This is a genomic window from Pedobacter hartonius, from assembly GCF_900107535.1.
GTDB classification, from domain to species: Bacteria; Bacteroidota; Bacteroidia; order Sphingobacteriales; family Sphingobacteriaceae; genus Pedobacter; species Pedobacter hartonius.
In genome coordinates, this window is the sequence record NZ_FNRA01000010.1 from 57,672 (window position 1) to 115,342 (window position 57,671).

Annotated in this window: 43 protein-coding genes (2 of these 43 cut by a window edge); 18 read left to right on the forward strand and 25 right to left on the reverse strand. The window is 42.1% G+C overall.

Features of this window, described 5'->3' with window-relative positions:
* Nucleotides 1-239: the 5' portion of an ABC transporter ATP-binding protein gene (locus BLW16_RS16610; protein ID WP_090558695.1), read on the reverse strand. 460 nt of this gene lie to the left of the window's left edge; the window shows 239 of its 699 coding nt (coding positions 1-239); the start codon lies at nucleotides 237-239; the stop codon falls past the left edge of the window.
* Nucleotides 240-293: 54 nt separating this feature from the next.
* Entirely contained in the window at nucleotides 294-1,538 is a 1,245-nt protein-coding gene (locus tag BLW16_RS16615; protein WP_090558696.1) for an efflux RND transporter periplasmic adaptor subunit, read from the reverse strand.
* Between the two features lie 175 nt (nucleotides 1,539-1,713).
* On the opposite strand from BLW16_RS16615, the gene BLW16_RS16620 reads away from it, so the two are divergent.
* The 4 genes from BLW16_RS16620 (at nucleotide 1,714) to BLW16_RS16635 (ending at nucleotide 6,556) form a co-directional block, all read left to right on the forward strand.
* On the forward strand, nucleotides 1,714-3,084 hold the full coding sequence (locus BLW16_RS16620) for a sigma-54-dependent transcriptional regulator (RefSeq protein ID WP_090558697.1): 1,371 nt from the start codon (nucleotides 1,714-1,716) through the stop codon (nucleotides 3,082-3,084).
* Between the two features lie 4 nt (nucleotides 3,085-3,088).
* On the forward strand, nucleotides 3,089-4,447 hold the full coding sequence (locus BLW16_RS16625) for a sensor histidine kinase (protein WP_090558698.1): 1,359 nt from the start codon (nucleotides 3,089-3,091) through the stop codon (nucleotides 4,445-4,447).
* 22 nt (nucleotides 4,448-4,469) lie between these two features.
* The gene (locus tag BLW16_RS16630; protein WP_090558699.1) at nucleotides 4,470-5,522 is read left to right on the forward strand and encodes a ferredoxin--NADP reductase; all 1,053 of its coding nucleotides are present in this window, start codon (nucleotides 4,470-4,472) and stop codon (nucleotides 5,520-5,522) included.
* Between the two features lie 155 nt (nucleotides 5,523-5,677).
* A complete protein-coding gene (locus BLW16_RS16635) occupies nucleotides 5,678-6,556 on the forward strand; it encodes a PD-(D/E)XK nuclease family transposase (protein WP_090558700.1) in 879 nt (292 codons plus the stop codon).
* 95 nt (nucleotides 6,557-6,651) lie between these two features.
* Here the strand turns inward: BLW16_RS16635 and BLW16_RS16640 are convergent, their stop codons facing one another.
* Nucleotides 6,652-7,926, reverse strand: coding sequence for a glucose-1-phosphate adenylyltransferase (locus BLW16_RS16640; RefSeq protein ID WP_090558701.1), 1,275 nt, complete (start codon nucleotides 7,924-7,926; stop codon nucleotides 6,652-6,654).
* 12 nt (nucleotides 7,927-7,938) lie between these two features.
* Entirely contained in the window at nucleotides 7,939-9,345 is a 1,407-nt protein-coding gene (locus tag BLW16_RS16645; RefSeq protein ID WP_090558702.1) for a glycogen synthase, read from the reverse strand.
* A 208-nt stretch (nucleotides 9,346-9,553) separates the two neighbouring features.
* On the opposite strand from BLW16_RS16645, the gene BLW16_RS16650 reads away from it, so the two are divergent.
* A complete protein-coding gene (locus BLW16_RS16650) occupies nucleotides 9,554-10,351 on the forward strand; it encodes a hypothetical protein (RefSeq protein ID WP_090558703.1) in 798 nt (265 codons plus the stop codon).
* Between the two features lie 403 nt (nucleotides 10,352-10,754).
* On the opposite strand, the gene BLW16_RS16655 is transcribed toward BLW16_RS16650, so the two are convergent.
* From BLW16_RS16655 to BLW16_RS16680, 6 genes are read right to left on the reverse strand one after another with little or no spacing between them, the layout of a single operon-like run.
* Nucleotides 10,755-13,364, reverse strand: a complete 2,610-nt coding sequence (locus BLW16_RS16655) for a BamA/TamA family outer membrane protein (protein WP_090558705.1) — start codon at nucleotides 13,362-13,364, stop codon at nucleotides 10,755-10,757.
* Nucleotides 13,365-13,375: 11 nt separating this feature from the next.
* Nucleotides 13,376-15,739, reverse strand: coding sequence for a GAF domain-containing protein (locus tag BLW16_RS16660; protein WP_090558707.1), 2,364 nt, complete (start codon nucleotides 15,737-15,739; stop codon nucleotides 13,376-13,378).
* A 4-nt stretch (nucleotides 15,740-15,743) separates the two neighbouring features.
* Nucleotides 15,744-16,616: an SdiA-regulated domain-containing protein gene (locus tag BLW16_RS16665; RefSeq protein WP_245735350.1), complete on the reverse strand. Its 873-nt coding sequence runs from the start codon at nucleotides 16,614-16,616 to the stop codon at nucleotides 15,744-15,746.
* Entirely contained in the window at nucleotides 16,613-18,664 is a 2,052-nt protein-coding gene (gene ppk1 / locus BLW16_RS16670; protein WP_090558709.1) for a polyphosphate kinase 1, read from the reverse strand. The genes BLW16_RS16665 and ppk1 overlap by 4 nt, the downstream gene beginning before the upstream one ends.
* 7 nt (nucleotides 18,665-18,671) lie before the next feature.
* Nucleotides 18,672-19,943: a Pycsar system effector family protein gene (locus BLW16_RS16675; protein ID WP_090558944.1), complete on the reverse strand. Its 1,272-nt coding sequence runs from the start codon at nucleotides 19,941-19,943 to the stop codon at nucleotides 18,672-18,674.
* A 25-nt stretch (nucleotides 19,944-19,968) separates the two neighbouring features.
* Entirely contained in the window at nucleotides 19,969-20,556 is a 588-nt protein-coding gene (locus tag BLW16_RS16680; RefSeq protein ID WP_090558710.1) for a TetR/AcrR family transcriptional regulator, read from the reverse strand.
* A gap of 533 nt (nucleotides 20,557-21,089) precedes the next feature.
* Between BLW16_RS16680 and BLW16_RS16685 the strand changes: the two genes are divergently transcribed.
* From BLW16_RS16685 to BLW16_RS16700, 4 genes are read left to right on the forward strand one after another with little or no spacing between them, the layout of a single operon-like run.
* Nucleotides 21,090-21,884 carry an FkbM family methyltransferase gene (locus BLW16_RS16685; RefSeq protein ID WP_090558711.1) on the forward strand — a complete coding sequence of 265 codons (795 nt, stop codon included), beginning with the start codon at nucleotides 21,090-21,092 and terminating at the stop codon, nucleotides 21,882-21,884.
* The gene (locus tag BLW16_RS16690) at nucleotides 21,874-28,425 is read left to right on the forward strand and encodes a type I polyketide synthase (RefSeq protein ID WP_090558712.1); all 6,552 of its coding nucleotides are present in this window, start codon (nucleotides 21,874-21,876) and stop codon (nucleotides 28,423-28,425) included. Before BLW16_RS16685 ends, BLW16_RS16690 begins: the two co-directional genes overlap by 11 nt.
* Before the next feature lie 3 nt (nucleotides 28,426-28,428).
* Nucleotides 28,429-32,484 (forward strand): non-ribosomal peptide synthetase, encoded by a 4,056-nt coding sequence (locus BLW16_RS16695; RefSeq protein WP_090558714.1) that lies wholly within the window; start codon nucleotides 28,429-28,431, stop codon nucleotides 32,482-32,484.
* 25 nt (nucleotides 32,485-32,509) lie between these two features.
* Nucleotides 32,510-33,289 (forward strand): 4'-phosphopantetheinyl transferase family protein, encoded by a 780-nt coding sequence (locus tag BLW16_RS16700; protein ID WP_175470622.1) that lies wholly within the window; start codon nucleotides 32,510-32,512, stop codon nucleotides 33,287-33,289.
* On the opposite strand, the gene BLW16_RS16705 is transcribed toward BLW16_RS16700, so the two are convergent.
* Entirely contained in the window at nucleotides 33,272-34,441 is a 1,170-nt protein-coding gene (locus BLW16_RS16705) for a glycosyltransferase family 2 protein (protein WP_090558717.1), read from the reverse strand. The genes BLW16_RS16700 and BLW16_RS16705 overlap by 18 nt on opposite strands.
* Nucleotides 34,442-34,447: 6 nt before the next feature.
* A complete protein-coding gene (locus BLW16_RS16710; RefSeq protein ID WP_090558719.1) occupies nucleotides 34,448-35,359 on the reverse strand; it encodes a glycosyltransferase family 2 protein in 912 nt (303 codons plus the stop codon).
* Nucleotides 35,360-35,669: 310 nt separating this feature from the next.
* Between BLW16_RS16710 and BLW16_RS16715 the strand changes: the two genes are divergently transcribed.
* Together BLW16_RS16715 and BLW16_RS16720 are read left to right on the forward strand one after the other, a co-directional pair.
* Nucleotides 35,670-36,041, forward strand: coding sequence for a sugar 3,4-ketoisomerase (locus BLW16_RS16715; protein WP_090558721.1), 372 nt, complete (start codon nucleotides 35,670-35,672; stop codon nucleotides 36,039-36,041).
* Complete coding sequence (locus BLW16_RS16720; RefSeq protein ID WP_090558722.1) at nucleotides 36,028-37,113, forward strand: DegT/DnrJ/EryC1/StrS family aminotransferase; 1,086 nt, start codon at nucleotides 36,028-36,030, stop codon at nucleotides 37,111-37,113. Before BLW16_RS16715 ends, BLW16_RS16720 begins: the two co-directional genes overlap by 14 nt.
* A gap of 116 nt (nucleotides 37,114-37,229) precedes the next feature.
* On the opposite strand, the gene BLW16_RS16725 is transcribed toward BLW16_RS16720, so the two are convergent.
* From BLW16_RS16725 to BLW16_RS16735, 3 genes are read right to left on the reverse strand one after another with little or no spacing between them, the layout of a single operon-like run.
* Nucleotides 37,230-37,664 carry a hypothetical protein gene (locus BLW16_RS16725; protein ID WP_090558724.1) on the reverse strand — a complete coding sequence of 145 codons (435 nt, stop codon included), beginning with the start codon at nucleotides 37,662-37,664 and terminating at the stop codon, nucleotides 37,230-37,232.
* 1 nt (nucleotide 37,665) lies between these two features.
* Complete coding sequence (locus BLW16_RS16730) at nucleotides 37,666-39,105, reverse strand: GMC oxidoreductase (protein ID WP_090558726.1); 1,440 nt, start codon at nucleotides 39,103-39,105, stop codon at nucleotides 37,666-37,668.
* Between the two features lie 33 nt (nucleotides 39,106-39,138).
* Nucleotides 39,139-40,176 carry a UbiA prenyltransferase family protein gene (locus BLW16_RS16735; protein WP_090558727.1) on the reverse strand — a complete coding sequence of 346 codons (1,038 nt, stop codon included), beginning with the start codon at nucleotides 40,174-40,176 and terminating at the stop codon, nucleotides 39,139-39,141.
* Nucleotides 40,177-40,337: 161 nt separating this feature from the next.
* On the opposite strand from BLW16_RS16735, the gene BLW16_RS16740 reads away from it, so the two are divergent.
* A complete protein-coding gene (locus BLW16_RS16740) occupies nucleotides 40,338-41,969 on the forward strand; it encodes a glycosyltransferase family 39 protein (protein WP_090558728.1) in 1,632 nt (543 codons plus the stop codon).
* A gap of 15 nt (nucleotides 41,970-41,984) precedes the next feature.
* Here the strand turns inward: BLW16_RS16740 and BLW16_RS16745 are convergent, their stop codons facing one another.
* A complete protein-coding gene (locus BLW16_RS16745; protein WP_139298344.1) occupies nucleotides 41,985-42,941 on the reverse strand; it encodes a phospholipase D-like domain-containing protein in 957 nt (318 codons plus the stop codon).
* Nucleotides 42,942-43,162: 221 nt separating this feature from the next.
* On the opposite strand from BLW16_RS16745, the gene BLW16_RS16750 reads away from it, so the two are divergent.
* The 5 genes from BLW16_RS16750 to BLW16_RS16770 all read left to right on the forward strand — a co-directional run bounded on the left by BLW16_RS16750 (nucleotide 43,163) and on the right by BLW16_RS16770 (nucleotide 47,851).
* Nucleotides 43,163-44,029, forward strand: coding sequence for a beta-1,6-N-acetylglucosaminyltransferase (locus BLW16_RS16750; RefSeq protein ID WP_090558731.1), 867 nt, complete (start codon nucleotides 43,163-43,165; stop codon nucleotides 44,027-44,029).
* Between the two features lie 4 nt (nucleotides 44,030-44,033).
* Nucleotides 44,034-44,429: a GtrA family protein gene (locus BLW16_RS16755; RefSeq protein ID WP_175470623.1), complete on the forward strand. Its 396-nt coding sequence runs from the start codon at nucleotides 44,034-44,036 to the stop codon at nucleotides 44,427-44,429.
* Nucleotides 44,430-44,668: 239 nt separating this feature from the next.
* Nucleotides 44,669-45,550 (forward strand): UbiA prenyltransferase family protein, encoded by an 882-nt coding sequence (locus BLW16_RS16760; RefSeq protein WP_090558734.1) that lies wholly within the window; start codon nucleotides 44,669-44,671, stop codon nucleotides 45,548-45,550.
* Between the two features lie 7 nt (nucleotides 45,551-45,557).
* Nucleotides 45,558-47,240, forward strand: a complete 1,683-nt coding sequence (locus tag BLW16_RS16765) for a hypothetical protein (RefSeq protein ID WP_139298345.1) — start codon at nucleotides 45,558-45,560, stop codon at nucleotides 47,238-47,240.
* A gap of 14 nt (nucleotides 47,241-47,254) precedes the next feature.
* Complete coding sequence (locus tag BLW16_RS16770) at nucleotides 47,255-47,851, forward strand: HAD-IB family hydrolase (RefSeq protein WP_090558737.1); 597 nt, start codon at nucleotides 47,255-47,257, stop codon at nucleotides 47,849-47,851.
* A gap of 11 nt (nucleotides 47,852-47,862) precedes the next feature.
* Here BLW16_RS16770 and BLW16_RS16775 read toward each other — a convergent pair whose 3' ends face one another.
* The gene (locus BLW16_RS16775) at nucleotides 47,863-49,563 is read right to left on the reverse strand and encodes a GMC oxidoreductase (RefSeq protein ID WP_394332029.1); all 1,701 of its coding nucleotides are present in this window, start codon (nucleotides 49,561-49,563) and stop codon (nucleotides 47,863-47,865) included.
* The gene (locus BLW16_RS16780; protein ID WP_175470624.1) at nucleotides 49,563-50,138 is read right to left on the reverse strand and encodes a gluconate 2-dehydrogenase subunit 3 family protein; all 576 of its coding nucleotides are present in this window, start codon (nucleotides 50,136-50,138) and stop codon (nucleotides 49,563-49,565) included. The genes BLW16_RS16775 and BLW16_RS16780 overlap by 1 nt, the downstream gene beginning before the upstream one ends.
* 427 nt (nucleotides 50,139-50,565) lie before the next feature.
* Here BLW16_RS16780 and BLW16_RS16785 point away from each other — a divergent pair, with 427 nt between their 5' ends.
* The gene (locus BLW16_RS16785; RefSeq protein ID WP_090558742.1) at nucleotides 50,566-51,900 is read left to right on the forward strand and encodes a hypothetical protein; all 1,335 of its coding nucleotides are present in this window, start codon (nucleotides 50,566-50,568) and stop codon (nucleotides 51,898-51,900) included.
* Nucleotides 51,901-51,977: 77 nt separating this feature from the next.
* Here the strand turns inward: BLW16_RS16785 and BLW16_RS16790 are convergent, their stop codons facing one another.
* The 7 genes from BLW16_RS16790 to BLW16_RS16820 all read right to left on the reverse strand — a co-directional run.
* Complete coding sequence (locus tag BLW16_RS16790; protein WP_175470625.1) at nucleotides 51,978-52,817, reverse strand: sialate O-acetylesterase; 840 nt, start codon at nucleotides 52,815-52,817, stop codon at nucleotides 51,978-51,980.
* Nucleotides 52,818-52,872: 55 nt separating this feature from the next.
* Nucleotides 52,873-53,763, reverse strand: a complete 891-nt coding sequence (locus tag BLW16_RS16795; protein WP_090558744.1) for a glycosyltransferase family 8 protein — start codon at nucleotides 53,761-53,763, stop codon at nucleotides 52,873-52,875.
* A gap of 47 nt (nucleotides 53,764-53,810) precedes the next feature.
* Nucleotides 53,811-55,160: a lipopolysaccharide biosynthesis protein gene (locus BLW16_RS16800; protein ID WP_090558746.1), complete on the reverse strand. Its 1,350-nt coding sequence runs from the start codon at nucleotides 55,158-55,160 to the stop codon at nucleotides 53,811-53,813.
* 88 nt (nucleotides 55,161-55,248) lie between these two features.
* A complete protein-coding gene (locus tag BLW16_RS16805) occupies nucleotides 55,249-56,037 on the reverse strand; it encodes a glycosyltransferase (RefSeq protein WP_090558747.1) in 789 nt (262 codons plus the stop codon).
* An 18-nt stretch (nucleotides 56,038-56,055) separates the two neighbouring features.
* Nucleotides 56,056-56,886 carry a glycosyltransferase family 2 protein gene (locus tag BLW16_RS16810; protein WP_090558749.1) on the reverse strand — a complete coding sequence of 277 codons (831 nt, stop codon included), beginning with the start codon at nucleotides 56,884-56,886 and terminating at the stop codon, nucleotides 56,056-56,058.
* Between the two features lie 4 nt (nucleotides 56,887-56,890).
* The gene (locus BLW16_RS16815; RefSeq protein ID WP_090558751.1) at nucleotides 56,891-57,505 is read right to left on the reverse strand and encodes an acyltransferase; all 615 of its coding nucleotides are present in this window, start codon (nucleotides 57,503-57,505) and stop codon (nucleotides 56,891-56,893) included.
* Between the two features lie 2 nt (nucleotides 57,506-57,507).
* Nucleotides 57,508-57,671: the 3' portion of a glycosyltransferase gene (locus BLW16_RS16820; RefSeq protein ID WP_090558752.1), read on the reverse strand. It continues 1,045 nt past the right edge of the window; 164 of the gene's 1,209 nt are visible here — the last part of the coding sequence; its start codon lies off the right edge, out of view; its stop codon occupies nucleotides 57,508-57,510.

Genomic DNA, 57,671 nt, shown 5'->3' on the forward strand with positions numbered 1-57,671 from the left:
AAGTTGGAGCGCTGTTTGTCGTTCATGCTGAGCAGTTCGGTCTCCAGGAACTTGTAGCTGCCGCTTTCAGGTTTATCCAGTAAACCCATTACATTAAGCAGGGTAGATTTGCCACAACCTGAAGGCCCCATAATGGAGACAAATTCGCCGGTTTTTACATGCATATTGATTCCGTTCAATGCAGTAGTTTCTATTTCCTCCGTTTTGTAGACTTTTTCCAGGTTCTCAATTTTTATCATGGTCTTATATTTATGAGTTTTATCTTATTTGATTTCTCTTTATCTCAGGCAGCACTATTTGCTGACTTCTATCACGTCGTACTGGTTAAACTGGTCGTATGACGAGGTGATCACCTCTTCGTTCTTCTGCAGCCCTTCCATGATCTCATAGTACTGGTAGTTTTTACGTCCGATCTTTACATTTCTTTTCATGGCTTTTCCATCCTTCAGCACAAACACCCATGAGCCCCCGGTACTTTGAAAGAATTGCCCCTGGGCCAGTAACAGTGATTTACTATTGTCAGACAGCGTCAGCTTTACCTGTAAAGATAAACCTCTCCGCAGTTCATCCGGTGATTTTCCTTCAAAAACAAGTTCTACCTGGAACTGCCCTGCAGTAACCTCCGGAATGACCTTGCTCACCCTTAACTCATATGTTTTGCCGTTGAATTCGCAATTGGCGGTCTGCCCTTCCTTCACCCTGTTCACATAATATTCATCAACTCCTGCCTGCAGTTTGTAGCCCTGCAATACGTCGATTTTGCCCAGCATCTCATTGGCAGCATAAGATTTACCTACAACCGGGTCATAAGATGACAGCCTGCCCGAAACAGGGGCTTTGATGGTCATGTTTTCAATATTCTCCCTGATGGACTCCAGGCTTTCATTCATCCGGCCTACAGAAAAATCAATCTGTTTCAACTGCATCACCCTGCTTTGGAACTCCTGCTTCACGGCCTGTTTCATGATATCTTTCCGGCCTTTGTTATATTCATAATCCTGGCTGGAAGTGTTAAATTCTTCCCTGGTGATCACTTTCTTGGTAAACAGGGCGCTGTCAATTTTAAACTTGCGCCTGGATGTTCTTAATGCATCTTCGATCACCATCATCTCCTGGGTCATCACCCGCTGGTTCTGCTCCAGGTCGAGCCGCACTTTACGCAACTGGTTCTGCTGCTCAATGATACCTGTTTCACTGGTGGTATAGCCGGAAAGCGCATGTGGATTTGCAATTCTGAGCAAGGGCGTACCCTTGGTGACACTGGCCCCGTTCTCCACAAAGATCTCAGCTACGGTACCACCTTCAGATGAACTCACGATTACGGAGGTAAGCGGCACTACGCTGGCATTCAGCAAAACCACATCTTCAAAATCGCCATACCTCACTTTGCTGATGGTGAGTTTGTCGGCATCAGCTTTATATACTTTGCTTAGCGAGAGTTTATATCCGTAGGCAACGAGTGTAAATAACAACACCCCGCCTATGGCTATAAAAACCATTTTCTTACTGAATCTCTTTTTCTCTATAATCTTATCCATTGCTGTTCTTTGTATCCTGCAAACCCTTATGCCAAGGATATGCCAAAGAAAAAACATAGATTTAAATTACTGTAAAACAGCGTATTAAATATTTAATTTTAAAAACAGCGTTCGTTATCGGACACTTAATGTACAACATCGGACAATTCAATTATTTTTGAATAAATCTTGTAAAATGACGGAAGCTAACGTTTTAGTAATTGATGACGATGATGACATTCTGCTGAGTGCAAAACTGTTTTTAAAGCAGCACTTTAACCAGGTGGTCATCTGCAAATCTCCAAAAGAGATCAATGTACTCCTGAGCCACAATGAAATAGATATTATCCTTTTAGATATGAACTATCAAAAGGGCGCGAGCGACGGGCGTGAGGGTTTATACTGGCTGGAACATATCCTTTCTATTGACAGGGATTATGTGGTGATCTTAATGACAGCCTATGGAAACGTAGAGCTGGCGGTACAGGCCATCAAAAAAGGCGCTACAGATTTTATTCTCAAGCCCTGGGAAAATGATAAACTGTATGCTACCCTTTCCGCGGCCTCAAAATTAAGGCAATCTACTAAAAAGGTGAAAAAACTGGAGAAGATCCATTCTTCACTGCAGAATGATATTGCCAGGAAATTTGAAAATATTATCGGCACATCCGGCCCCATCCAGCAGCTGCAGCATACCCTGGTTAAGGTGGCGCCAACAGATGCCAATGTGCTGATCCTTGGCGAAAACGGGACAGGTAAACAGGTGTTCGCCTATGAGCTGCATAAACACTCTTTACGAAAGAACAATATCTTCATGCATGTAGACCTGGGTTCTCTCAATGAAAACCTGTTTGAAAGTGAGCTGTTCGGCTATGCCAAAGGCGCTTTTACCGATGCGCGGGATGACCGTCCGGGCAGGTTTGAACTTGCCGATAACGGCACCATCTTCCTGGACGAGATCGGGAACCTCTCGCTGCCGCTGCAATCCAAATTGCTGACCGTACTGCAAAACCGCACGGTAACCAGGCTTGGGGAAAGTAAAGAGCGCAAAGTAAACGTCAGGCTGATCACGGCCACCAATATGCCGCTGAATGAGATGGTGGGAAAAGGTACCTTCAGACAGGATCTGCTGTTCAGGATCAATACGGTAGAACTGATCCTGCCACCGCTGCACCAGCGTGCGGAAGATATCCTGCAGCTGGCCAACCATTTCTTGCAGACCTTCAGCACCAAGTACCACAAGAACATCAGCCGTATCAGTGATAAAGCAGGGAAAACTTTACTGGGCTATCACTGGCCGGGAAATGTACGGGAACTTCAGCATGTGATGGAAAGGGCCATCATCATGGCAGACGGCCATGAGATCACGGAACTGGACCTGCAGCTGAGTCCGCAGCGGTTTGGCAGTGCCGCCCCCGTTACCGCCAATATGGATCTGGAGGAAATGGAAAGGATGATGGTACAGAAAGCGATAGATAACCATAAAGGCAATATATCCCGCGCAGCGGCTGAACTGGGGCTTACCCGTGCAGCCCTGTACCGCAGGATAGAAAAATTTGGATTGTAGGCCTATGTTTTACGAACGGTTTACCTTCAGGCTCATCTTCAAGCTCTTGTTTATTAATGCACTGGGCTGGTTGCTGATTTACCTCATCCTCAAAACAAAGCTCTGGTTCACCATCGCGGGGCTGTCATTTATCCTAATCACCTCAGTGTATACCCTTTACAGTTATATCAACCAGATCAGGTCAGACATCAAACGTTTTATCCTTGCCATCAAAACGCGCGACCACACGCTGAATTTCAAAAATAAAAGCACCAAAGGAAGTTTTCCCGATCTGTATAATTCATTTGATGATATTATAAAGACCCACAAGGATATACAACTGGAACAGGATGCGATGTTCCAGCTGATCAGAACCATCTTACAGCAGGTTCCCGTTGGCGTGATCGTAGTGAAAGACGTTAAAGATGATGCAGAACAAATGGAAATTGCTTTTTTTAACGAAGCGGCTGCCACATTGCTGAACGTTCCTGCCTATAAATACTGGCACCGCCTGAAACAGCATCTGCCGGTTTTCACGGCCGAGATAGCGCACATCCGTAAGGGAGGTAAAAGGTTCCTCGAGCTGAAGATACAGGACAAACTCATCCAGTTGTCTACCGAGGTGATCCCGCTGAACTTATACGGGGCAGACTATACGATTATCTCTTTTCAGAACATCAAAGATGAGATTGAGCAAAAAGAGATCGAAGCCTGGAACAGGCTGATCGGGGTGATCTCCCATGAGATCCTGAACTCCATCACGCCGATCAGTTCCTTATCAGATACGGTCAACAGCATGGTGGCCAATAAAGAATACCTGAATAAAGAGGATCTGGAAGACCTCAAACCTGCCCTGCAAACAATCAAAAGACGGTCAGAGGGACTGCTTGGCTTTGTAAAAGATTACCGGCTGATCGCCGAACTGCCTACTCCGGAGCTTGAATTCCACAGTATAGGCGGAATCCTGCAGCATATTCATGTATTGATGCAGCCCTTTGCTGCTGCAAAAAACATCAGGCTGCAGGTAGGACAAACCTCTTCAAAGATCACCGTAAACGTAGACCTTAAACTCGTGGAACAGGCGCTGATCAATCTGGTGACGAACAGCATATACTCCCTGGAAGACACGGAGAATCCGTTGATAGAGATTGACTACCGGCTGGAGCAGAATAAATTGTTCATCGATGTGGCCGATAATGGCAAGGGAATTGAACCTGAGGTACTGGAGAAGATTTTCGTTCCTTTTTTTACCACCAGGAAAAACGGTTCCGGTATTGGCCTGACCATCACCAGGAATATCATGAAAATGCACTACGGGAGCCTTGAAGTAAGTTCTGTACCCGGGGAAAAGACCATCTTCTCACTGGTTTTTAACTATGTTTAAAGGAAATCGATAGATTTGCAGGATGACCACACTACAGTTACGTATCACTGAAATTTCGAAACAGCCTGGGGATAATGTTTTTATCCGTTTAGCCCCTGTTGAGGGTGCCATGCCACATTACGAGGCCGGACAATTTCTGACAGTGCTGTTTGAAGTGAAAGGTAAAGAGATCAGGCGCTCCTATTCCATATGCAGCTCTCCGGATGTAAATGAAGCCCTGAGCATTGCCGTTAAACTGGTTGAAAACGGAGAGATCTCCAAAAACCTGCACCATAAAACTGCCCTGGGTGATATACTGACCACCTTACTGCCAAACGGGATCTTTACGTACAGCCCTGTGGCGGAGATCAGACGCACCGTTTTTCTCTTTGCTGCCGGGGTGGGTATTACACCTGTATTCTCCATTTTAAAAACTGCTTTAACCAGGGAAAACCAGTCTAAGGTGGTACTGATCTATAGTAACAGGTCGCAGGCCAGTACATTATTTTATGATGAACTGAACGAATGGCAGCAGTGGTATCCTGAGCGTTTCAAACTGATCTTCCTCTTCAGTGATTCCAAACGGCTTCAGTTTGCGCGCCTGAACAGTTTCCTGATCCATGATCTTGTTGGGGCAAATCTAGGATATGATCAGTCAGACGCGCTGTGTTATACCTGCGGGCCTATTGATTATATGGTCATGTGCAGGATTTCCCTGCTGGCCATGGGATACCGTCTGGACCAGATCAAAAAAGAGACCTATTTCATTCCCGAAGACGAAGCTGATGATGACGACATGACCGAAAAAGAGGTACGGGACAAGAACACCTATAGCGTCATTCTTGAATTTAATCAAAATACTTACCAGTTAGCGGTTCCTTACTACAAAAGGATTTTACAGGTTGCCCTGGAGCACCAGATCAACGTGCCTTACAGCTGCAGGGCCGGTATCTGCAGTTCATGTGTGGCCACATGTACCGATGGAGGCGTCAGGATGGATTACAATGAGATCCTTACCGATCAGGAAATTGCAATGGGAAGGGTACTTATCTGCACCGGGCATCCTACCCAAAACAATACCAGAATCGTGATATGATAGCAATTTAAATTTTGGCGTTCCAAACAATTAATTAATATTTAAATTAAACAGGCTCTATTATATAATATTGGTTAATATAAATTAATTTATTATTAATATTGTTTGCTTAAGTAAATAATGGTAATTACATTTGACATATAACTTATTAAACTATGTCAGAAAAAACGAACCGTTACATTGACCCGCTCACAGATTTTGGATTTAAACATCTTTTTGGCAATATGCTGAATAAAGAAATCCTCATTAAATTTTTAGCTGCTGTTTTTGAAGAAAAAAAACAGATTGCCGATATCACTTACCAGCCGGAGACAACAGGTGAGCGGAATGAAGAAGGGAAAAAAGCCTTCTCAGAGCTGCTGTGTACAGAAAAAAACGGGAAGCAGTTTAAGGTGGTCATCCAGCGTATAGAAGAAGATCTGTTCCGAAAAAGCACACGTGACTTTATGGCCAGTTTCTTTAATGATCTGGAGGCAGACGGCAGCAAGCAATCCGGCTTTCCGCATAAAGAATGTTACCTGCTGGGCCTGCTGAATTTCAGTTTCGGAGATTGCGAAGACCTTTATTACAGGGAAATCAGTTTTACGAAGATGGATATGAAAAGAAACCCTCATGGCAAACTCGGCTTTAAGTTCCTGGAAATACCCGAGTTCTCCAAATCCGAAGAGGGCCTGGAAACAGAAACAGACAAATGGTTTTACCTGCTGAGCCATCTCCATGAACTGGACAGCGTTCCTCCGTGTTTCGGTGAAGAGATCTTCCAGCAACTTTTTAAAGCTGCTGAACTTGCAGGCTTAACGGACGAAGAACGTGAAACGCATGCCGCTCAGGTGAAGGAAGTGGACAGGAAGGACAACCGGACTCTTTATCACCCGGAAAAAGCAGCGGAAAAGGCTGCTGAAAAAGAAGCTGCCGAAGGCCGTCTGGACAGTGAATCAAAAGATTTCTTTATAGAGGTGTTTAAAATGGGATATGAACTCGGTTTTGAGCAGGGTATGCTTGAAATAGCAAATGAAATCAACGCAAAAATGTAGTATAGCATTACCGGCAAAAATGCAGGCTATGTTAAATGCAAAAAAAAGAGGATGTTTTCTTGTAAAAACATCCTCTCTGTAATCGGTTTATGAGATTATCCTATAACGGTACCATTTGAAATGATAGCACCTTTTTTAACCACCACGATCCCGTCTTTTACTGCGTAAGATTGAAAATCGCCGTCTGGCATATGCGGGCCTCCGTTAATCTGCACGTCATTCCCTATCCTTGCATTTTTATCAACGATAGCATTCATAATCCTGCAGCGGTCACCAATTCCAATCAGCGGGTTACCCTTTTCATTCTCTTCAGCTATCTCGCCTAATGTCTGGTAACGATCACTCCCCATAATATAAGCGTTTTCAATCGTTGTTCCATTGCCGATCCTGGAACGGATACCAATTACAGAATGTTTAATATAATCTGCATTCAGAATACACCCTTCAGCAATCACGGCTTTATCAAGGGATGAACTTAATATCTTGGTTGGCGGAAGCATCCTCGGACGCGTAAAAATACTCTGGTGACTATCAAAAAGATTAAACTTAGGAATATCATCTGTCAGCCCCAGGTTAGCTTCAAAGAAAGAACAGATATTACCGATATCGGTCCAGTAACCTTCATACTGAAAACTCAATACTTTCTGTTCTTTCAGCATTCTCGGAATGATTTCTTTTCCAAAGTCCTTTTCATCAGGATTTTCGGCAAAGATGCTCAATAAAAGATCGCGGTTAAAGATATAGATCCCCATTGAAGCAAGGTAGTTTCTGCCTTCGGCCTGCATTTCGGGGCCTGTATCTGAAGCCCAGTCTACCAGTAGGTCACTGCTTGGCTTTTCGATAAATGAAGTGATGATATTATCCTCGTTAGCCTTAAGGATACCAAAACTTGTGGCATCTTTTGCGGTGCTTGGGATGGTTGCCAATGTTACTGCTGCACCGCTTTCTTCATGTGCGATCAGCATTTCATTGAAATCCATCTGGTAAAGCTGGTCGCCCGACAGGATGAGCACATATTCAAACTCATGCTGCAGCAAGTGGTGCATGGTTTGTCTTACCGCATCCGCTGTTCCCTGGAACCAGGTAGGGTTGTCCGGAGTCTGTTCAGCAGCCAGAATATCAACAAATGCATCACTAAAATGACTGAAGTAATAAGTATTCTTGATATGTTTGTTTAAAGAGGCAGAGTTAAATTGTGTAAGTACGAACATGCGGTGTATACCGGAGTTCAGACAATTGGAAATAGGAATATCTACCAAACGGTACTTACCCGCAATCGGAACTGCCGGTTTGGAACGTGTCTGGGTAAGTGGTGATAATCTGGAGCCCTGACCACCGCCAAGAATAACTCCCAATACTTTTTCAGTCATATTATTTTTAAATTACATTTGGTATGTGTCTATATATTGTTGGGCAGCCCTATCCCAGGAATGGTCCAATTGCATCGTATATCTGAGAATCTCTTTCATTCTTTTTTTATCCTTGTATAATTCATAGGCCCTTCCCATTGCCTGTCCAACGTCCCAAACGCTCGTCTGATCATGACAAATTCCAAATCCTCCGTCTCCTATATCAACTACCGTATCTCTCAATCCGCCAACTCTTCTTACGATTGGAATAGTACCATACCGTAAGGCATACATCTGGTTCAGGCCGCAAGGCTCAACTCTCGAAGGCATGAGCAAAAAATCAGCTCCCGCATAAATCTGGTGGGAAAGTTTTTCATTATACCCGATATAAGCATTATAATTCCCTGCAAACCATGTATTAAGTTCTGATAATTTTCCTTCTACGACAGGGTCACCAGACCCTAAAACCAGGATGTTAATATTTCCCCGGCTATGGGCAAGCGCATTGTGAAAAATATCAGGCAACAAATCTGCACCTTTCTCGCCTACCAACCTACCGATAAACGTGAATAGAGGCTTTGTGGGATCCAGGTTAAAAACAGCACACAATGCCGCTTTGTTTGCCTTCTTGCCACTGTCAACTGTCCTTGTATTGTAACATTTCTCAAGCATAACATCCGTTTTAGGGTCCCATACCTCATTATCAATACCGTTCAGAATCCCGGAAGACTTACCGCGTTCACTTGCCAGCAAACTTTCCAACCCATTTGCGCGGTGACTCAACTCATTAAGGTAACTCGGCGAAACAGTGGTCACACGCCATGCATTTTTAATGGCTGAGGCCAGTGGGTTGATTGCATTTCTCCACTCCAGCAGTCCTGATTTCCAAAGATCGAAAGCCGGTAAATAATGGAGTTTATCCCATCCGAATTGTCCCTGATACTGGGCGTTGTGAATCGTCAATACGGTAGGAATATGGTTCAGGCTTTTATATCTTTCACAGTTCGCCGTCATAAAGGGAACGAGTCCGGTATGGTGATCATGGCAATGGATGACATCGGGACGGTGCTCCCACTGGTTGATCCAGTCGAGCGCAGCAATCTGATAAGCCAGGAAACGCTCGGTATCATCAGCGTAACCATATACTTTATCACGGTCGGTTAACCCCGCAATATGTACCAGGTAAAGATCAAACCCCAGTTTATTTGTTTTTTCCCGGAGGATGCGAACGGGAAATCCCTGACGGCCTAAGTTTACCCAGGCGTCATACACTACTTCAAACTCACTCTCCCACATAAACGGGTTGTTATATGCGGGCATGACCACCTTGGAAAAATGCCCGAGTTTATTCTGATATTTTGGCAAAGCCCCTACAACATCACCCAGTCCGCCTACTTTAGCTACCGGATAACACTCTGCACTCAAATGAATTATTTCCATATAATTTTCGGGATGGCAATCGTTGAACTGAACAAAATTTAAGATCAAAATATGAGTTATAACCGGAATAACCGCACTTTGTTTGGTATTATTTTAAATTAAAGCCTGACGAATTAAAGAGCATGTGTAAAGAATATTTTTAATTAATTAACCACGATAACCATAAATAGAATTAAGTTATGAATTAAATAAATAAACTATTAAGATTATGAAAATTCATATTAATATTCTTGCATTTTGCCTGCTGACGGGATTCAGCGTGATCCCTGCCTGTAAGAAAGCAGAACCTCAAACCAAAGCAATTCACGACACGGAATCTCCTGGTGGTACCGGCCAGGAAAAAGCACTTATTCCCCTTCAAATTGGAACGGGAAAATCAAAAATAACATTCAGTTATACGGCGGACAATTCGCTTTCCAAAGTAGAATATGGAGATGGGACCAGCACTGTTCTTAAGTACAATACTTCGGGTAAACCTTCAGCGCTCATGAGTTATCAGGGCTTGGAATTACGTTCTTTCACACAGTACACGCTGGACAAGGACGGATGGGTGGTCAGGGCAAACAAATATCTGGTAACCGATCAGGGATATGACGACGCGGGAAATGATGTTTTCACATACTATACAGCATCGCGGTTAAGCCAGATCAGTCACTATAATCTGCAAAACAAACTGCTCGGTACCAGCCAGAAATTTTACTCCGCATCCGGTAACGTTATCAGAGATCAGAACAGTATCGATGCGCTCAGTGCCGGGTATCTTTATGACGAAAAAAACGGCCTGTTTAAAAACGCCGGTTATGCCTGGTTATTTGCTGCCGAGGATGGGAACAAGCTTTTTTTCTCCTGTATTAACAATGTCAGGGCATGTACTTATGTATTGAAACCTGATCTCAATCAGAGTTTTAGTTATACTTACAATACGGATGGTTATCCGGCTACGGTCACATCTGTCAGTAATGGTGTAACGGTAAGTTCGAAAGTCACCTACCGGCCGGCAGAATAATCTTTTTCACCGGCGCTAAAGCTCCTCTGGGCTTCGCTGAAAAAAAGAACATTGGTTTTGATGCTGCCGGCTGCTGAAGCGCAGCCGGAGAGGCATCAAAACCAATGTTTCTTTTTTTTTAACGGTTATCCTGTAGCATGGTGGCATGTATGGTGGCATGTACAGTGGCCGGGTTATGGAGGTTGTATGGTGGCCGGGTAAGTACGCGGGTTTAGAAGATCCCTGGTATGATCTGTAAAAAATATGGTATGCTGTATTCCGACCTAGCGTCGTTGAGCGCAGCGAGACTATGCAGTCGGAATACAGCATACCATATTTTCAGCTGAGATGATCCAAAGCAAACGGTAGCCAGAAAACGGTAGCCAGAAAACGATAGCAAAAGAAGACAGCAAGAATACGCAGTTTAAAAATTAAACCCGACAGAAATATAGGGCAATGTACTTTCCTTCGAAATGCCAACCGCAGCCTGGATCAGGATCAGATCAGCAGGGACAATGTAAATCCCCCCGCCATAACTATAATGCCACTGATCCGAAGATTCTCCCGGATACCATACCCGGCCTACGTCATTAAATGCAAGCAGTCCTATCGAACCTGGAACAACATACGAAGTAAAATCGAACAGCTTCAGCCTGAAATCCAGACTCTCGTAAGCCATGGTTTTGCCTGTAAATCGATTGGAGTGATAACCGCGGAGGTTATGTACCCCACCGAGCTGCAGGAGCTGAAAGAACTCCGGATTGCCAACGGTAGTTCCTCCGCCAACGCGGTTTGCAATCACAAATCCGCCGTTTCCGGGATTAAAGTACGAACGGAATTCAGTTTGCAGTTTTCCGTAACGATCGCGATCGCCATTGATCTGCTGGCTTCCCGTAATCCTGGTATTCCAGTAGAGGCCCTTTTTGGGCATAGCAATATTATCCCTTGAATCATAGCTGACTTCGGTAATCAATCCAGCGTAAGACTGATCGGCAAAAACAGATTCTTCAGGATTGCTTATATTAAAATCATGGAGGAACCTGTCCTCATTCGCACTGCGGCTGCTGGTGTAATATTCAGTTGTAATACCTGCACCGATAGTCCATTTATTGAGTTTTTTATACAGTTGAAAATCGGCCGTCAGGTAATCATAGCGGTTCCTGTAATAGGAGATCCCCCTGTCCTTACCTTCGTCTTCATTACGGTCATCATCGTCATCCTGGATAAAGGCCGTTTCATTTCCCAGTCCGAAAAAGTTACTGAGGTTATGCGGGCCAAGGAACTGAGCATTCACTTTGAAGTCATAGTTGCCCACTACCTTTTTAAAATCACCGGCATAACTGAGCATGAAAGCCTTTCTTCCGGTTGAATAATCTACCCAAAATTCCTGTTTGGAAGCATACGGATACTTCCTGAAGCCCTGTTTCTGTAAGATAAGCCCTATACCCGGCTGTATGCCCCTGTCCACGCTATAATTCAGGTGAAACAATGGCCCGAACTGATCATAGATATAATTAAATTTGTGCTGGTTTACAGCCGTATCCCTGGACAGGCGGAGTTTCGCGACAGCGGCCGCAGAAAGGTCATTTTCCTCGTCGATACGGTCGTAAACATATGTTTTAGCACTGCCTCGTAATTCCGGGTTCAGTTTAAAGGTATCCTTATCATCTCCTCCTACAAGTCTGACGGTAACCGGAGATGTAGTATTGCCGGTCACATCAAATACATCTTCCCCTCCCATTCCATAAAGCCTGATCTCTTTGGTTACAGTATGGTCAAAAGTACGGTGATAGAGTTTTCTGCCCTGTTCACCACCCTTTTTAATGTTGTGTATGGTCAGCTCGATATCGCCATCCTTTTGATGTTTTACTTCAAAGTATTCACCCTTGTCTGACGTTGGGATCTCTACGGTTTTTGCCAGAAAACGATAGTAGTCCATGGCGCTCTTTTCAAGGTTGTTCCTTCTGGCAATCATGATCTGAAGTGTACGCTCACCGCCTTCAGCGAAAATATTGGCGGGGATCTTCAGCATCGCCTGGCGTAAAACACCGGCAGTAAGTTTTTCCTGTACATACTTTACTGCTTCCTTCCAGTCCTTTTCAGACAAAGAGTTTAAGAAATAGCGGTCGAAGTTCTGCTGGTTAAAATTGTATTGGTCTACAGCACGGATGTTTTCTTCGTAAGGCTGCAGGTTAGCCTTCAGCCACTGGTGAGAGAGCACCCATGGCAATAAACCCGATGTGCTGTAAAACACCTTGTCCCGGTCTTTCGGTACAGGGATGTAGGTGACATCTCCTTTTTTGTCCTTATCCTTCAGCCATCGCCAGTTATCTTCATGCCTGTCCCAGTCGCCCACAATAAAATCAAGCAGTCTTGCGCTTAGCAGTAGTTTCTGGTCCACCTGATGGTCATTGTCTTCTTCGAGTTTACGTTCTACTTTCTGGGTATTGTCACTTTCTTCAAATCCGATGGGTGACCGTTCTTCCAGTAAATAAACGGCATTAGAAAAATCTTTCCGGTATTCTTCCAGGGCGGGATCATCGCCGATATAGATAATTTCAGGATGTGCATGCGGAATTTGCAGGATCTCTGCCAAGGGAGGGACTACCAGAGAAGCAAAAGGATGATTGGTGGCAATCTGATCCTGCACAATATCTTTAGCGATCGTGGCCCTCAGGTTTTCGGGCAGTCCCCGCTCCGGGTATTTCTGGACGGTCCTCAATGCCCATTCCTGGCCAGAGGCATCCTTCAGCTGCAGTGAACGGGTTTGCATTCCTCCGCCAAGCTTCAGGACCTTCATTCCGCCCCTCTCCTTCTGCAGGTCTACGATCCTTACCTTAACAGGAGTAGCCCAAAGTTTACGGTAACTTTCACCGAAAAAGAAGCGGTGTGCCTTACTCACGGAGTCATAAACAGGAGAAATAGCAATGGTGATGGAGTCCCTGTTGTGAGACTGCTGGGCTATAGCCATAAACGGCAAGCCCGCAGAAAAGGCTATCACCATTAAACTTACTTTATTCTTCCTGGAAATCATGTATATTTTTATTAAGCTGTATTCGTTCCGGCAACCTCAACCCGTAATGCTTTTAATCCTTCAACACCCTGCAGTTCTTCCACATCGATATATTCGATCACGTCGGTCAGCATCTTTTCGCTCTGCAAACGGTGAATATAGCCCAAATATTCCTGTGCTTCAGAATTATTAAAATAAACAATAGCAATTTTACCAGGCTGGGTGAGGCGTTCTGTACTGTCCTTGATGTGTGCTTTATCTATTCTTTTTTTAACCATTTGATACCTGATATTGTAACTTCCTTCTACATCGAACCGCTGTTCATCCAGGCGGAAGCCGATATCGATCAGCTTATCGTAAACAAAGATCAGCTGTGTTGTTTCCAGGGGTATCGGTAAATGCGGGGTGAGATTTCCTGTTATCCTGGCAATTTCGGCAATTGCCTTCAATTGCCGGTACCGGAAATCTGTCAGGTAGTGGTAATCAAACTTTTGATCGGGAGCAATTGATTGCCCGAGATAGATATCGAATTCCACGCCATCCGTTCTGAACTTCTCAAAATAACACGGATAGAGTTCCTGTAATTCTGCATTAAACTCATCCAGGTGCCTGTTCAGCGCATGATTGATCATTTGCATGCTCAGTTCATAGTTATCCCTGTTCTCATATATCTTCCCGCCTGGCTGCGTCAACTCAAAATATCCGTCAATCAGTTCCTTAGCTTCAGGGTGCTCTTCAGCCAGCATATTAAAATATATTGGAAGCTGACGCTGCAGATAATCATCAGTTTTCATAATTTCACGGTCGGACATTTCATCAAAACTCTTGTGGTTCCATGCCGACTTTTGCCTGGGGAAATCTTCAGAAAACCCATCCGGAATCTTCGCCCGCAGGTTCTCGAGCGTTAGCTCAAGCACTTCGAAATGTGCATACAGGTCCTTCCTGATCATCAGATTACGCTCGATACTGGAGTTTCTAATGTCTATAGCTCCATAAAAAGGGTGAACATCCTCGAAATAAACCGGTTCAATCGGCAGGTTCTTTTCGGCAGCGCCTGACTTCATATAGTCGTACGCCACCTGGAAAAAACGCCACTGAACTGCGGGTTGCAATGCCGTAAACTTGTCCGTCACAATCGAGGTGATCTCATTGTTGAAATCGACAATAATATTCTGATAAAGCTGTGCCAGCAAAGGAAATGCTGCTTCAATATTTGAAAGGGTGCTTCCGTTAAAAGCAAGAGGATCATTTGTATGTACTTCCAGACAGCCCACCAGTTTTGCATTATAATATAAAGGGAACAGTCCGTATGATTTGATCCCTCCGTCGGCAATCAGCCTGAGCAAAGGAAATTCATCGGCATTGGTGTTACTGACATCAGGGAAGATCAGCCTGCGGGGGTGGGCAATAAAATCATCTGCAAGTACCGTATATTCATCTTCCGGCAGGCCGTTGAGCTTTGCCTGTCTGATAATTACGCTTTCAAAACCTTCATGACTATATAACAGTGCTTTTTTATTCAGCCTCATGTAAGGTAAAAGACTAAACTCTATGGCGGCGGTTCCAACCAATGATTTCAGGGCATTTACAATCACGGAATTGTTCCAGCCTTCCATACATTGATTGTGTTCAATAATGGTATTCTTTATGGCCTCAAGCGCGTATTCTGCAGTCACGTCCGTAAGGTTAACGATAGAGATCCCTTCAATGCTGAACATCTCCGCTGGCAGCAGTTTGCTCAGCAGTTCAATACTGGTACTTTCATCTTTCATGTATTCCTTAATCCGCTGCAGCGTAAGATCGGGCAATTCCCCATGGGCTTTAACCTCCAGGAACCGGTTATCAATATTTAACCGGTAATATTTAAGCAGGTGCGTATCATGGTCAACGATCGACTTGATGGTATCCTGCTGACCACCTAAACTGAAATTGTAAAATCTTTTGAGGACAATGCTATAGAAATTCAGGATCTTGCTCTTTTCCATTACCGCCTTTGAGGGCAGGGCAAGGCTCTCCCTTAAATTCCCGTCTTTACCCAGTAAAACGGAATAAAAGGCATCCGTTCCATAATAAAAACAAGGTGAAATAGGCCTGCCCAGTGCCCATAACTGTTCATTCTCCTCATTGATGATGGGTGACAGCGCAGTATATATCAATTCATAAAGATGATTGTACTTTGAAGTGTCCTCTTGCGGAATAGCAAACTGCAGTTCAGGGTAAACGGAAAACTGCTCCAGCATATACTTATAAAAGTTGATCTTGGCAGTTTTTTCCTTACTCATTTTTTCGGTAAGAAAATCAATAAAAGGCTTTAATGAAAACTGAATATCAGTTCCGGTTGCCCCGGTATCAATCCCGCTAATGGATTTATCCAAGTCTAAAGTTATGGCCTGCATTGTCTTAAGGTTTAGGTTTAAACTTCAGGATATTACCGGCAGAAAGCTCATCACCCTCATTTGATATATATAAATTCATCTGGTCGTCAAAAGCTAAACCTTCCGGCTGATTGAAGATAGAAGAGTTTAAGCGGTGAACACTTTTCACCTTCCAGTCCGGAGTAGCTACTACCAGCACTTTATTCACCGAAGAAAGGATATACCATTCGCCGGAATGCGGATCTCTTGTCAGCGCCGATGCCTTCAGTCCGGTTTTCAGTATTTCATCCTTTTCAATCATCCCGGAAAGGTCCATGGAAAAATTACCCGAGGGGATCAGTTCCTTTTTAGTTGAATTGTAGGTAAAAATAGAGCCCGACATCGACTTATCTTTTTTATCATCTTTACAGTTCTTGCAAAGCAGGTATACCTGGTTCGTTTGATTGTCAGCATAAATGCTTTCGTATTCACCCTTTGGCAGAATGTCCTTGAATATTTTAATATCCTGTATATCTTCCTGCGTAGCTTCAGTGAAAGGAAACACATAGAGCGTACCTTTACTTTCAAGCACCATGACGGTTTCATTTAAAATAGCAATATCTTCATAATCACCTTTTGATGCAAACCGGGCATGTTGTTGCTTTTTATTCATCCAGGCCTGTCTGAAAAGCCTTCCGTCTTCATCCTGTATAGAATAAACAGTATCACTTTTATCCTTATAAAATGCGATACCTGAGATCTCCAGCAAACTTTCAGGCATATTAAATTTCTCGGGATGATTGAGATCATAACGAGCCGGACTGGTAAATGATGGTTTTGGAGGCTTACAGGCATAAAACCCGATCAGTATAAAAACCGGGAGTACGCAAATTATAAGCTTTTTAAAAAATCCTTTCATATCGCATTAATTGTTTCTACTGTCTTCACCTCTGTTAACAGTTCGTATATGGCACGCTGGGAACTGATCTGCGGTTCTCCGGTAATATAGGTATTTTGCAATTCTTCGTTCAATGCTACTGCCTGAACAGTATCGTTCAGCTGCAAATTTAACATTTCAATTAACCTGCTTTTCAGTGATTCGTCGTAAATTGGGAAACAAACCTCAATTCTGCCATAGATATTCCTGTTCATCCAATCGGCAGAACCCATAATAACTTCCTCTTCACCATGATTATGGAACACAAATATCCGTCCATGTTCTAAATATCTGTCCACAATACGCCTGATCGTGATATTTTCACTCTGTCCCGCTACTCCGGGGATCAGGCAACATACACTCCGGATGATCAGCTGAACTTTTACCCCTGCATTAGAAGCGTCATATAATTTGGAAATGAGCACCTTCTCCTCCAGGTTATTCATTTTGATCACGATCTGCGCCGGCAAACCTTTTCCGGCATTCAGGATCTCGCGGTCTATCAGGCTGAGAAATTTTTGCTGAAGGTTAAATTGTGCGACCAGCAGATGCCCGAAATTGATGTCATCTTCCAGCAATGGTTTTTTCTTCTTTTTACGCAGAAAGCCAAAGAGCTGCTGCAATTCCTGCAGCATATCCTGGTTTGCCGTCATCAGGATATGATCAGTGTAAAACCTCGCTGTAGACTCATTCAGGTTGCCCGTGGCCAGTAAACCTATATAATGGCTCTGGTCCCTTACCGTTCTTTTCACGAGTGCAACTTTTGCATGTACCTTCATGTCGGCATTGCTATAGATCAGTTTGACACCTGCTTCCTTCATCCTGGAAGCCCATTTGATATTGTTGGCTTCATCAAACCGGGCTTTCAGCTCTACCATGACGGATACCTTTTTCCCATTCTTTGCTGCCGTGATTAAGGCGTTCACTATTCTGGAGTGATCTGCTACACGGTAAAGGGTAACAGAGATCTCTTCCACAAAATTGTCATTTGCAGCTTCATTGAAAAACCGGAGGATGGGGTCATAATTCTGATAGGGAACATGAACCATCAGGTCCTTTTTCATGATCAGGTTAAACAGTGTTTCTTCCTTTTTTAAATACAGGGATTGATGTGAAGGCCATTTGGTATAGCTTAGATGCGCATCCTGCAAAGGAAAGCCACCCAGATCTTTCATATTGTGGTAAAAACCTCCCTGCACTACAGATGCTTTGGAGAGGTTTAAAGTATAAATGATCCTGTACAAATGCCTGAGGGGAATACCCGGCTGACATAAAAAGCGGGTCGCAAAACCCAGATCACGTTTTTTCAGCTCCTTTTCCAGAGCTGAAGTAATATCTTCATCAATTTCGTCACGCAGGTTCAGTTCCGCGTTCCTGGTGATCTTAATGTTATACACACCGGTGATTTTTTCCCCCGGGAAAAGATAGGCGAGGTTATTTCTGATGATATCATCCAGGAAGACCACATATTTGCGCCCGGCGTCATTCAGGGCAAAAAGCCTGGGCAGGGTATCCGAAGGAACGGTGATCAGCTCCAGGCGTTCAGTTCCTTCCCCATCGGTAAGCATGATTGCCTGGTATAACTTATTGTTTTCGGCAAAGAAGCCATCATCATCCTTTTCCACAGAGAACAGCCTGATATAGGCAAGCACTTCGTTAAAAAAAATACCGGCGACCTGGTCTTCAATCGCTGAAGGGATAGCTTCATTGTATAACCAATGAATATTTTCTTCTTTTAAAGCCGGTAAAATATAATTGGACAGCAGATGACCAAACCTTTCCTGCTGCTGGTTGATCAGGTACTGTGCCTTATAATAAGTATTGTACAGGCCGGTTCTGTCATCAAAATTATCAATCGCCATTAATACAGGCATCCGGACCCTGTAGAATTCATCCAGATTTGAAGAGTAAATAGACAGGAACCTGATCCGTTCCAACAGGGGGACATTTCCGCTTTCAGCTTCCATTAAAACCCTTTCGTTGAAGCTCAGCCAACTCAGGTCGCGATTATAAAATGTGTACTCTTCCATATGGCTGTTAAAGTGCAACCCAGGCGGCTGCGATGACGAAAGCAAGAACTGAGCCGATGATGCCGAACATGAAAACATTATATGCTACTCTTAACAAACGATATTTGCGACCTAAAACTACACCCTGGGAATATACATCGCGGATCAGGCTGCCGTAGAGGAAATCACGGTCTTCCATCATTTGTTCCATTCCGGCAACATAATCCGGCAGGTCCATCCGGTAGAAATTACCAAAAAACAACAGGTTCACTTTTTTTTGTTTGATATCTTCGGCACTAAATGTCCCCTCAGGTACTGAAGGGCGCGTGGCAAGAATAGAAAACACCATAGTGACCACACAAATGACCAGTAGTATCAGCGTAGGAATGATCAGATGCGGATTATCTTCCAGCTTGCGCAGCAGGATACTCAGGATCACCGATAAGATAATGGAATTGGTAGAAATCATAATATGGGCTTTATTATCTGCCATATCGCTCAAACGCTGGTTATTTCCGGAAGTAATTCTGAACATCGTTTCAATCCCTTTATCGGGACGGTCGTTTTTCTTCTTTTTTACGGTGGTGACGTCTGCCTCTTTCTTCATAACGGCTTTATCCTCCTCCTGTTTCTTCTCTTCCCTGCGCTCCTTCTTTTCCTCTTTTTCCTGTTCCTTCTCCACTTTTTTTTCTTCCTTAAGCGCTTGTTTTTCTGATTTGTCTTTCAACTCCTGTAGGTTTAGTTCTTTTTTTGCATTCAGCAGATCCTGGCAATATTCTGTATGGTAGTGGTGCCCTTCAAAGAGCGCAATCGTTTTCAGCCGCCATTCATCCTTATCAATATCTTTTTCATGGAAAGCCTTTACTTCCCTGCGCATCAGTTTGTTATTTTCTTTAAAATTGTCGCCACCCAAATGAAAGAGATCTGCATCACAAACGATCTGTTCCAGCAGGCTCACGGGGTGCTGCGGCATTTTGGTAGCGAGAATGCAGTTCACGATGAGTTCAATCACCTCCGGCTCCGCTCCCCTGGCGGTAAGGAATTGTTTTGCAGATTCCCCGCCCCTGGCCTCATGATGGTCAAAGCTTGTTAAATAACCAATGTCGTGAAACCAGGCTGCGGCATTTACCACAAAGAAATCATGATCAGACAGTTGATAGTGATTTGCAATTTTAACTACTGCTTTTACCACCCGCTCTGTATGGTCGAGGTTATGGTAGATTAGTCTTTCGTCTTTATTAGCGTGAAACAGGCTGGCGATGTGTGCCCGAACCTGATCTAACACTTCAAGGTAGTTCATCATATAAATATGGCGGTTTAATTTTTTAATTCCCAATTCCTTCAATGAGCATGTCTACCAGCGCATCAAAATACTCATGAGGTTGTATATCAGCAGGATTAATTGAAAGCGGAAAATGCAGTCCCCTGAATGCTATGACCATCACTAACGACAGTTTATGAATATGCGTATCTGAAATGTTTTTGAATTCAGCAGAATGTACTCCTCCCAATATGATCTGTGTGATCATTTCGATCTGAATCCGTTCATATTTCAACCTCAATGGCATTAACATCTTCCGGGATTCAATAATATCTTCAAACAGGACCTTATAAAGACTACGCAATTCCAGGATGGCAGTACTTTGTGTAGTTAAAAATGCCTTCAGTTTATTTTTTGCAGAAGGAGCCGCATCTACGGTATCCTGCAAATTTTTGATCACGGTTTGCATTTCATATTTAACCACTGCTTCAAATATCTCATTCTTCCCAGGGAAATAATTATACAGCGTACTTTTTCCCTTTCCTGAGGCTGCAGAAATATCATCGATAGTAGTTTTCTTTAACCCAAATTTTCCAAACAGGGATTTTGCTGCTACCAATATTTCACTAATTACAATCTCATCTTTATCCATAACGAAATTTCTTTCGGGTTAGAGCCTAATTCGTATCAAATCCAAAAGTATTGAATATAATTGTGGAAAATAATACCCTACTCATAAAAAAGTACCGGTTTTGTTTTTCTAAACTCATATTACGCACCGGCCCGACCGGACGGAAGCGAAATTAACTTTCAACAGGTATACTAAAGACAGGCCAATTGCTAAAACGATCTGCGCCGCAAAGCAGGGGGAACGGTTTTGGTACTGAAGTTAGTATTTGTCACACAGCCAAGCCAATGCTTAAAGATTGACAAATGAAACACTCAAATTTTTGAAGATTTGCCACTTTGGTACAATTGATGTAAAGAGTATAACATTACTCATTTTCAGGTTTATGAAAATACGCACTACAGCTATACGTGTGTTTCAAAGAAAATACCTTGATAATGAAGATTTAAAACAGATTATTTTTGCCTAAATCTCATTGATTTTTCTTAAATTAAGAATAGGAAAGTTTTAGTAATAAACAGTAATATATATAGAAAATTCAGATCAGTATCATATAAATGGCAACGCAACTTATAAAAAAAATGCTGGGGATACACCCCCAGTCAAACGTACAACCTTTGAATAACCTTACCTATTTCGGTTCAGAAAGACATGGATATCTTGTGCCCGACCATCTTCTAAAACCCGAATCTATCGTCTATTGCGTTGGTGCAGGTGAGGATATATCATTTGATACTGAGCTAAAAATGAAATTTGATTCCCGGGTCTATATTTTCGATCCGTCACCATATGGTATTAACCATTATAATGAGGTAAAAGAATATGTGAATAACCGTACGCCGTTAACGCTCGACAAAACCATCGCCCCATATGTATATCACATAGGGCCAAAACAATTTGCCGAAATTAAGTTTATTGCTGTCGGACTTTGGGATAAAAAAGATATCCTGAAATTTTACGATCCGGAAAGGGAAAACTATTCTTCTCATTCGGCTTATCTCTTCACAGATTCAAAAAGCTTTATTGAAGCCCCGGTAGACCGCTTAAGCAACCTGATGAAACAGCTGGGACATTCACACATAGACCTCCTTAAAATAGAGATTGAAGGTGCAGAATATAAAGTGATCGATACTATTGTTGAAGACAAGTTAGATATCAAAGCCATTCTTGTGGAGTTTGATGAAATTTATAATACAAATGACAAGGGGTTCCATTTCAGGATCAAAAATAGTTGCGACAAATTAAGAAAAGCCGGTTATATCCTGGTTCATTCTACCGTTGCACTAAAACGCCTGTTCGTGAAGAAAGACATCTACGATCAGTTAAAAAAATCAGAACTCAATGAAAAATAGTACCGAGCAAAATTTTATTGATACAGCGCATCTCCCGCTGATTTACAGCCTATTTAAAAATACTGCTGAAGAATTTCCGGAACGAACTGCTATTTCCTTTGGAGATGAACGGGTTACCTATCAGGCCCTGTATGAAAGGGTACAGCGCTTTAGCGAAAAGATAGCCGCTGCTGCAATTGATGAAGACCTTATAGGTGTAAGTACGAGCCGCTCTGTTGAAATGATAGTTGCCGTACTCGCTATACTTGGGGCCGGAAAAGCATACCTGCCCCTGGACCCTGCCTATCCGGAACAGAGACTTCAGCAGATCATAACCGATTCGGGCGTTAAAACCTGTCTTGCTGAAAACAGTGAGGAGCATTTTTTCCGTAAACTAGGATTAACCGGCCCATCTGCGATGAACACGGCAGGAAAAACACCCGTGTTCAGGCAAAATCCTAATATCTATGTTTTATATACATCCGGTTCGACAGGCAGTCCAAAGGGAGTATATATGACGCAGCGGGCAATGTCTAATCTCATTCTGTGGCAGCACGGAAATTCTGCAGCAGGCCCGGGGAGCAGAACGCTGCAGTTCGCCCCCCTGAGCTTTGATGTCTCTTTCCAGGAGATCTTCGCCACCCTGACAACGGGTGCTACACTGGTTCTGGTAAACGATGACCTGAGGCTGGATCCGGTAAACCTGCTCAAACACATTGCCACTAACAGGATAGACCGCATTTTTCTTCCTTTCGTTGCCCTGCAGTTCCTCGCAGAGGCAGCAAGCAGTACCCGTCAGTTCCCACAAAGCCTCAAAGAGGTGATGACTGCCGGTGAACAGCTGAAGATCACTCCCCAGGTCAGGGAATTTTTTAAAAGCCTTGATGGCTGTATACTCTATAACCAGTACGGCCCAACGGAGTGCCATGTGGTTACACAACTTTTACTTGACGGCTCTCCTGAAACATGGCCCCTGCTGCCGAACATAGGAACACCTGTAGCAAATACTTCCATCTATATCGTAGATGAACATAAAAACCCGATACCCGCAGGAGAAACGGGAGAACTGGCGATCGCCGGAATCAGCCTTGCTGACGGTTATCTGAACAGACCGGAGCTCAGTGCCGAAAAATTTGTCTGGATTAGCGTAAACGGAACAAATACCAGGGTTTACCTGACGGGCGACCTGGCATCTTACCAGCAGGACGGTACAATTGAGTTCCTGGGAAGAAGAGACGACCAGGTTAAGATCAGGGGCTACCGGATTGAACTCGGTGAGATTGAGGTGCAGCTGAATGCCATTGAAGGTATTAAACAAGCTATTGTAATCTCCAAAAACAATTCAGCAGGCCAAAGCAGGTTACTTGCTTATCTTGTTGCAGGCAATGGAGACGAAAGTACAGCCGGGATAAGAAAATACCTGGAAGAAAAACTACCCGACTACATGATCCCGTCTTCCTTTATCTGGATGGACGACCTTCCAAAGACTACAAGTGGCAAGGTGGATAAAAAAGCACTTCCCCCGCCTGAACGTAAACGGCCCGAGCAATCGGTCCTCTACCGCGCTGCAAAAACAGATGATGAAAAGAAAATTGCAGCTGTCTGGGCATTGGTACTTGAACTGGATGTTGTTGGTATAGATGATAATTTTTTTGAGCTGGGCGGTAACTCGCTGCTGGCATTAAAAACGGTTTCCCTGCTGCGCTCAGAACACCATATGGAACTGCCGATCACCAAACTCTACCAGTTCCCGAGTATCAGCCAGATCCTGGAATACCTGAATCCGGCTTCAGCGGAGAAGAAAACAAAAAGGAACGCAATAAACCCTGCAGATCCGGCACAGCCGATAGCCATCATAGGGATGTCCGGAAGATTTCCGGGTGCCCGGACAGTTGATGAGCTATGGGAAGTATTACGTAATGGAAAAGAAACTACCAGCTTTTTCAAAAAGGAGGAGCTTGATGTCTCTATACCGGATGAGGTAAAGAATGACCCTGATTATGTAAGTGCCCGGGGAATCATTGAGGGTTCAGAACTTTTTGACCCGTTGTTTTTTGGCATCAACCCCAAACTGGCAGAAGCGATGGATCCCCAGCAGCGCATTTTTCTGGAGATCAGCAGGGATGTACTTGAAAAATCAGGACACCTGCCATCGGTATATGACGGATTGATCGGTGTATTTGCAGGATCAGGAAATAACAGTTATTACCAGCAAAATGTATCCGGTAATGCCGAACTGATCAGCCAGGTAGGCAGTTTCCAGGTAATGACTGTAAATGAAAAAGATTATATTTCTTCACGAACAGCATACGAACTTAACCTGAAAGGACCGGCAGTCAGTGTTTTCTCCGCCTGTTCAACATCTCTGCTTGCTGTTTCACAGGCTGTAGAAAGTCTGCGTAAAAACCAGTGCGATGTGGCTATTGCTGGCGGGGCGAGTGTGACTTCGCCGGTTAAAAGCGGCCATATCTATCAGGAAGGTGCGATGCTGAGTAAAGACGGACATTGCAGATCATTCGATGAAAATTCTACCGGGACGGTTTTCAGTGATGGTGCCGGAGTTGTACTTTTAAAGACATTGGCTGCTGCAAAAAAAGATGGAGATACCATTTACGGCATCATCAAAGGTACCGGCGTAAATAACGATGGTGGCAGTAAGGGCAGTTTTACTGCTCCTAGTACAGAGGGACAGGCTGCAGCAATTGCAATGGCCATCAATGAGGCTGCAGTAGACCCGGCAACAATTTCTTATGTGGAGGCACATGGTACAGGAACGCCTCTTGGTGATCCCATTGAGATTGAAGGCCTTAGACAGGCTTTTGGCGAACAGCCGGTTCAGCAATACTGTGCCATCGGTTCAATAAAAAGCAATATGGGGCATATGACGGCTGCTGCGGGTGTGGCAGGCCTTATTAAAACAACGCTGGCGCTGTATCATAAAGAGATCCCGCCTTCGATTAACTTCGATAAGCCCAATCCGAATATTGATTTCTCCTCCTCTCCGTTTTACGTCAACCAGCGGCTAAAGCCATGGGATACGGAACAGGTGAGAAGAGCCGGTGTCAGTTCATTTGGTGTCGGTGGCACCAATGTCCATGTTGTTGTTGAAGAATATGCACATCCGGAACCATCGAACAGCGATCCGGGCAAAGCAAAAAATATTTTCAGCTGGTCTGCTAAATCTGCAGAGAGCCTGCAGGCTTACCAGGAGCACTTAAAAGAATTTATAAAGTCGCATTCAACGCTTAACTTGGCAGATACAGCATATACGCTGCAAACGACAAGGACGGACTTCAACCACCGCAGCTTTGTTGTTGCAGGGACAAACGAGGAACTGGAAAGCGCATTGGCACAAACGGCAGTATCAGTTGCCCGGCTTAAACATCTTCCGGGAGAAACGGTTTTTATGTTTCCCGGACAGGGTGCACAGTACCTGCATATGGGTGCCGAACTGTATCAGCATGAAGAAGTCTTCAGGGCTGCAGTTGATGAATGCGCCGGTATTTTATCAGGCTATCTCGATAAAGATATCCGAAACGTGATTTATCCTGAACCAGGTAACCTGCAGGCAGAGATAGATATCAGCAATACGAAGTATACGCAACCGGCCCTCTTCGTTGTGTCCTATGCCCTGGCCAGATTATGGATGAGCCGGGGAATACAGCCCTCTATACTTTGCGGTCACAGTATAGGCGAATATGTAGCTGCACATTTATCAGGGATCTTCTCCCTGGAGGATGGGCTCAGGTTAATTGCCACCCGGGGAGATCTGGTAAGCAGGCTACCAAAAGGAAGCATGCTCAGCGTACGCGCAGCATTTGAACAGGTGGAAGAGCTTCTTCCTGCAGCATTGTCTGTCGCCGCTGTGAACAGTCCGAAATTATGTGTAGTTGCAGGAAGGGATCAAGATATCGCCGCTTTTCAGCAGCAACTGGATGAAAAACAGATATTACACAAAAAACTGCTGACAAGCCATGCCTTTCATTCATGGATGATGGACCCTGTAATACCGGAATTTACAGCGCTGGTCAGACAGGTTAAATTAAATAAACCCCGGAAGCCAATCGTATCTACGGTAACCGGTAATTTCCTTACGGATGCAGAGGCACAGGATCCTGCTTACTGGGCAAACCACCTCAGGAAGACAGTACTTTTTTCTCCTGCAATAGCTACCCTGCTGGAAATGGATAACCCCATACTCATTGAGACCGGCCCGGGAAATACCTGCACTACTTTGGCCTGGCAGCATGGAAGTAAAACCAGTTTCAATGCCATTGCCAGTCTGGATAAAAAAGAAGCTTCGGGTGCCATTGATTCCATTTTAACTGCATTTGGAAAAGCCTGGCAGCTGGGATTAAACCCTGACTGGGCATCATTTTATACCGGTCAGCAGAGAAGAAGAACTGATCTTCCAACCTATAGCTATCACAAAAAAAGGTTTTGGGCAAACCCGAAACCACAGCAATTCAACATTAACCAACCTGCTACAGAAACCTTAACTGTTATGAGGAAAAACACATTAATAGAACGAATAAAATATATTCTGGAAAATGCTTCCGGAATTGAGATGGATGGTGTTACTCCTGAAATGAGCTTTATAGAAATCGGAATGGATTCACTGCTGCTGACTCAGGTAGCACTGATGCTCAAAAAAGAATTTGCACTGCCGATCACTTTCAGACAATTGAATGAAGAGTATTCAACTATTGATACGCTCGCGGCATTCATTGATCAAAGCCTGCCGAAAGAAACTGCCCCGGCTCCTGCAGCAGCCCCGCCAGCATATGCGCCACCGGTGGCTACTGCTTCTCCCGTAAATGGCAGCTTTGCCCCGGCTGATTCGGCACTCGGACTGATCGCACAACAACTGCAGCTCCTGTCTAAACAGGTAGAATTAATGCAATCCCCACCTGCACAAACTTATGCAGACCATGTTGCTCCCCTCCCGGTTGCCGCAGCGAAGGCTGCAAAACCTGAACTTACGTTATCAGAACTTTCAGCCGAAGAACTGACAGAGCTTAAAAAACCATTCGGCGCGATCGCACGGGTAGAAAAACAAGCTTCGGCACTCAGCCCTGTGCAAAGGGATTTTCTGGAAAAATTAACTTTACGGTATAATCAAAGGACAGCCGGAAGTAAAGCCTCTACACAAAAGAACAGGGCGCATATGGCAGATCCGAGAGTAGTCTCCGGATTTAAACCGTATACTAAAGAGATCGTTTATTCGATTGTCACCAATAAATCCCTCGGAAGCCACTTGTGGGATATCGACGGGAATGAATATATAGACGCTTTAAATGGATTTGGTTCCAATTTACTCGGCTATCAGCATCCGGCATTAAAAACTGCTGTACTGGACCAGGTTGAAAAAGGATATGAAATTGGCCCGCAGCATGAGCTGGCCGGCGAGGTAAGTAAGCTCATTTGTGAATTTACCGGCTTTGACCGTGCTGCACTATGCAATACAGGCTCGGAAGCTGTCCTGGGTGCCATGAGAATTGCCAGAACGGTAACCGGCCGTTCGCTGATCGTTGCCTTCTCCGGATCCTATCACGGCATCAATGATGAGGTGATCATCAGGGGAACAAAAAAACTGAAAAGCTTCCCGGCAGCCCCCGGCATCATGCCGGAGGTGGTCCAAAACATGCTGATCCTGGATTACGGAACAGATGAAAGTCTGCAGATCATCAGGGAAAGGGCCGATGAACTGGCCGCTGTACTGGTAGAGCCCGTACAAAGCAGGAGACCGGAATTTCAGCCTGTGGCTTTCTTAAAAGAAATACGGGAGATCACTTTAAAATCTGAAACGGTTCTGATATTTGATGAGGTAATTACCGGTTTCCGTGCCCATCAGGGAGGTACCCAGGCTATGTTTGGCGTTAAGGCCGACATTGGCACGTATGGAAAGGTAATTGGCGGAGGCATGCCTATAGGGGCCATTGCCGGAAAGAAACAATTTATGGATGCCCTGGACGGGGGATACTGGCAATACGGGGATGATTCTATTCCTGAGATCGGTGTCACTTACTTCGCGGGTACCTTTGTCAGACATCCACTGGCACTGGCGGCAGGTAAAGCAACTCTGGAATATCTCAAAGAAAAAGGAACTGAATTACAAACCATCTTAAATCATAATACCGCGTTTCTGGCCGACTTATTGAATAGTACTATCAATGAGTTTCAGCTTCCTATGTACGCTGCCTACTTCGGCTCTTTATGGAAAATCAAGTTCAAAGAAGAATATCCTTATAGCGAACTCTTGTTTACGCTGATGCGTGAAAAGGGCATTCACATCTGGGATGGTTTTCCATGTTTCCTCACTGAGTCACATACACTGGACGAAATTGAGCTGATCGCAGCTAAATTCAGGGAAAGTGTAATTGAATTGATGAGTGTGGATTTAATTCCCCTGAGTGACCCGGCTTCTCCCAAAAAAGAGGATGGCATTCATCCTCCCGTTGAAGGAGCAAAATTAGGCAGGGATCAGGCGGGAAATCCGGCCTGGTTCATAGCGGACCCTGACAACCCAAGTAAATACCTCCAGGTGGAGTCAAAGATTTAAAAAATGGTAGACATTAACGATAATTTAATATTTAAGCAGGTAGACTTCGACCCTTTTGCACAGGGAGAGATCATCAATGCAGCAACAGCCACAGAACCACAAAGGGAAATCTGGACCTCATGTATGCTGGGTGGGAAAGATGCAAGCAGAGGATATAATGAATCGGTGTCCTTAAGACTGAAAGGAAAAATCAAGATCAGCTTTCTGCAGCAGGCTATTGAAAAGCTGGTCATCAGGCACGAAGCATTGAGGTCTGCATTCAGCCTGGATGGATCTACTATTATTATTCACGACACCGTGAAGGATTATCTTACCTGTACTGACATTTCTGCGCTATCCCCTACTGAACAGGAACTTGAAATAAAGAAATATATTCTGGATGATGCCCTTCACCTGTTTGATCTGTTCAATGGGCCCTTGTTTAAAGTTGGTATTCACCGGCTTTCAGATGAAGAATGCCATTTCACTTTTACAGGCCATCATATTATATGTGATGGTTGGTCTTTGGGGATAATTCTTCAGGATATCAGTAAATTCTATTCGGCGTCGGTTAAAAATAAAAGTGCAGATCTTCCTGAAGCAACCCGGCTTACCACATTCGCAAAGGAACAGCTTGAATTTGCAGAAAGTAAGGAACACGAAACCATTGAACGCTATTGGTTAAATCAATACCAGAAAGACATTCCTGTTTTAGACCTGCCCACAGATCGTCCCCGTCCTGCAAAGCGAACGTTCAAAAGTAAAAGACTGGATTTCCAGCTTGATCAGGATCTTGTACAGAGTCTAAAAGAAACGGGTAAAGCTGAAGGAACCAGCCTGGTACTCACCTTGCTGTCATCATTTGAGCTTTTCCTGCATATCGTTACCGGACAAAAGGATATTGTGGTTGGTTTACCAGCTTCGGGCCAGTCCATAACAGGACATTACAACCTCGTAGGGCACTGCGTAAATTTACTGCCCCTGAGGAGTTATCCCAACAGGAACTACAGCTTTAAAGAATACCTCAAATTAAGAAAGCCCGCTATGCTGGATGCGTTTGATCATCAGCAGCTTACCTGGGGCAATTTATTGAGAAAACTTAAAATTGCGAGAGACCCTTCCAGAATTCCACTGGTTCCGGTGGTCTTCAACGTGGATATGGGAATGGATGACGGAGTAACATTTGAAGGACTTGAATATAAACTGATCAGTAACCCCAGGGAATATGAAAGTTTTGAATTATTCATCAATGCAAGCGGCTCTGAAAAATCCCTCACCATGGAGTGGTCTTTCAACACTCAATTATTTGAAGACTATACGATCCGGCAGATGATGGAAGGCTTCGAACAAATCCTCCGGTTCGTCGTTAAACATCCGGAGGAGAAAGTCGGAGATCTTTTGCTGTCAGGCTCGGCCAACTATCTGGCGCAGCCTGTTTTTAAAAGGACCACAACTGTCTCACGCAGAAAAGAGGTGAACAGTCCGCTGGAGGCCGCTGAATTAAACGGAGTAACGGTTCAGCAGCTGTTTGAACAGGCAGTCCAGACCTTTCAGGATAAGCCGGCCATCAGTTTCAAAGACGAGTCCATCAGTTATAGTAACCTGGACATCAGGGCAGACAACCTTAGCAGGGCAATTTTACACCATGCAGCCAATGAGGAAATTATTGGTATCAGTACTACCAGGGGATTAAATATGGTAGTTGGTGTGCTTGCTATCTTAAAAGCCGGCAAAGCTTACCTCCCTCTTGATCCTACCTATCCGGAAGAGAGATTAAACCAGATCATACAGGATTCAAAGCTGAATTTTTGCATTGCCGGTAACGTGGAGAACAAGTTTTTTGACAAACTGGGTCTGGAAGCCATAGATTTTGACCGTACTTATAGTCTTCCTGCACAAACGCTGACCTTTGAAAATCCAAATGCGTATGTTTTGTATACCTCCGGATCAACAGGAAGGCCAAAAGGTGTGTATCTCACACAACGTGCACTGGTGAACCTGATCTTATGGCAAAATGCCAATTCCGTTGCCACCCAGGAAAGTAAAACGCTGCAGTTCGCACCGCTGACGTTTGATGTATCTTTTCAGGAGATATTTGCCACCCTGACAAGTGGCGGCATGCTGATACTGATTGACGATGTCATGCGCCTGAACCCGGACAACCTGCTGGATAAGATTGAACGTAATCAAATTAACAGGATCTATCTGCCTTTTGTGGCACTCCAGTTCCTCGCAGAAACAGCAGTGAGCATGGGGAAATACCCATCAGCATTGAAAGAGGTAATGACGGCAGGCGAGCAACTCAAGATCACTCCCCAGATTCAAAATTTCTTCAAAGCTATGCCCGGCTGTATTTTATACAACCAGTACGGGCCAACGGAATGCCATGTGGTCACTCAGCTGAAATTAGATGGAGATGCACTCCGCTGGCCGGCTTTACCCAATATCGGAAAACCTATAAACAACACAGAAATCTATATAACTGACGAAAGTCTCAGCATATTGGATGATGGTGAGGCGGGTGAACTATGTATCGCCGGTGCAAGCCTTGCTTCAGGTTATCTGAATAAATCGACCCTGACCAAAGAAAAATTTGTAGCTATAAATCTGCCGAACGGAGATCAGACACGTATTTACCGGACAGGGGATCTTGCCAGGATTTTAACTGATGGCAACATCGAGTTTATTGGCCGTAATGACGACCAGGTGAAAATCAGGGGATACAGAATTGAGATCGGCGAAATTGAAGTCATGCTGAACCGTGTACCCGGAATTGCACAGGCAGTAGTAACAGCCAAAGAAGACCATAACGGGCAGAAAAGGCTGATCGCTTATCTATCCTCCTCCACCGGGGTACAGGATACAAGTTATGTAAGAACTGAAATACAACATTTGCTGCCTGTATATATGGTTCCTTCGGTATTTGTCTGGCTAACGGAATTTCCCCGTACCAGCAGCGGAAAAATAGATAAGAAGGCATTGCCGGCACCAGACCAGCTGCATGCTGGTGACCAGACAACTTATATGGCACCTCAGACAGAAACAGAAAGAAAAATTGTAAAAATATGGGAAGAACTGCTGAATTTAAAGAATATAGGGATTGATGATAATTTCTTTGAATTAGGTGGTCATTCACTGATCGCCATACAGTTTATGATCCAGATCGAGAAAGCAAATAGTCATGGCCTGCCCCTGGCGACGTTATTTGAGTATCCTACGATCAGATCTTTAGCAAGACTTTTTGACGGGCAAAACAGGCCAACCACTTATACCTCACTGGTACCGATAAAACCCACCGGATCTAAAACTCCTATCTATATTGTTCATGGAGGAGGTTACAACGTATTGAACTTTAGCGGAATAGGTCTTCACGTAGATACTGAGCAACCTGTATTTGGTATTCAGGCCCAGGGACTTGACGGGATAGAGGAGCCAATGGATAATATGGAGGATATTGCCAAATATTACATCGAGAGTATTCTGGCACAAAACCCAACTGGACCTTATGCTTTAGCGGGTTATTCCTTCGGTGGATACGTGGTGATAGAAATGGCCCGGCAGTTGAGGTTAATGGGGCATGAAATCAAGCTATTGGCGATTTTTGATACCAACGCAAAAAATCTCGACTTCCATGGCTCTGGCATGGATGTCTATATAGAGAAAATAAAAAAGCAACTCCCGAAATTCTGGTGGATCATCAAATCATTCGTCAGAAATCCTAAAAAGACATTTGAATACCAAAAGTTTCTGTTCACAAAAAAAATTAACGCTGTTCTGGGAAATACTGAAGTTGATGTAAAACAACAGGGGGCGGTATATGAGATCATGAGAAGAATTGATGCCAAGTATGAAATAGCATACCAGGGTTATAAACTGGCCCCTTTTGACGAGAAAATTCATCTATTCAGGGCTACAGACAATATTTATTTTGTAGAAGATTATAAATATCTAGGATGGCAGAAATATGCAAAGAAGGGAGTAGAAGTTTACGACGTTCCCGGAGACCATAAAACGATGCTGCTTTCGCCATATGACAAAGCTTTTGCAAGAAAACTGCAGGAGGTATTGGACAAAGTATGATCTTTAGGTTTTAATGTTAAAAGACATGGCTAATTACTTATTCTGTCGAAATATTGATCAGCTCTCATTGATTGGATCATCTGCTGTAAAACAACATCCTGATCCGATTAATATCTGGAGTATATCCGTCGAAAATCAGCTCCGGCATATCACCAGGCTGGAGGGCGTCCTCACACCGGAAGAAAAAGCGCAGGCCGCACGCTACCATCAAAAAAAAGACATGCTGCAGTTTATCGTGACAAGAGCTGCGCTGAGATTTCTGCTTGCCGAGGTGATCTCCTGCCGGCCGGAAGAAGTTAATATCATTACTGCTGCTGGCCACCATAAACCACAGCTTTCAGGGAAGACCGGTATATATTTTAATATCTCTCATTCCAATCAACGTGCTGTAATCGCCATCGGAACCGGGGAAATCGGGATAGACCTGGAATATGTTCAGCCGGATTTCGAATATCTTTCTGTGGCTGAATTTGCTTTTTCCGCGATGGAATCGGATAGCCTGCTCAGGCATGAAAATCCCCTTAAAGAGTTTTTTAGGTTATGGACAAGGAAAGAAGCATTTCTGAAAGGGCTGGGTACAGGCCTGATCAACGACCTGAAGTTGATCAATTGTCTTGACAATGAAAATATTATTCCTGCACATGTTGCAGGAGTAAAGGCCGACTGGGCAGTGACTACAGTAGAACTAATTCCGGATTACCTGATGAGCATTGCCCATGAGCAGCTTCCGGCCGTTAAGCAGATAAATTTGAATACGGATGAAGATCTCTTCACCCGCTCTTACAAATCAGACTTTTCTTTTTGATTTCTCCCAGGCAGCACTTTGATTCTTTTTATAATACCTGATGATCCCCGCAAGCACTGCATAGTTCATCACGCAAAAGTAGTAAGGAATAAAAAGTGCCTTCACCCGGATATTCCTGCTTTCGAAGTACAAGCCCGTTAAGCTTAACAAATAAAATAAAACCTGTAAAACGAACAGCACCTGATAAAAGAAAATGCCGGTATTTAAAGCGATTACGGCATTCAGAATAAACACCAGGAACAAGAGAAAAGGTGTGATTGTCCAGCGCAATACCCTGTGGCTAATATATTGAAAGGTAAAAACAGGGTTGTGAAAAGGATTAGCAGCTTTTTTTAAGCGCAGAATGGATTGTATTCCCCCGGCTGCTATCCTGATTTTTCTTTTGAGCTCTTCTTTTACATCCGCCGAAGCAGTTTCCATTGCGTAGGCACCGGGCTCGTAAGCAATAATAAACCCGTTTTCGGCGATACGCATGGCAATCATGTGGTCATCTATGATGGTGTCACTTTCTACCGGCTGATAAAGTGAGGTGCGGATACTAAACAACTCTCCCGCAGCACCTACGTTAGAATATAATTCATAATCCCATTTCTTCAATTTCGATTCATATTTCCAGTAGAACCCCTCTCCTGCCGAACTTGCATCTGCCGTCTCTTCAACCAATATTCTTTTCTCTCCGGCAACAGCTCCTACTTTTGGATTTTGATAATGTTTGACCAATTCGAGGATGGCATCCGCATTTAAAAATGTGTTTGCATCTGTAAACACGGTAATTTCACCCTTTATGAAAGGAATCGCCCGTTTAATTGCCGCCATCTTCCCTGCCCTTACATCCTGGTGCAATAAGGTGATATCATCAAATCCGCTGATCCTTTCTGCGGTGCTATCCGATGACCCGTCGGTAATAAAAATCACCTGGATCTTATCTTTCGGATAGTTAAGCAATAGTGTATTTTCTATTTTATCTTCAATGATATCTTCTTCATTATAAGCAGCGATCAGCACCGTAACGGTGGGCAGTAACGCTTCAGTTTTAAATGCAAAAGGCTTTTTAAACGCGCTTTTGATCTTTACCAAAAGATAAAGCACAAAACCATAGCCAACAAATGTGTAAACGATCAGGAATATACTGACCCAGAAAATTATAACCATTAATACTTAAATTTTAAAACCAAGTGTAGTACTGTCTTTTGAATTATTGAGATTCCAGCTTATCCCAAGAAATACCCATTTAATGAGATCTCTTCTTCCCTTCTTCAGGTACACCAATACTTGTTTTGGGCAGGCAAGGCCGATATAGTATATACTAAACAGTATGGTATTCAGTAAACCTGTATTCCTCCGGATAAATAACATCCTGTTCCTTGTCATGAAATATGTTTTTATTTTGCTTTCCTTTCCTACACTCATAGATTCTTTATGAAAGATATGGGTTTTCCCGGTGAACCAGATCTTTTTACCTGCTCTTCTAAACTTTTCACACCAGTCGAGCTCTTCATAATACAGAAAAAACTGGTCTTCCATCAAACCAACAGTGTCCAGGTCTGCCCTCCGGCACATCATTGCCGCACCATGGCAAAATGCGGTTTCCCTGCTTTGGCCGTCATATTGACCTTCATTCAGTTCCATCCCCCCGATTACACTGTTCCTGCAGGTGAGGTAATTCATTTCAGAAAAACCGGCATACTGGATCACTTCCGGGGCATCGTAGTAAAGCAACAACGGAGATATTAGGCCTATATCGGGATTTCTTTCCAGTTCACTGCTGAGTTCAGAGATCAGATTAGCAGTGATCTCCGTGTCGTTATTTAACAAAAGCAGGTAATCGCCGGTAGCTTTCTTTATTCCAAGGTTATTTCCGCCGGCAAAACCAAGATTCTTTTCAGAGCGGATATAGATGAGTTCGGGATAGGCCGCTAAAAAATCAGCATAATGATCTTCTGCACTCCCATTGTCGACTAAAATGAGCTCAACTTCAGTAGGATTGGTATGAAGCTGAATGGATTTGAGGAAATCAACCGTTACTGCTGGCTGATTAAAATTAACACTAATAATTGAGGTGCGCTTCATCTGAAGTAAAAGTAATTAATTTCATCTGTTTATTTTATTGTTTTTGCACTTGTTAGATGGAGCTTTTGATGAATGCAGGTTACATCAGAATATGTTTATTTTTATAGCTGAAGATGCCTGTCAGAATTTATTCCCTTCAGTTGTATACATATCTGGCTGAAATTTAATATTAATACCTATAATTACATTTTAGCAGCCAAATTATGTTTGTATAATCTACATTTGCATAGCAAACTCCGAATCTTCTTCTAACCATGTTTCCATAACAACCCCACAGATTCCTGATCTCATAGACAACACCGATTAACGTATGCCACATATAATTAATATTCAAACTTTTAAAGAAAGCAGGGGAATACTCACTGTTCTTGACAGCATTGTTCCGTTTGAGATCAAACGCTTGTTTTATATTTATTCCGTAGATGACAGCGATCGTGGCGGCCATCGCCATCATCAAACGCACCAGGCAGCAATCTGCATACAGGGTTCATGTAAAATCACAAACAATAACAGTAAAGTAACCGAACTTTTCCACCTGGACAGCCCGGAAAAATGCCTGATATTACTGCCTGAAGACTGGCATGTGATGCATGACTTCTCGGCTGATGCGATACTTCTTGTATTGGCTTCTACGGCATTTGATCCTAAAGACTATATTTACGAGCCTTATGATACCATATGAGAACTTAAAAATATTAAACCGTCCGTTTGAGGAAAAACTGAAAAATAAGTTTTCGGATTTCCTTGAGAAGGGATGGTATATTCTGGGTAATGAGGTTGCCGAATTTGAGAAGGAATTTGCTGCCTATCACCAGGAGCAATATGCCGTGGGCGTGGCAAATGGTCTGGATGCACTTATTCTCTCACTAAAATGCTGTGGCTTCAAAAGTGGTGCCCAAGTTATTGTGCCCTCCAATACTTATATAGCAACCATTCTGGCCATTATACATTGTGATCTGATACCGGTTCTTGTTGAACCCGATGCCCGCACCTATAATATTGATCCTTTAGCAATTCCGGCCGCCATCACTGATAGAACAGTTGCAGTTATGGTGGTTCATTTATACGGACAATGCTGCAACATGGACCCTATATTAAAACTTGCCAAAATTCATCAGCTTAAAGTAATAGAAGATTGCGCTCAGGCACATGGAGCAAAATACAAAAATAAACTCGCAGGAACATTCGGAGATTTCGGGGCATTTAGCTTTTATCCGACAAAAAATCTCGGTGCCCTGGGTGACGCAGGTGCGATAATCTGTAAGTCTGAAGAGGATCAGCAAAGGCTCAGACAGCTTAGAAATTACGGCTCTGAAAAAAAATACCACAATGGTGTTATCGGCTACAATTCCAGGCTCGATGAACTTCAGGCGGCCTTTCTAAGAATCAAGCTTCCCCACCTTGATGAGATCAATACGCACAAAAGAAAACTCGCATCGATCTATGACAGGCATTTAAACGATTCATTCATTAAGCCAAAACAGGAACCCGGTTATGCTAACGTATATCATATTTACAATATATTGCACCCTGAACGGGACAGGCTCAAACAATACCTATCAGAACATGATATCACCACAGAAATACATTACCCCGTGGCACCGCATGACCAGCCGGCCTTAAAAGATCATTTGAAAAACTTCGGTTATCCTGTTTCTGCACATATACATCAGCACACTTTAAGCCTGCCATGCTCATTTGCGCATACGGAAGAGCAAATACATTATATCGCCGGCATTTTGAATAAGTTTTGATCTGGAAAAAATTATACGATGCCTGAAGCTGTGTCAGTGTTATATTTGAAAAGAACACATTACTCTGCTGAGCATCGGCTGTGATGAAAAGCAATATTATTGATAGCACATTCAGATCATGGTTCCCTGATGCCGGACGGCGGATAAATTACAAAAGAGTATGGATTAGGAACAGGACTGGTATAGGGAGAATAGAAACCCAAATAATTAACGGTCTTTCGCTCATCGGTCTTGTTAATAAAAAAATCCGTGGATAACAGAAAATACCTGAGAAGATCCCTGGAACGCTCCGAATGATCGTAATCTAAATCCAGATAATAGGTGGCCTTCCACTTCAGGGTCGATACCATATCATTCTTTCTAATGTTAAAATAATCTTCAACATACTTTTCTACACTTCCCGGTGCCAGCTTAAGATAATGAAATTCCTTTTTTATCAGCTTGATAGCATATTCATTTACTCCGGGAGCCAAGAAATAAAGTGATGGCGGGATCACACATATTCCTGCTCCAACACTGCCGGCCAATCTTAAAAATTGTCTTCTTTCCATTTTAAAACATTTTGTCTGCCGCAAATAATGAGAGCGCAGATAACGTAAGCGTAGGATTGGACGGACCGAAGGTGGTAAAGGCCCCCGCACCCAAAACAAATAAATTACGGTATTGGTGATGGACCATGTGTTTGTCGACTACCCCTTTAGAACGGTCATTACTCATTCTGGTACCGCCGATAATATGACCTTCATGCGAAGCTGCATCTAAGTATCTCAATTCCTCAACAGGCAGGCAGGACAATATCCCCGGTAATTTTTCCTTCATATTTTCTACAGCCTTTAATGTATATGCTGACCTTTCACTAAAATGAATTTCGGGAATAAACTGATCTGACGACGTAGTAATACAGTTTGCATCTGACGGCAGATCTTCAAATATCAGCCTGAAACTGGCCACATTCAAGTGCTTTCCCCGTTCCAGCCTGATATCATACGGTGCATTATTCGCCTCAATTAAACAGGCAGCAAATTCTTTCCTGTGGTCACCGTCATAAAGCATATATCCGTTGGCATTTACCCAGGTGCTTCCTCCCACATTCGTCATATCATCAAGGTAAACCAGCACCTGCATACCAAGCTGCTCCCCAAATCCTTTTCCAGTCAGCGGATTGCTGTCTCCGGACTGCAACAAGATATTAGAATTAAAGAACGGGTTTGCGCCCAAGACCGCCACTTCGGTTTTAATTGCATATTCTTTCCCGTTCTGCCGAAAAAGCACTCTTTTTACTACATCATTTACAATATCCAAATGATGCACCTCAGCTCCGTATAATAATTCTACCTGGGCATCATTGTATACGCCAATGTTTGAGTTTTCAATACTGAACTTTGCATCAACAGGACAAGTTTCACAGGTACTGAATGCCATGCAGCCATTTCTGTGAGCTGTAGCCCTGCTTGCCCGCGCACCAGGCTGGCTGATCCAGTTGCTGCCATATTTCCTGTGTAGGATCTTGTCCACTAATGTAGAGGCATGCGGTGGTAAAGGATACCTTCCTTTTCGGGGGAAAGGTGTGTTTTCAGGGCCGGAAACCGACATGAGATCCTCTGCCTCATAATAATAAGGATCCAGATCATAGTAAGACAATGGCCAGTCTTCAGCAATACCATAACGAGACTTCATTTTGAAATCATTGGGCATAAAACGTGGTGTACATCCCCACCAACAGTTTGAAGATCCCCCGTAACCTGTTGAAAATGGCCACTCCTTACTTTTATTTTTATTTAATATCTGATCTTCCCATGGCATATCATATTTCTGATATGGAGTAGTTTCCCCTTTTTTAACCTTAAGGCGTTCCGCATGTGGATAAAAATGGCCTTTTTCCAATACCAATATCTTTTTACCCCCCTTTATCTTGGACAAATACTTTTTCAGAAAAAAACTGGACGCGGGTCCAGTGCCTATCACTACTAAATCATAATGATTATATTTCATACAATTCGTTTAAAAAGGAATAATTAAATAGTCCTAATAATTATTTGCATTTTTCAGGAACCAATACAGCCAGGGTATCTTCACAAACATGAGTACACAAAGCAACATTGTAAATAAAATCAGGTAAAGCATAAACCACTTTCTGGTATACAATTTTTCGGACCCTTGTACAGGTGAGTCTTTTAATAAACCAATTCTAAGATACCACGAAAATAATAATGCAAAAAAAGGAAAACTCACCAGGAGTTCAATTCTGTCCTTTATTAAAAATATGCCCAAAAAGAATGCCGAGGTAATTGCATAAAAGAACATAGACACCAATAGACTATTTTCAGTATAAAATTTAAATGACCGCCGGTATTGCCCTGCAACAGCAGAATCTCCTATTAACCGATATTCTGCAAATCTCTTCGTAGCCATTAAAAATGCACCTCCCATCCAATATGCAATAATGATACTTACAGGTGGAAAGGTATTGATCCAATCGAGATCCCACTTACTTCCCGGAATTCCAAGTGCAGGGGTAAAAATGAACCAGCCCGCGGCAAACCTGATAGGATTATTTATAGATTCACTTAAAACATCAAGGAACACCCTGTCCTTGCTTCTAAATGGTTTTACGTTATAAATAACACCCATGATCAGCAACAGCAGCGCCATAGAAAAAAATTTCGCAGAAACAGCATAAGCCAGTCCCAGTCCCGATATCCCAAGCACTGCATATTCACTATAAACGATAGCGGGATTCATTATAGTCACTACAGAAGATCTTTTATTTTTTAAGGGATGATACTTATCAAAGCCCTTATCAAGGTATTCATTGATCACATAATTTGCAGATGCAACTAAACATATACTGATTATTCCGATGAGAATTTTAAGTGCCAAACCGGCTGTAAAAGGAGTCTGAAATATGGACAGGGCAAAAAGCATTCCCGGAAACATAAAAACATTTTTCACCCAGTTATCCGGTCTTGCTATGGCAATATATTCACGAAGTTTTGCAGGTTGCAATACAACTTTGGAAACGTCTCCAGCGACCAATGGATCTACAGAAATTTTATCAATCATTAACCTGCAATTTAATTCACGGAATACCCATTTCAATGATTAACAACAATCTGTTTATGCCTGGATATTGGGTCTAAAGCTTTTAAAAACCATATCTGGTTTAAAATTCACGAAGGTAAAAATATCATTTTTTTGCGATATTGCGTCAATTACTATACATAATGACAAATTTGAAAGAGACCTATAGCGAAAAAGATCAATACCATAATAGATTGATTTTCTGCATCGTGTTATTGGGGCTGTTATTTCGGTTATTCCACTATTTTTATGACCGCTCGCTATGGATGGATGAAATATACCTGTCTTCAAGCTTCAGTCATATGAGCTACAAAGATATTGCAGCAAAGATCCTGGATTATGGACAGAAGGCACCCCTTGGATTTCTATGGCTTGTAAAACTCTCGGTAAGCATTTTCGGGTATAACAGTATGTCATTGAGACTTGTACCCTTAATCGCAGGGATACTCTCTCTTTTTTATTTTGGAAGCGTATGCAGGTATTTTTTAAAGCCCCGGGCGCGCGTCGTTGCCCTGATTATTTTCGCCTTTGCTCCGGCACTGATTTACCACAGTGTGGAAATCAAACAATATTCCACAGAGTGTCTGGCAACAGTGATTGCTTTATATCTTTTTAGCCGTTATCAGGCAAATCAAACATGGAGAGCAATGGTTTGCTGGGGATTTCTGGGTGCAATATTAATATGGTTCTCCTTTTCGGTGATTTTTATATTGGCTGGAATGGCAGTAGGAATCAGTCTGTCCTTTGCGATAAAAAAGGATTGGAAAGCTTTTTTTATGACCTCGGTTCCATTCTGCATGTGGCTGCTCAGCTTTATAGTAAATTACCTTGTCTTTACTCATAAACATGCAGAATCCGAATGGGTAGTCTATTTTTTCAAAGTATATGATAATTTCATGCCTTTTCCGCCGCATTCCATTCAGCAGATTAAATGGTTCAGCAGAAACTTTTATGATATGATGGATTACCCTTTAGGTATGGTCTGGAATTTTAAAGACTTCACAAATAGTACTATCGTTAAAATTATTACTGTCCCGATTGTAGCCATTGTTTTACTATTTACTGGTATATACTCCTTATTTAGGATCAATAAAAGGGATTTTTGCGTACTCCTGTTTCCAGTTGCATTGATGCTTATTGCTTCCGGCCTGTACCTGTATCCGCTATTAGAAAGATTCTGGGTGTTCATTGCTCCAATTTTTATAATTTTCATTGCAAATGGATTTGATTATTACCAGATAAAATTGAAATCTAAAACTATAGTATGGATTCTCTTTATTTTGGTGACCGTTATTCCTGTGATTCAATCAATCTACTTTGTTATAAGACCCCACAAATTTTATAAACATAAAAAATCTTATGAAAAAGAAGCGCTGATCTATATCAATGACAATTTCAGGGAGGATGATGCTGTATACAACTATTGGAATAATGCCCCTGGTTATCGTGTTTACCGCCACATGCTCCATTTTAAATATAATGCCATTCAGGGACATGACTTCAGGAAAAATTCCGGCAGCCTGCAGGATTACAATCAGAATTTAAAAATAGATTTCAAAAAGTTCTCCGGAAAACAAAGAGTGTGGCTGATCTATAATACACAATTTTTAACAGATATAGGTGACCTTATAGATGATCCTAGGTGGTATTATAAGGAACAGGTTACCCCTGCCGGCAATTTGATCAGCCAGTTTAATCAGCTTGGAAAGCCAATAAAAAAGATGCAGCTAAAAGACGTAACCGTATATTTATATGAACTCGGTACAACCCGGTAACTATATCGGGCTTATTTATTTTCTGATTTTAACATTAAAGAATTTTAGCAGAAAATATTGAACCACCTTTTTGGCACTATAGTTAAAATTTCTCTGGGAAACAGCAATTTCTAATTGTTCGTAAATTAAATCGGATTCAATTAAACTCTGCAATTTCCTCGTAACGGAGCGCATATATCCTGCTTTTCTAAGTTTATCCGGCATATCCTGGCTGAATATTTTCTGTATGATGCGATCTACCAGTATCTTTTGCCGTGCGCCCCAGTAATGAAATATGAAATTTTCCGCAGGCCTTATATGAGTTGTCCGCTGAAGGATCAGCGAAAAAGCCATTTGCTCACTGATAAACCATTCTGAGTTTGCATAAAATACATCGGTCAGTGTAAATACGTCGGTCATATAATCAGCGAATTGCGGATTTAAACCGACCACTCCTGAATTCCAGCTGTAATCATGTTTACTGAACACCATTGGCTGATCCTGAATGTAAAACTCCCTGTCTGTTATATATTTGATAAAGTCCGCCGGATACTGGTCCTGACCAAACAATCTAAATAGCGCAATTCCCTCTTCCAAACTATATTCACGCTTGTGCAACAGGCTAACTCCTTCGTCGAGCCCATCCAGTATTGGCTTCGGATCCTTCATAAAAAAAGTATCTGAATCAATAAAGACCAGGCCTTCTTCAGGGAAATTCCGGAAAGTCATGTCTATCACTGCAACTTTCCTTCTGTGAATAAAATTAGTTCCTGCGAGCATATCTTCTAATAAAGCAGGGCTTAACGGAAAAAATTCAATATCAAAGTCACCTAAGTAGGTTTCGAAAAATTCCGGATTGTCGGTATAAATTATTATCCGTACAGTCTTTATCCGGTCTTCCATCCAGGCAGAAAAACTTAATATACAATAAATAGCTCTAAAATACTCTGTGGAGTTGCCATAAGAAAGAAATACTATATTTTTAGTAACCACGTTATCAACGATTTAAAAGGGATGGCAAAATAGTTCAAATAAATGTTTATACTCTTTCATCTATATGAAGTCTAAGTTATTAGGAAAATTTTGAAAGAAATAGTACCTTCGGTTACAATTTTATAAAAATTATACCTGTTCATAATCGTAAGACAAATTTATATTTTTACATTACAAAAAATTAGAATCCACTATCTTTCTCATCTTCTCTATTCTTATATATGCGCATTGCACACATCATTCTTACGCATAAAAACCATGCCCAGTTAGCCCGGTTAATTGAAAGACTGCGGCATCCCCAATCTGATTTTTATATACATGTTGACGCCAAAGTGCCATCAGATGACCTGAAGGAATTACAAGGATTACCTAATGTAATATTCATCAAAAACCGGATCGAATGCAACTGGGGAGGATTTACGATTTTGAAGGCTATTTTCAACTCCATAACAGAAGTATTTGCTAGTGGGATTAAGTATGATTTCATCAATTTGTTAAGCGGACAGGACTACCCGATTACCTCCCCACAGCATATCTATGATTTTCTGAATCAGCACATGGGAAAGAATTTCATTTCATATGATGCATCCCATAACTCTGAATGGTGGAAAACTGCCACTGACAGGTATGAAAAATATCATTTTACTGATCTCAGTTTCAAAGGCAAATTTTTCGCAGAAAAAGTCCTGAATATGGTGATGCCGGCAAGAAAATTCCCTGAATATACAGAGATGTATGGTGGCAATAAATCAACCTGGTGGACTATATCTGCTGAATGTGCTGCTTATCTGAACGAGAAATTTAACAATAGCCCACAATTGATAGAATTTCTGAAATATTGCTGGGGGACAGATGAGTTCGTCATACCTACATTAATTATGAATTCACCATTTAAAGATCAGGTGGTAAATGACAATCTGCGCTATATTGACTGGTCAGAAGGTAACGCCAATCCGAAGGTATTTGATCTGTCTGAGTTTGAAAATATCCGAAATTCGAAAATGCTTTTTGCAAGAAAGTTTGATCTTTCCCATGATCAGAATATTTTAAATAAAATCGACCAGGAATTACTCACCAGCAACAATTAAAACTTTGGAATTCATCAGATCCATCTTTAAGCAACAGGTCTTTAAATTTATTTTAGTAGGCGGATTTTGTGCATGTATTGAATTTATTACGTTCAATACCTTCATCGATTTTTTCAAAATCGAATATCTAGTCGCCAATGTGATCTCCATAGTGATTGCAGTTGTGATCAATTATGTTCTCTCCAGGGCCTTTGTTTTTGAAAAAAGTAAGCATTCCAAGAGAAATGAATTTTTATCATTCGTACTGTTCTCTGTGCTGGCAATCGTTTTGAACCAACTCATTTTATGGGTCTTTTTCGAAGTGATCAAACTGGATATCCGTTTGTGTAAAGCACTTGCGATCATTATAGTTGCCTTTTTTAATTACCTGACGAAAAAGCATATTGTATTCAAATCATAATTTAGAAAATGAAAACCATTAGTTGTTACAACATTACACCAGCACCCAAATCCGACATGAAAATTAATGTTTTCTACAGGAACGCCCAACCAACTGTTTCAACATAAATATGTGTAGTATTAAGGAATACCATTTTTTTTACTCTTAAAAAAAGTAAATTAGTTTGGTTTAGGTGTTTCAGTCAATCAAATTTTTTCGAAAATATAATTATATTTGTTTATAAATTAATCTCAATCTTGATGGAAAAACTGCGCTCTTATCTTCTTTTAATAAGAATCCCGCAATGGAGTAAAAATCTTTTTATATTCTTACCTGCCTTCTTCGCTTTAAAACTTCTTCAAGCTGATGTGATCTATAGCCTCGGGCTGACCTTTATTGGTTTTTCTTTTTTAGCAAGCGCTGTATATGTATTTAACGATATGCTTGACATTGAGAGCGACAAAATACATCCTACCAAAAGAAACAGGCCATTGGCGAGCGGAAAGGTCACTGTCAAAGAAGGGATTTTCCTGATTGTTCTACTATTGATCCTGGCTTCTGCTGTTTTCATTGTTTTAGGCAATGTCACGGTGATGGTCATCGCGGGGATTTACCTGATACAAAATATTCTGTATACCATTAAACTAAAACATATATCTCTTCTGGATATCATGCTCATTGCTACAGGATTCGTACTCAGGATTCTGATTGGAGGAGAAGCAACAAACACTCATCTTTCCCACTGGATCATTGTAATGACACTGGTACTTGCATTATTCTTAGCCCTGGCCAAACGCAGGGATGATGTTGCGGGTTATGTAGAAACCGGACAGAAAGCCCGTAAAAATATCCAGGGATACAATATGGAATTTCTGAATGTAGCTATTACAATGATGGCCACGGCGGTCGTGGTATGTTATGTAATGTACTGCACGTCCCCTGAGATCGTTTCACATTTTGGCGAAAACACTTACCTCACTTCATTTTTTGTAATTTTAGGCGTATTAAGATATCTGCAGCTCACTTTCGTTTGGCGTATTAGCGGAAGCCCAACAACAGTTCTGTTAGAAAACAGGTTCCTACAGGTCATCCTTTTAGGCTGGATCATCTCCTTTTTTCTGATCATTTATCTGAAGATCTGATATGCAGATGGGGGAAAACAAAGTAAAACTTCTGCTTTCAACGGGCGGATTGCTGGTTATTACCATCGCGATGACGTTACTCGTCTTGACCGCAGGATTTTTCGCAGGCATCAACGTTTCAAAATGGCAGTTTCCACTGTCATTTTTATTAACTGCGGTAGTCTACTTTTACGCTGGTAAATCATACTATCAGACTGTTTCTATATATTTTCAATCTTTATTGAGCGGTATAATAGTCATTGCCGTTTCCATGATTATTGCAGTAAATTTTTATGACGTATCCTATGACGGGCAATCCTATCATATGGAAGAAATCTATCAATTGAAAAACGGATGGAACCCCACCAGAGAACTGCTGCCACCCTCTGTTAATATGGCTTTATACATCAATCATTATTCAAAAGGTGTTGAGATCCCGCAAAGTGCATTATATAGTTTAACTAACCGTATTGAAACAGGTAAGGCAACCAACTTCATATTACTGGCCGCAGCCTTTTGCCTGACCTTGTCACTCTTACTGAATTTCAGTATACTGTCAACTTCAAAATCCGTATTGCTAAGTTTCCTTTCGGTTTTAAATCCGGTAGCCGTAAATCAGCTTTTCAGCACTTATGTGGACGGGCAGATCGCAATTCTGCTTTTATGTTTTTTCGTAACCGCAATATGGGTGATCAGGGATGCAAGCTATTTTAACTTGCTCCTGCTGGCCTCGATTGTCATCATTACCGCAAACATTAAGTTCACCGGACTGGTTTATATCGTGTTATTTGCCGTGGCCTTTCTTGCATGGCTTTTATTTGTAAACTATAACAAGGTTATTTTCCAAAAAGCATTTTATGCCATATTGATATCTGGTTTTGTTGCTGTTTTTGTGGTGGGATACAACCCCTACGTTAAAAATACAATTTCATTTCACCATCCTTTTTATCCGCTGATGGGAGAAAATAAGGTTGATATTATGGGGCATAACTTACCATCCGGTTTTGAAGGCCGCAACGGGGTAAGCAAATTCTTTATTTCACTATTTGCACATACGGACAATGTAATGGTAGGCAATCAAAAACAGATTGAGCTAAAGGTCCCCTTTACATTCAATAAAAATGATATCGTCAGCTCTTATGCAATTGACACCAGAATTGCTGGCTTCGGAGCATTATTCAGCGGGATCATGCTGCTTTCAGTTCTCCTGCTGGTGCTGTTGCTTAAAAAAACCGGTAGTCAGTGGAAAACGATGAAAAGCGGGATATATGCCCTCGGTATTATTATTCTGTCCGTCATCCTCCTGCCCGAATCATGGTGGGCACGATATGTACCCCAGTTGTGGTACTTTCCGCTGATCATCTTATTAATGACAGAACTATATATTAAAGAAAAAATCAAATTTTTGAAAATATTGATGTATCTATGTTTATTGGTGAATGTGAGTTTCACGCTTCTGGTATTCAGGTATAATTTCGCAATGACACGTTTGATCGATACACAAATGCAACAAATGAAAGAAACCGGTCAGACAATTTCCGTACAATGGAACAGTGCGGAAGCGAACCGTATCCGTTTCCAGGAAAACCAGATCCGATACACCAGCCGTGATCTTGAAAAAGCACCAAATACTGAAAAAATAATTTGCTCTGAAGCCAGCTTTGTGATGCCTTCCGGCCCTGCAGATCTTCAGAAACCAACCCAAAAATGATTTAATATATCTCAATGAGTGATAAAAAAGTGCTCGCCGTATTTGACTTTGACGGAACTATTACTAAACGTGACACCTTACCCGTTTTCATAAGATTTGCGGTAACGCTAACCCATCTGTTAACAGGTAGTTTATTTATGGTTCCGTTTGTACTTTTATTCAAATTAAAGGTCATTCCAAACTATAAGGCTAAAGAAAGGCTCTTCAAAACCTTCTTCGCAGGCCTCAGCATTGATAAATTTGATAATTTATCCAGGGATTTTGTCGCAAATATCGAACAGATCGTTAATCCTGTCGCTTTAGAGAAAGTCAGGTGGCACCAGCAAATGGGGCATGAGGTGATTATTATCAGTGCTTCTGTAGAAAACTGGATCAGCCCCTGGGCTAACAAATATGGTATAAAAACAGTTCTGGCGACAGGACTGCAATTAAAGAACGATACCATCACAGGCAATTTTCTTAGCAAGAACTGCCATGGACCTGAAAAAGTAAACCGTTTACTGGAAAAGTATCCGGAAAGGGATAAGTATGTATTATATGCTTATGGAGACAGCAATGGCGACAAGGAGTTATTAGCTCTTGCCGACCACGCTTTCTATCGTTCATTCTAAATACTTTCTTTTTATAAATTGCCGTTCTTTAATTGCTCGAAGGCAAACTGGCTAGCCCTCGCCGTTAAAGCCATATAGGTTAAGGATGGATTCTGACTGGCTGACGAAGTCATACAGCTGCCATCTGTGATAAAGACATTCTTTACCTCATGCATTTGATTAAACTGGTTTAGAACAGAGGTTTTAGGATCACGACCCATCCTTACGGTTCCCATTTCATGAATGGTAGAACCTCCCGGTTTCTTATAGTTAAAGGTATCCACATTCCTGAAACCTGCCTTTTCCAGCATTTCACCGGAGCTGTTCCTGATGTCAGTCATCATATTATGTTCGTTCTCCTTAAAGGAGAAATCAATTCTGATCAGCGGCTGTCCCCATTTATCTTTTTGATCAGGATCAAGCGCAATCTTGTTTTCGTAATACGGCAGGCACTCTCCCCAGCCGGCCATCCATACAGTCCAGGGTCCCGGAGTGGTTAGCTGAGCTTTGAAGTCCGATCCGAATCCGGACAGGCCATTCACTTTATCACTCCACTCCTGCCGTTCACCATGTCCCTGGATATTATAACCTCTTTTAAAATCAAGTTTCTCATTATCATGCAGGTTCCTGAACCGGGGTATCAGGAAGCCACTTGGTCTTCGTCCTTTATAATACTGGTCAGCAAACTGGTCATGGGTACCGGATGCCCCGGCTGACGAATGATGATCCATCAGGTTATGCCCGATCTGTGCACTGCCATTTCCAAAACCATTTGGAAATCTGGATGAAGTAGAATTTAACAGCATACCGGCTGTTGCTACGGTAGACGCATTGACAAACACAATTTTTGAATAAAATTCGTACACCTCGTTGCTGAGTGTATCAATTATCCTCACTCCTTTCGCTTTTCCTTTCTGTTCGTCGTACAGAATTTCGGTAACAATGGAAAATGGCCTTAACGTCAAATTCCCTGTGGCCATTGCTGCAGGAATAGTAGAACTGTTGCTACTGAAATAGCCGCCGAAAGGACAGCCCCTGCTACACAGGTTCCGGTACTGACAGGGCCCGCGGTTATCCCATCCCCTGGTCAGGTTGGCAACACGTGCTATTGTGAGCAACCGGTCGTGATCATTTTTTTTTATAGAATCAGCTAAGTGTTTCTCAATACAGTTCAGTTCCATAGGAGATAAAAATTCCCCATCCGGCAATTGAGATAAATTCTCCTTTTGCCCGCTCACACCTATGAAGGATTCAACATAGCTATACCATGGGGCGATATCCTTATACCTGATTGGCCAGTCAACCGCGATCCCTTCCCTGGCGTTCGCCTCGAAATCAAGATCACTGAACCGGTAACACTGCCTTCCCCATGTCAATGAGCGTCCGCCAACCTGATATCCCCTAAGCCAGTTAAAAGGCTGTTCCTGGATATAGGGATGTTCCATGTCCTCCACGTAAAAGTGTTTATTTGTAGGATTATAGGATGTGCTCTGAACAGGGTTGCGCTTCTGATCTTCCATCGGATTATTATACCCGAATTTGAAATCCCAGGGATTCAGATTTGCTGTTGGGTAATCCTGCAAATGTTTAACATCCCTGCCTCTTTCCAGCAATAAGGTTTTCATTCCTTTCCTGCACAGTTCCATTGCCGCCCATCCGCCGCTTATTCCAGAACCTATAACGATTGCGTCATAGGTAGAAAGTTCTTTAGTTTTGTCGCTTATATACATCATTATTTGGTGGCCCAGGATTTTTGATTCGGTTGCAGGGGAATACAGGCCTCAAACTTACCCGGAATGTAATCATATGCCAGTCCTTCCGTAACACCGAGCCTGGATAAACAATATCCTTCCACGGTCAGGTTTTTTAGCTTCGAAAAGAAAGACTGCCCAAAAAGTTTATTATTTATTTTGTTTAGAATCCTGTTTGAATATTCAGCATGATCGGCAAAATGCTGAAGAATTTGTCGTTTTTCATTTGTGTTGCATTTCAAAAAGTCTTTTTCAAAATTGTCCAGCGCATATTTTTCCAAATCCTGCAAGCCAGAGAAAAACTTATGTTGCTGTCTCACCGGGTTACAACTGATCATTACATCAATTATATAGTGATCCACCCCGGCGGCCTTCGCTCCCGGCGTATCTGTTTCGGGAATGATCAGCTCTGCCAACTCGGCAATAATTGCCCGTTTCTCCCATAATTTCCCCGGAGCTACACTTTTATTCAGATCAACCCATTTAAAAACAGAAAAAGAGGTGATGCTAAGTGTGCCGACCGCCAGTATTCCTTTTAAATATGCCCTTCTATTCACCCGTATTGCGTCTAATGTCCGATAAATATAAGTAATATGTGTAAATAAAAGGAAGATTTCCGCTTTTTTAACAATTATACACATATAACTGGGGATTATCTTTCACATTTATAGATTTATCATATATCTCAATAAAATTTAAGAGTCCGGTTATGTAATTTTTATAATACAAATGACACAAAACAGCATTAGTGAAGGGCTAAACAATGTATTATTGTCATCATATTGTCATATATAAAAATATTTAGAAACATGTATGTTACAATAAAGCCGAGAAAAACATTCCCCACAACGGGGAAATAGACTTTTTGGGGAAATTCTACTCTTTTCGGGGAATTCCCCGGATATCCCGGATGATTTTTATCCAGATTATTTGTCTATCCTTGTGCTGTTGGACAGTTATTTAACGCTACAATCATTTAAAGTTATGGTAAAGAATCAAGCAGTATACGCAATTTTAATCGGATCGATTATGCTCATGTCTTGTAAGAAAGACGGGTACAGAAGACGTGGACAAAACAATAACACTCCTACAACCACAACACCGGTCACCACTGAGCCGGTCGCTGCTGCACCAGCTTCAAGTTATGCAGTACCATCCGATGCTAAAGTATTGGATCTGGGCACAGGATCAGGATATCTGGTTATCGACGGTACAACCTTGAACATCACCACGAATACATTTATCAGAATTAAGGCAGGAAGTTATAAAGGGATCACCATAAAAAATATTCTTGCTACCACTGACAAACCAGTTTATATCAAAAATGTAGGACAGGTAAATATCTCAGAATCGATGGCCACCGAGAATATCACAAACGTTATCATTGATGGTGATTATACTGCCGGCTTAACTTACGGATTTCAATTTGCCAATATCTCTTACAGGGCGATCACGATGAATGGCAAAATGAGTGGTGTGGTATTGAAAAGCATGAGCTTTACCAATGTTGGAGACTATACAATCGCAGGAACACCAAGCAATGGCAATGGCCAGAACTATACAGGCACTGCGGCTACAAGAACCGACGGCTTCAAAATATTAAACTGTTCATTTAATAATGCAGGATCTATCCAGTTCGGAGGTAATCTGAATAAGAGCACAGGAGAAGACAACGGATTCTTCAAGGATGTGGAAATTGCCTATAACACTTACCAGAACACCAATGCCGGAACGGTTTGTGCATTTACTAACGTACAGGATTACAACATCCACCATAACACAGTAAACAACGTTAACCAGACATCTACAACCCACAACGGTGTGTTCTTTATGCAGGGTAACGGTATCTTTCATGATAACAAGCTAACAAACTATCAGGGTAACGCAATCAGGATGTGGCTTTATTCAAGAGGTTCTACCCCTGCGGTGAACCAGATCTACAACAACGTTTGTTACAATACAAAAAAATACAGCGGATTTGAGTTGCAAGGTTTTGACAGATATATCATAGCGGGTAAAACAACCGTTGCGAATGCTAAAGTTTACAACAACACTGTAGGTCAAATGAATACGAATAAAGACTGGGAAGGCCAGTTACTGGATCTTTACAATACAGGCGGTACACTTGAATACTATAACAACCTTGGATACGCGCTGTACACCGATGGAAATTCAATCACAAATATGATCAACAATATGAGTGATACGAAGATCACTGTAGAGTCCAACAACAAATACTACCCTCTGTATCAAAATGCAGTGGCTAACTTAACCGCCTTCACTTCATTGGTAGCAGGAATCGGTTCAACTTTACAATAGAACGCGCATAGGCATACATTTCCAACGATATATAAAAAAAGCCTGATCGACATCGATCAGGCTTTTTTTATAGCTGATTATTTACTATCCCTGATCTTTTCAAACCATGAATGTGCAAACTCATCCAGACCTTTCTCCGTAAAATGCACCAGGTTCTGTCTGTAATAAGCCAGGTTCAGAGAATCAGTATTGGGCCCTGCCAGTACATCCGCCCTTTCGTTTATGACCTCTTTCTGCGCTCCGGTAATATGAGGATTGATACCCAATGGATAATTATTATTATATGGAAAATAACTCGTGATTGAAGAGTAAAAAGGAGCCTTGAAACCTTTATCGCGGATAACTTTGATCAGCTGGTTTAATCTCGCCTTATAAACTGCCTTGCTTGTACCATCTACATTATCTGTTTCTCCCTGGTCCCACAAAATATGCGTCAGCTGGATGCGGTCCTTAACCAGTTCATCCAGCGTCTTATCCAGTTTCTTCCTGCAGTCACCTTCCGTCCAGCGTTGAATGGATGTGCTTCCCACCCCAATGGGAACAATGATTACCTTATTACACAGTCCGCTGTCAATCAGCATATCTGCTATCCGCGACCAGACACTGCACCCGCTGCCATCGGGTCCTAACAGGGGCTCTTCGGCACGGTAAAGATCGCCCTTATAATAATTGTAAACTTCATTCCTGCACGTATATGTACCTTCTCCGTAGTCAGCTGAATTAGACTGACCAAACGCCAGAATAATCATCGTCTTATCAGCTTTAATGATTGCTTCCTGGTTACTGATTACTTTTCTGAAATGCCAGTGATCTCTGATAAACTGTGCATTAATGAGATATTCTTTGTTTCTCTCCGCTGTTATCCCCGCTAATGCGCCGACCCCGAATAATAATATATACTTTATAGATTTCTTCATGTAAATGTAAATGGTTAATAATATATCTGCCATCAACCGGCAAACACAACATCAGTTACTGAAAGAAGTTGAGTATATATTTTTTAATCTTGTTTGAGAATTTACGCACTACCCTGTAATTGTCACTTATAGGCCTGAAACCTTTCCATTGAGTCTGGTTCAGATAGCTATAAAATATTGTCCTGAAAGCCTCCTGCGACCTGTACGATTTGAATGTAGGTTTGATGTCCAGGTAGTGAATAATAAACGGATCATCATGCTGAAAAGTAGCAAACCAGTTCCAGCGCGGATCAAGTTCCTGCCATCTGTTCGCAAACACAACGTTTAACCCGTACTGGTCTACCAATACGACATGCTCAGCATAGGTACGTAATGCATCAATAACCTTTTTAGAAATCTCCTCTTCACGCCATCTGATCACGTCAATCAGCATGATACCCGCATTGAAGTATTTGGTGCTGGGCAGCAGGCCAAGATCCTTATAATTAGGTATCCCGCCCCAGGCACAGTCTACTGTTTTACCCACATCCAGTACAGCACCAATGGTGCAGCCATTCAGATCTGCATTCCAGAGTAAGGATATATCCTTCATTACAATGGTATCTACGTCAAGATAAATCAGCCTTTCCACATCCGGTGGTAAAGCGTATGGTGCAAATAACCTCAGATAGGTTGTCAGCGGAAATGCAGACTTGTCTACCGGTATGGAGACTCCTTCGGGTATGATCGCATGCTTTTCAAACCATCGTACAGTGATCACGTCAGACTGCAGTGAGTCTATTATCTTCTGCTTATTTTTAGCCGAAATGCCATCATCAATGATATAAAAATCGATGTGTTCAGCAGTCTTGTGATTAATTTCTATAGACTTTAATAAAGCAGCAATAAGTATTGCATAATGGTTATCACTTGCAACAACGATGGATATATTATTTTTTGAACTCATATTAACGAATAAATATAGATGATGACATTAGATTACGCTAGTTGATATTATCTTTTTAAAAGGGTCCTGTTCATTTGCTTGATAAAAATGATCACTTCTTTATAACCGATCACATATATACTCCAAAAACTAAACTTATGGAATTTATTTAATGGGGCATAAGTCATGAGAATGGCTACTATAGTAGGAAATATTCCTGCAATGGCAATAGAATAAACGGAATGAAATATCGATACTCCTATACAAACCGCGAGGATATTTACAACCAGCATCACCAGGATCTTATAAAAATTGATCTTAGGCTGGTGGATGACGTCAAGCGCAAGCGCAAAGAACCGGTCTGCAGGATATAACAATCCAAAGGTCATAAAAATCCGGAACAGGTTTGGCGCCTCATTATGGCTATATCCTTTTCCTCCGAGTGCGCTAATAATAGGTTCGGCAAAGATCAGTGAGAACAGTGCCACAGGTAACAATGCGATGGTCATCATACCAATCAGCTTCTTCAGGGTGTACATCATTTCCCGGTTCTCCCCCTTATTGTAATAGGTAGATAAAATGGGCATCCCCGTTGCGGCAAAACTCAGCAGGGGAATTTCTATGACCTGAAGCAGTTTACCTCCCAAATTGAATATTGCCAGTGCTGCAGGCCCTATAAAAAAGTTGATCACAAAAGTATTGGTCACGCTGAACAGGTTTGAACCGATATTGGTGCCCATGCTATATTTTCCAAAATGAAACAACTCCAGAACGGTTGGTTTATCAGCATATTTTATAGAGAAGATCATTGTCCATTTTAACAGTAATACAATTATGCTGGATAACAAATTGGATATTCCATAGGCTAAAAGCACCGTATTCAGCGTAATCTTATTAAAAAATGCCAGGAGAAATATCATCAGGGTAAAAGATCCCTGCGTCATAATTTTAAACCACAATAACCTGTCGAACCGTTTTTCCGCCTGTACCAGACAATTTGCCATAAAACAAGGCAGTGTGATAATAGATACAATAGAAAAATATTTCAGAAATAAAATGAGCCCCTGATCCGTCACATAACCAGCGATGAAATAGGTAGGGATATTGACGACAACTGATAAAGCAGTAATGGCAATGCCGATGAACCAGGCGGAGCCTGCAACCTTCCTTGCCCTTTCCAGTTCCGTACCTGAATAAAATTTAATAAAAGTGATCGTTAGGAAACCTGCTCTCAGCACATCTATCAGCCCCAGTATTGCCATAAAGAAAATGTACACACCCATCTCTACGACAGATAACTTCCGGTAAAGAATGGCCAGCGTGACCATTCCGAATACGGCCATCATCCCATTCCCCAGGAGAGATAAAAAATGTAAATTCTTAAAGACTAAAAGGGCTTTTTTCTGGAGATTAAGCATGAATAGTTAGTAGTTTCTTTATAATATAAGATATTATTCTGACGTTAGAAATTAAAATATTCCCTATTTCAACCTTAATCTTCTCTTGTTACTTTCTGAACTTTGTATTGATATGAATATCATAGTTATATTTAAATTGTCTGTACAACAGTCTTACAAAAGACAATATCGGGTTACTGCTTTGTCTCCAGTTACTTCTTGTAACCGTACTTGGCTCAGCCGATGAATTCTCCTGCTTAAATAAACTATCATACTGATCATAGAACAGTCCTTTACCCTTATTCTGAATAAATGACAAACACATTTCATATTCCGTTTTGTCAGATTTTATTCCTTCAGTATAAGTTCCGAACCGCTCGAAAAAGGTACTTCTTCTTAAATGGGGATGATCACTGTAATTATATATTTTATTCTTATCCATAAACCAGGGTTTATAGATCATTAATGAAAAACCATTTTTATAAGGCTGAAGATAGGGATAAGGTCCATATGCATAAAATCTGATGATATCCATCGCAGGATCTTCATTCATGATATCCATTGCATCCCTGAAATGCCCGGTAAAAATATCCATGGGAATAAAATCTTCCTGCACATACAGCGTGTAGGGAGTTTTAACCGCATGCTGCCCTTTATTCAGGTTGTTTGCCAGCCCTTTGTTAACTGGTGCAGAAATCAATGTAAAGTTGAGTTCCTCCCGCATCGCCCTGATATGGTCAAGATGAACAGCCTTACTGCAATCATCAGAAACAATAATTTCACCAAAAACGATACCTAATTCTTTAAAAGACCTGAGTAAACGTTCCAGAGAACTGCTCCTGTTGTAATGAGTAATCAGTAACGTGACATCATTAAATATATTTTCGGCAATAATCATTCGTAGTATCGGTAAATATTAATTACGGGTAATAAAATTGTACTTAAAACGCTTCAGGTCTTCCTTAATTCTGGAAACAACAATATTGTAAAATGAACCGTTTTGAGTCAGCGTTCTGACTCCTGTCCACACCCGTCCCTTTCTGGACTTCATTTGCTTGATTTTACCGTATTTCATCAGGTCCATCGCAAGCTGTCCGTCTTCTCCCCTTCGGTTAATTTTAATAAACCCAATTTTCAGGCCATATTCTTTCACGTATCCCATACTGATACCAAAAGTATTAAAATAAGGCTGTTTGATATGTCTGACCCCGGCCATTGTATCTTTCAGCTTCTCCAGGATCAAAAGTTTCCATCTTGGAAATGAAGGCTCACCAATAAATGAATATCTTCCGTAGATACAAACAACACCCTTCTGCTGCAGTACGTTCATCATTTCATCAACCCAGCATTCGGGGTAAAAACAGTCAGCATCTGCGGTCAGGATATATTTTCCCCGTGCCACTTCCTGTCCTTTCTGCCGGGCAGGCCCGGCACCCTGAAGCAGTTCATTGAAAGACCTTACATGCAGATGATCAAGAGTGTCCTGTGTTTTATCCGTGGAATTGTTATTCACCACAATAATCTCAAACGGGAACTTCGTCTTCATTTTGGAAAGGGTGGCCACACAACGAAGAATGTTAATCTCTTCATTCCAGGCAATCACAACGATACTGACAACCGGATCTGTGCTTTGTACCTTGTCCAGGTCCGCATTTATAGTTTTAAAAACAGAGGGTTCAATATCCTCAAATTTTTCATACGGAAAGAGGAATTGGTTGATCCAGGCGGGATTTTTCAGATAACTCATATATTTAGACCCTTTCCCATTTCTTATTTTCAAAATTATACAATTTCACAACTTTAGCAGGGTTACCGACGGATACAGAAAACTGGGGTACATCCTTGGTGACCACACTGCCCGCACCTATAACTGCATGTTTACCTATAGTCACACCTGCGGTCACCACACAGTTTGCACCAATCCAGACGTCATCCTTAATGGTAATCTTACTGGTCACAGTCTTTTGATCACTCGGCGAAATATCTATCAGTTCATATCCATGATTTAAACCTGAGATCACAATATTTTGCGCCATGATCACATTATCGCCGATTTCTACCGGCCCAATTACGGTACAGCCGATCCCTACAAGTGATTTTTTACCGATAAAAACATCCCCTACACCATTATTGATGGTAGAAAAGTCTTCTATCATACTCCGGTCGCCAAGATGAAAATCGTTAAAAGGAAAGACATCTATCCGGGTTCTGCACCTGATAATGGAACCTTTGCCCCGTTTATGTTTGAAAGGATTTACAAACAGCCTGATCCAAAGCCTCGGACGAAAGTCGTTCGCCGGAATAAGCATCTTCAGTGCCATCTTCTTTACAAAGGGATTTGCTTTTATACTTTCGGATAATGACATGCCTAATTTGTTAAAACGTGACTAATAGCCTTATATAATTCCCCTACACTATTCTCCCAGGAGTGGGACTGCGCAAGGTTAACCCGTTTTGCAGACAATGCCGGCGTATTCTCCTTTAGCCCTTTCTCAATCAGCTCTGTAAATTTCTGCTTGTCTTCTGCCAGAT

Excerpts from the sequence above, each read along its gene's own strand:
- BLW16_RS16685 (WP_090558711.1), top strand. The coding sequence starts at position 21,090 with ATGGCAACGCAACTTATAAAAAAAATGCTGGGGATACACCCCCAGTCA.
- BLW16_RS16700 (WP_175470622.1), top strand. The coding sequence starts at position 32,510 with ATGGCTAATTACTTATTCTGTCGAAATATTGATCAGCTCTCATTGATT.
- BLW16_RS16635 (WP_090558700.1), top strand. The coding sequence starts at position 5,678 with ATGTCAGAAAAAACGAACCGTTACATTGACCCGCTCACAGATTTTGGA.
- BLW16_RS16695 (WP_090558714.1), top strand. The coding sequence starts at position 28,429 with ATGGTAGACATTAACGATAATTTAATATTTAAGCAGGTAGACTTCGAC.
- BLW16_RS16740 (WP_090558728.1), top strand. The coding sequence starts at position 40,338 with ATGACAAATTTGAAAGAGACCTATAGCGAAAAAGATCAATACCATAAT.
- BLW16_RS16620 (WP_090558697.1), top strand. The coding sequence starts at position 1,714 with ATGACGGAAGCTAACGTTTTAGTAATTGATGACGATGATGACATTCTG.
- BLW16_RS16795 (WP_090558744.1), bottom strand. The coding sequence starts at position 53,763 with ATGAGTTCAAAAAATAATATATCCATCGTTGTTGCAAGTGATAACCAT.
- ppk1 (WP_090558709.1), bottom strand. The coding sequence starts at position 18,664 with ATGGAAGAGTACACATTTTATAATCGCGACCTGAGTTGGCTGAGCTTC.
- BLW16_RS16680 (WP_090558710.1), bottom strand. The coding sequence starts at position 20,556 with ATGGATAAAGATGAGATTGTAATTAGTGAAATATTGGTAGCAGCAAAA.
- BLW16_RS16650 (WP_090558703.1), top strand. The coding sequence starts at position 9,554 with ATGAAAATTCATATTAATATTCTTGCATTTTGCCTGCTGACGGGATTC.
- BLW16_RS16705 (WP_090558717.1), bottom strand. The coding sequence starts at position 34,441 with ATGGTTATAATTTTCTGGGTCAGTATATTCCTGATCGTTTACACATTT.
- BLW16_RS16810 (WP_090558749.1), bottom strand. The coding sequence starts at position 56,886 with ATGAGTTATCTGAAAAATCCCGCCTGGATCAACCAATTCCTCTTTCCG.
- BLW16_RS16630 (WP_090558699.1), top strand. The coding sequence starts at position 4,470 with ATGACCACACTACAGTTACGTATCACTGAAATTTCGAAACAGCCTGGG.
- BLW16_RS16720 (WP_090558722.1), top strand. The coding sequence starts at position 36,028 with ATGATACCATATGAGAACTTAAAAATATTAAACCGTCCGTTTGAGGAA.
- BLW16_RS16815 (WP_090558751.1), bottom strand. The coding sequence starts at position 57,505 with ATGTCATTATCCGAAAGTATAAAAGCAAATCCCTTTGTAAAGAAGATG.
- BLW16_RS16725 (WP_090558724.1), bottom strand. The coding sequence starts at position 37,664 with ATGGAAAGAAGACAATTTTTAAGATTGGCCGGCAGTGTTGGAGCAGGA.
- BLW16_RS16675 (WP_090558944.1), bottom strand. The coding sequence starts at position 19,943 with ATGAACTACCTTGAAGTGTTAGATCAGGTTCGGGCACACATCGCCAGC.
- BLW16_RS16665 (WP_245735350.1), bottom strand. The coding sequence starts at position 16,616 with ATGAAAGGATTTTTTAAAAAGCTTATAATTTGCGTACTCCCGGTTTTT.
- BLW16_RS16710 (WP_090558719.1), bottom strand. The coding sequence starts at position 35,359 with ATGAAGCGCACCTCAATTATTAGTGTTAATTTTAATCAGCCAGCAGTA.
- BLW16_RS16775 (WP_394332029.1), bottom strand. The coding sequence starts at position 49,563 with ATGATGTATATAAGCGACAAAACTAAAGAACTTTCTACCTATGACGCA.
- BLW16_RS16735 (WP_090558727.1), bottom strand. The coding sequence starts at position 40,176 with ATGATTGATAAAATTTCTGTAGATCCATTGGTCGCTGGAGACGTTTCC.
- BLW16_RS16770 (WP_090558737.1), top strand. The coding sequence starts at position 47,255 with ATGAGTGATAAAAAAGTGCTCGCCGTATTTGACTTTGACGGAACTATT.
- BLW16_RS16690 (WP_090558712.1), top strand. The coding sequence starts at position 21,874 with ATGAAAAATAGTACCGAGCAAAATTTTATTGATACAGCGCATCTCCCG.
- BLW16_RS16640 (WP_090558701.1), bottom strand. The coding sequence starts at position 7,926 with ATGACTGAAAAAGTATTGGGAGTTATTCTTGGCGGTGGTCAGGGCTCC.
- BLW16_RS16800 (WP_090558746.1), bottom strand. The coding sequence starts at position 55,160 with ATGCTTAATCTCCAGAAAAAAGCCCTTTTAGTCTTTAAGAATTTACAT.
- BLW16_RS16625 (WP_090558698.1), top strand. The coding sequence starts at position 3,089 with ATGTTTTACGAACGGTTTACCTTCAGGCTCATCTTCAAGCTCTTGTTT.
- BLW16_RS16655 (WP_090558705.1), bottom strand. The coding sequence starts at position 13,364 with ATGATTTCCAGGAAGAATAAAGTAAGTTTAATGGTGATAGCCTTTTCT.
- BLW16_RS16790 (WP_175470625.1), bottom strand. The coding sequence starts at position 52,817 with ATGAAGAAATCTATAAAGTATATATTATTATTCGGGGTCGGCGCATTA.
- BLW16_RS16660 (WP_090558707.1), bottom strand. The coding sequence starts at position 15,739 with ATGCAGGCCATAACTTTAGACTTGGATAAATCCATTAGCGGGATTGAT.
- BLW16_RS16645 (WP_090558702.1), bottom strand. The coding sequence starts at position 9,345 with ATGGAAATAATTCATTTGAGTGCAGAGTGTTATCCGGTAGCTAAAGTA.
- BLW16_RS16760 (WP_090558734.1), top strand. The coding sequence starts at position 44,669 with ATGGAAAAACTGCGCTCTTATCTTCTTTTAATAAGAATCCCGCAATGG.
- BLW16_RS16805 (WP_090558747.1), bottom strand. The coding sequence starts at position 56,037 with ATGATTATTGCCGAAAATATATTTAATGATGTCACGTTACTGATTACT.
- BLW16_RS16765 (WP_139298345.1), top strand. The coding sequence starts at position 45,558 with ATGGGGGAAAACAAAGTAAAACTTCTGCTTTCAACGGGCGGATTGCTG.
- BLW16_RS16730 (WP_090558726.1), bottom strand. The coding sequence starts at position 39,105 with ATGAAATATAATCATTATGATTTAGTAGTGATAGGCACTGGACCCGCG.
- BLW16_RS16615 (WP_090558696.1), bottom strand. The coding sequence starts at position 1,538 with ATGGATAAGATTATAGAGAAAAAGAGATTCAGTAAGAAAATGGTTTTT.
- BLW16_RS16785 (WP_090558742.1), top strand. The coding sequence starts at position 50,566 with ATGGTAAAGAATCAAGCAGTATACGCAATTTTAATCGGATCGATTATG.
- BLW16_RS16715 (WP_090558721.1), top strand. The coding sequence starts at position 35,670 with ATGCCACATATAATTAATATTCAAACTTTTAAAGAAAGCAGGGGAATA.
- BLW16_RS16750 (WP_090558731.1), top strand. The coding sequence starts at position 43,163 with ATGCGCATTGCACACATCATTCTTACGCATAAAAACCATGCCCAGTTA.